Origin of the sequence: Enterococcus sp. DIV1314a, from assembly GCF_051713805.1 — a bacterium.
GTDB classification, from domain to species: domain Bacteria; phylum Bacillota; class Bacilli; order Lactobacillales; family Enterococcaceae; genus Enterococcus_I; species Enterococcus_I aquimarinus.
In genome coordinates this window covers 1,585,857-1,643,527 of record NZ_JBIOQP010000001.1, presented here as the reverse complement: position 1 = coordinate 1,643,527, position 57,671 = coordinate 1,585,857, and the positions used below count along the sequence as shown (strand labels likewise).

Genomic DNA, 57,671 nt, shown 5'->3' with positions numbered 1-57,671 from the left:
ATTTCCACCAGTTGGTCATGAACAAATTGATCATATTGCGCCCAACGTTCCGGATATTCCAATGGGTCATAACTTGCATATCGTCCTTTTGGTCGCTCACCAGGTACCCAGTACAACGGTGAATGCCAATCGGGTTTTGAATAATACGCGCCGACACTCAACCCCTTCATTGCGAAAAGCAGTCGCGACTTCACCAAAAATATCGGCCCGTGGATCTTTGGCAAACGGACATGGCTCACTCGTCACTTTATAATCTGAATAGTTTGTGTCATACATGTTAAAGCCATCGTGATGCTTCGTCGTAAAAATCATATAGCGAAAACCCGCTTCTTTACACGTTTTTGCCCAATCCGCTGCATCAAACTTATGGGGATTAAATTGATAATGCAAGTTCCAGTAATCTTCCCGTAATTCATCAATGTCGTTGCGCCAACCACCACGTTTTCGGGCCCAGTCATCTTCTTTCTGATAACTGCCACGATTCAACAATACTCGCATTTGTATAGATTCCCCAGTGAAAAATCACACCAATTTTTTGGTCTTGAAACCATTCGAGTTTTCTTAGAATGTTTTCGGGTAATTCTGAGTAGCTTTTATACGTCGCCTCTAAATTTTCTTCAATGTCTAAGTGTTCATTGGTCATGTCAATCCCTCCTCTAGTTAACCGTTCACGCTATTGACTCAGCAATGAGATGATTCCTTTAACGGTCACCCCTACTCTACTTAGTCACAGAAGTGAAGACAATATGTATTCCTGTTAGAACGCTTTCATCCTAGATTACATAGTTTTTTGAGCCTCTTTTACTTGAAACCTTTTCTTTTACGCAAAAAAGAGACAGAGGACGGATGAACGTCTTTTGTCTCTTTCGGTTATTTTTATCTAGCGAGTTAACGATTAATGGAACGCGCCATGATTTGAATCGTATGCTTCATTCCACGAATCGCAACTGATAAGTGGTAAATATTTTCGCAAGGTGCAACCCCGCTATAGCCGGCATCGCCAATGTGTTGCAAATCAACGCCACACATTTTATTCCATAACGCAATTTGACGGATGGTTTCCGGCGAGGCACTTTCTTGACTCGTACCAATTGCTGACATGGTTAACATGCCTAAGCGCTTCGCAAGTTTCACAGCAGCTTTTAGTTCTTCTTGATCAAATCCTGGAACTGTTCCAACCGCTGGTAAGAGTAGAATATCTGCCCCTGCTTTAGCAAATTCATGAATCGCCTCAGGTGTCATGATTGGTTCATCGACACCTGAACTATGCATTTTCCCAGCAATAATTAATCCTTGAAAGTTTTCTTTCCCCACTCGAATCGCTTCTGTAATTTGCTCATTCGTGACACCTGTCCCAGGATTCCCCGTTAAACAAATATAATCCACACCTAGTTTTTGAGCCGCTTGGAAGGTCGCTGCGGTACTTTTACGGCCATTACCAATTTCAACCTTTTGCCCCATGGTTGCTTGATTTGGCGCAACTGGTTCTAAATTAATTCCAATTAAACGGCCCGTCAAATGTTTTAATTCAGCAATTGGATTGCGTGTATTTTTTTCTGGATGCGCCCAGTAATCAAATGCTTCAGATAAACCAATACCGGGTAAGCCAATCACGACCGGATTAAAACAATCAAACAGATTGAGTAGTAACATATCTGCTCCAAACGCTGCCGCTAATTCTGCATTGGTCGTACTGTCAGTGGCTGTCGCCGAACAACAAACATTTTCACTCACAATGACACGTCCTTCACTCGCTTTAATTGCTTCAAACATGTCTTCGCGATTCATTTGACGAACTTCTGATGCTGTTGCACTAATTAACCTTTTAACCATTATGATATCCTCTTTTCTATTCTATCGATTTTTTTCACGAAATTGTCCAGGAGTCATCCCAACAATCGTTTTAAATTTACGCGTATAGTTCGATACATCATAGTAACCAGCAGATGTAATAATATCTTTAATCGGTGCACCTGTTTCAATTAAATCTCGTTTAATTTTTTCGAGACGACGATCTTGAACATATTTCGAAAACGTTACGCCACTTTCTTTTTTGATAAAGCGACTTAAGTAGGAAACAGAGACATCAAATTCCTCTGCGACTTGTTCTAACGAAAATTCTTGTGACGTATAGTGTGCATCCATGTAGGAGAAGATATCTTTTTGTAATTGCGATTCTTGATTTTTTGGATTTTTTTGCACAACACAACAAATTCGTTTGCTCATTGCGAGTAATTCTTTTTCAAGTTCAAAAATATTCGAAAAATCTGCGGCCGCTTCTGCTTCTTGGAAAAAGTCTTGTCCCACAATCTCAACGCCGCTCGTCACGACACTATTTAATAGGTAGTAACTATAGAGCTTCATCCCAGCAATTGTCGGTTGCTCTTTAATCCCTTTTTGAACCAGCTCATGAATCGTCTCTTCTGCAATCTCGTAATTCCCTTGTTGTAAACTTTGACGCAGTTTCAACTGCTCTTCTGTTGGATAAGAAAAAGTTTCTTTTTTCTTCGTATGCTTAATGTCATTAAAGAATAAAATTTGATTCGGTAAACCGGAAATCGTGTGATATTCCAAGGCCGCTAATCCTTCAATATAGGAGAGATTAACCCCACTTAATTCTTTGACCACACCCCCGACACCCACGGTTGGAGCGACGACATTTTCTAACACAATTTTTGCGACAATTTCTTTGACGACTTTTTGTGGATCACTATTTTTACCCAAGCTCACTAATAACGCAATAGCCTGACTAGATAATAATTCTGATCCATACGCTTGGTAATTTTCGCCTGAAAGATCGTCCAGGAAACTCATCAAAAATTCTTGGTTTTGGATACTCGTTGTCGTTGTGACCATTTTTGTATCGACTAACATGACAAAATAGCCATGACTATATAGTTTCACATTCACCGCTTGAAGCAATAAATCAATTTCTTGATTGTCTTTAAAACGTCCCATTAAGAGTTTTCTAAGAACTTGTTCTCTCGCAAGTGGCGTTTGGCGTTTGATTTCTTGATGCAGTTCTTTGTTTTGTTTTAAGAACGTCACCACGTGATTTCCAATTTTATCCAAGCTGTCTAATTCTTCATCGCCAGAAGCATCACCCATTTGTTGCTCCATCAATTTTTCTAACTCATGAATCGGTTGATATTGGCGGCGACCTATAAAGATAACCACCACTACACCACTCGCAAGTAAGAACATGACGATTGTCAAAGAGCGTAATTGGGTTTTCTTGACATCTTTTAAAGCAAGACTCCCATTGGTTAAGGCCGCATAGGTAATGCCAAAATCTTCATCTTGGACGGTACTAATCCGAAATTCACCTTCACTGGTTTTCTTCGATTCTTCTTTCAGTAATGCTTCGACTTGCAATGGACGATACATCATTTCAGGAATATCATCCATCGTGGATGCCGCCAGTAAGCGATAATGTTTATCCAACATCAACACTTTTCCCGACTCTTGGTCAATCGCTTTTTCTAGCGCTCGTTGAATATCCAGCATTTTCATCGTGTACATCACCGTGCCATATGGGCTACCTTCTGCTGAAGTTAACGGGACAAAATAAGACATTAAACCGAGACTATCATCAAACGAGACTTTCGGGACTGTATAAATTAATGGAACATTGGTACTAAGCGATTCTCTTAGACCTTTCTCCTCAAACACAAATAAATCATATCTTCTTTCAATAAAGGTTGAAAAATCCATTTGTCCACTCGCTGAATACAATTTGTTCGGTTGATCATAAAAATAGATGTATAATTCTTCGATTAAATTACTATAAATTTTGTAGCGTTGTAACTCTTTAATCATTTCTGTTGCATAGTATGGATGCGTTGCCATTTTCTCGGTTAAAGAAGGATTGTAAGTCATTTGTTTCGTAATCAAATCTAACTGACTCAAATTTCCGGACATAATCGATTGCACTTGAATCAATTGATTTTTCGCCGATAAGTCAATTTGATCATTGATACTTGTCGTTGACGTCCGATACCAAATAAAAGAGACGATTGAAAATGGGAGCAAAAACACTAATAAATAGGAAAAAACATACCGACGAAAAGTCTGTGTTTTAAATTTAAAGCGGATTTGTCTAAATGATCCGAATAGCTTTTTCATAGCGTATCAGCCCTAGCTTCTGTCTTTTTCATTCCTTGTAAAGCAAACCACATCACTGGCACAATAATCAACGGTACACCGGCAATAATCAGTAAAATCGGTATCCCCACATAAATCGCCATAATGACAAACGTTCCAACTAACATCGCAATCGCTTCCGTTAAGTTCGTAAAAAATAAGGTAACCGCTTGTCGAAGGTATTGCTTATACGTTAATTCATAACGGCATAGTACTGGAAAAACGAACAAACAGGTTCCTAAAAACAAAATGAATAACAAAATTAGCCCGTAATGAACGATGGCTGATTGGACATATGTTTTATTCACTTGTAAGTCGAAGGTTAAAAATCCTCCCACCGCTAGCATCGTGTATCCCAGATAATTACTCATTTTAAAATATTTTCGATAAAATTGTCCGTACTCCTCACGAATTTTCACGTATTCTTTTCCACGAATAAAGAAAAGATAAATCACTTGAAAAACCGCAGCTAGTGCCGGAAAGACTCCGAATAAAACGGCTCCTTTTAACGCATATAGAATAAATAAAAGTTGCAAGTATAGACCATCAATAATGGTTTGCCCCAAAACATAGCTACCTTTAATGATTCCTTTCATTTCTCTCATTTTTTGTTGCCCCCCTAAAACTTATAAAAAACCTACATGTAATAGCTTACCATAAAACAAGCGAATTTTTTAGTTAAAATCGATGAAAATGCCCTAAGAATTGTCTGTTCTTATGATTTATTTAAGGCAAACTTGAAGCGTTCTCATATAAACAACATTTGTGACTACTCTAAACTTATTTTACAACGTTTCCCACATAATAAAATAACATGCATGGACAGGTAGATTTCAATTTATCTATCCAAATTTCCAGTGAAAAAAAGCGAAGATCAACGATTTTCTCGATGTCTTCGCTTTTGGTTGTATCATCAAAAAATTACTCAGCACTTGCCCAACGATCGTAAGCTTGTTGATGCACACTTACGTATTCTTCTAAGCCCATGCTTTCAAGTGTTTGCACGTATTTATCCCAGTTTGAGATCGGTTCTAATCCAGTGATAAATTTCGCTTCCATTTGTTCAACATATGTTTTTAAATCAGTTGCAGCGTCACGAACTTTATCAGACTCTTCCGTTGTTAAGTATAATAATGGGAAAGTCACTTTCGCAAACGGTGTGATTTTCTCTTCCGTTTCAGCCGTTAAGAAATCTTGGAATGTTGTATCACTAACCGCATTCGCATCTGGTAAAACATTTGAACTTGGATCTGAAGGGAATTCAACTTTTGGTACCATGATACCGTAATCTGGTGTTACTTTTGAACGTGCTTCTTCAGACTCAGTTGGATCAACACCTTCTGCAAAGACGCGAACTTGTTCGCCTTTATCATTTTCAGCATACACCCAGAAATCGCCCTCTGGACCTTTGTTTAAGAAATCTGCGCCTTCTTCACTGTAGAAATAATCAACCCAACGTAACGTTGCTTCAGGTGAAGGATTATTACTTGTAATCGCGAATGTTGAACGACCCATACGTGGGCTACCTGGCGTTACACGCTCTGTATTAATATCTGACGTTAATGGGTAGAACATTGGATCCATCACAGCTTCATTTTCTTGACGACCTGTCGTAAAGAAAGAGAACCAATCTGGGAATAATCCGATTTGATTGTTTTGACCTTTCGCTTTCTTTTGCTCATCCGCTTGCGAATAAACTTCTTGGTCTAATAATTTTTCAGAATATAATTTATTCATAAATGTCACATATTCTTTGTAGTTTTCAGTTACTGGTGTAAACACGACTTTACCATCGATTTCTTCAATCGTACGGTCCGTAATTCCAAATGCTGACATTAACCATGGACGAGTTGAATCCATTTTCACATCTGTCAATGGAATTTCATCTTTTTTGCCGTTACCGTTTGGATCTTCATCACGGAAGCGAACGAGTAAGTCATAAAATTCATCCGTTGTTTTTGGAAGTTCCGTTACGCCTAACGCATCTAACCATTCGCCGTTATACCAGATTGGTCCACGAGGCCAAATCGCTGTATTTCCGCGGTGAATCATTGGTAATGAGTAAATATGACCGTCCGGTGTTGTAATTGACTTACGAACATCTGGATTTTCTTCTAATACTTTACTAAAATTCGGCATATTTTCCGCAATTAGATCTTCAATTGGTACTAAAATTCCTTGACTACCATAGTCCATTTCCATCGCTGGTGTCAATGTGTTCGTATCGGTACCGAATAAAACATCTGGTAAGTCACCACTTGCAAATGCTAAGTTTAACTTTGTGCCAAAATCAGCTACCGGAGGCGTCGTAAACGTAAATTCGATATTTGATTTTTCGGCCATTCCTTTGAAAAAGCCCATATCTGCCCATTCAGATGCGCCTGTAGAAGGACCCATCATCGTCATTGAAAGTTTTTCTTTTACAACAGGAAATTCTCCAGCTGTGCCTAATTCTACTTCTGTTTTTGTATTTTCTTTGTCTCCGCCATTACCACATGCTGCAAGTAACACACCACATGCGAGTAAGCTGACTAGTACTTTCGTTTGTTTCATTTCTAATTCTCCCCTTGAATCTTTTTTATTAAATCGGCTAACGCCGTTTTAAACGAATGGATGATACTTTTTTATCCTTTAACAGAACCAACCAACATTCCTTTAACGAAATACTTTTGTAGGAATGGATAAATCATAATAATTGGTAATGTAGAAACAATCATGACACCGTATTTAATCACTGCTGCCAGTTGTTGTTTAGAATAAAGTAACTCGGCCATTTCGCCGGTCATTGTCCCGCCAATTGAGTTTGACGACATATCTTGCAAGACTAAGATTTCACGTAAGACCATTTGTAATGGGTACATTGCTTTGTCAGATAAATAAATCAAAGCGCTGAAGAAGCCATTCCAGTGGCCGACCCCATAAAACAACGCCATTACGGCAATGATTGGTGTCGAAAGTGGTAACACAATCTTCATAAATAATTTGAAGTCGGAACAGCCATCAATAATGGCCGCTTCTTCCATCTCTCGTGGAATCGTACTTTGGAAGAATGTCCGTGTTACGACAATGTTATAAACAGAAGCCGCACCTGGTAACACTAACGCCCAAACGGTATTTAACATCCCTAAGTTTTTAATCAGTAAGTATGTTGGAATTAATCCCCCGCTGACAAACATCGTAATTAATAAGAACGTTGTAAACGTTTTGTGTCCGTAAAAGTCCGGACGGGATAAAGCATAGGCTGCCGGTAACGTCACGACTAAGTTAATCGTTGTCCCTAATACCGTGTAGTAAATCGTGTTTAAATAGCCACGCCAAATGCTATCATTATCTAAAATTGTTTTGTAGCCTTCTAACGTAAATCCTTTCGGGAACAACCACATTTCTCCTGAATTCACATATTGGGGATCACTAATCGAAGCACTGATAATATAAATCAGTGGATACAATACGATTCCTACGGCTAAAATAATATAAATGTAGTTAAAAATCATAAAAACTTTATCTGCTTTGGTGTCTTTCACTAAACGATTATTCATCTCTTATGGTCCTCCTTTTCTAGAATAAGCTGGACTCGCCAAGCTTCGAAGCAATTTTGTTCACGGAAATCATTAAAATCGCATTAATCGCTGAGTTAAATAGACCAACAGCTGCCGCATAACTATATTGTGCTTCTAATAACCCTTGTTGGTACACAAACGTAGCAATCACGTTTGAAGATTCCATGTTTAACGGGTTTTGCATTAATAAGATTTTTTCATATCCTAAGTTCATCACTGATCCGACGTTCATGATTAATAAAATCACCATTGTTGGACGAATCGTTGGTAAGTTAATGTGCCAAATGCGTTGTAAGCGTGTTGCACCATCCACGACGGCCGCTTCATGTAACTGGGTATCAACGCCCGCTAACGCTGCGAGATAAATCACAGAACCCCAACCGGTTCCTTGCCAAACACCTGATAAGACATACACCGTTTTAAACCAACGGGGATTTTCCATAAAGGCGATTGGTTCCATCCCGAAAAATTGCACGACGTGGTTGATAATCCCTGTTGAGGGATTTAAGAAAGCTAAAATCATCCCAACCATTACAACCGTTGAAATAAAGTTTGGTGCATAAGTAACCGTTTGCGAGAATTTCTTTAATGGGCCATCTTTAATTTCATTTAAAGCAAGTGCTAAAATAATGGGTAAAGGAAACCCAACGACTAATGAATAGACACTAATGCCAATCGTATTTTTTAATAAGTCCCAAAAATAATAAGAATCAAAGAAACGTTGAAAATGTTTGAATCCCACCCAAGGGCTCCCCCAAACACCTAACGTCGGAATATAATCTTTAAAAGCGATCATTACTCCATACATTGGGATATACGAGAAAATAAAGAAAGCTAAGAACGCTGGTAAGATAAAGACGTACAGTTGACGACTTGCCAGGATGCTTTTTTTTCTTTTTTCTCTTTTTTTCTGTTGCGCAGTTAATTGCGGCTTATTGCCAGTTAACTCCATTTTTTTTCCCCCTTCAAAATCATTTGCTTGCTGAACACGTTTTCAGAATAGCCCTTTCATCAATTGTTCTCAATATGTGGTTTTTGACCCGCTTACAAAGTCAGTCATGACAGCATTCAAACGCTCCCAAAAAAACACTTTTAAGCGTGATATTCCCTTGTATGATCTGATTGATTGGTCAATTTTGGGCATCTTTACTATGTAATAACCGCTTTCAATGTGTAACTTTTTACGAATAGGTACACCGTTAGTCTTTTATACTATACTAACGGTGACTTAAATAAAAAGGAGAATAAAAAAATGAAAGCGATATATTTTACAGGTGATTTAACGCAAGTGGAAACCGGCTTACAGATTCTTGCACCAAAATTAGGGTATACCATTCATACAGATGGTATCGAAATTAAACTCCAACAACAAGGCGAATCATTAATGGTATCAAAAACCATCGACGCTATCCAAATTACGTTTCGTGAACCGGCACATCTTTTTAGAGGATTGACTCTCCTCCTCGCTCATTGGGAACAAGAAACCTATCATTTAGTGGAACATCCTCATTTCAAGTTGATTGGTCCGATGGTCGATACGTCACGCAATGCCGTCCCGACTGTCGAAAAAATCAAAGAATTATTGGAAACGTGTAGCACGATGGGGCTTAATCAATTCATGCTTTATATGGAAGATACGTATGAAATTCCTGAGTATCCTTATTTTGGTTATCTCCGTGGACGCTATACTTACACGGAATTAAAAGAACTCGATGACTACGGTTTTGCTTTAGGAATTGAACTCATTCCTTCGATTCAAGTCTTAGGCCATTTAAAAAATCCTTTGAAATGGAACTTTGCGCGTGAAATGCGTGATACGGAAGATATTTTATTAGTCGATGAACCCAAAACCTATGAATTTTTAGAAAAAGCGATTCAAGCAGCTTCACGCCCATTTCGTACAAAAAAAATTCATATTGGAATGGACGAGGCACATACATTAGGTCTGGGACGTTATTTACAAAAAAATGGTTTTGAGAATCGCTTTGACATTATGAACCGTCACCTCGCGCACGTTTTAACGATTACCGATGCACTTGATTTAGAAGTTGAGATGTGGAGTGATATGTATTTTCGTCTTGGTTCTAAAACCGGTGACTACTATGATCCAGAATTTGATATTCCTGCTGAAGTCGTTAACAGTATTCCAAACGTCAAAATGGTCTACTGGGATTACTATCACCATGAAGAATCTGAATATGAGAATTTACTGGCTAGCCATCAATTACTGGAAAAACCGATTGTCTTTGCGGGTGGCATTTGGACCTTTAACGGCGTTGCACCGAATTACGGAAAAACAATGATTTCAACAAACGCAGCCTTAGCAGCCTGTAAAAAACAACAGATTGAATCCGTTTATGCAACACTTTGGGGCGATGACGGAGCAGAAACGCCACTAGATACGGCGTTACTCGGGCTTCAATTGTTTGCCGAACATCAATTTAACGCAGAAGTTCCCGATGAACTCCTTGCCCAACGCTTTATGGAAATCCAACATGAATCGATGGCTGCCTATTTATTACTCGATCGTTTTGATCAAACCCCAGGAGTCGCTGAAAACAATCCAAGTGGTTCGGCGATTAGTAAAATTATTTTGTATCAAGATTTATTACTTGGCCTTTACGATGAAACCATTTCATCTTTTGACTTAACCACACATTACAAACAATTAGCACAAGAATTAAAGACTTGCTCCCGCGCTAATCATTCAGAAATCTTTGCTCACTATACGCGACTTGCTGACCTACTTGTCATCAAAACGGATTTAGGAATTGCGTTAAAAGCAGCCTACCTTGCGTGTGAGAAAACACAAATGAGAGAACTATTAGTCACCATCAATCAATTAAAAGAGCAAGTCCAAGAGTTACGATTGGGGCACCGAAAAATTTGGTTTGCGGCAAATAAAGCATTTGGTTGGGAAATTCTGGATATTCGTTACAGTGGGATCTTAGGACGGATCGACACGACCATCTGGCGGATTGAAGCATGGCTCGAAAATGATCAGCCAATTGAAGAACTAGCAGCTGAACGTTTGCCTTTTGATGGACCTTATCCAATGCCTGAAGGAATCATTCTCGGTCGGAACCTCTATCATGGTATAATAAGTCCGAGTAAGTTATCCGACGTTTAAACGTCGTAATTTTGGAGGTAAGAAAGATGTTAAAAAAAGTATTTGTCGGCATCGCAGGGTTAATTTTTCTAATCTTTATTCTAAATAACGTGAACAAAGCCAATGATATGAGTGAGAAAATCAATCAAGAAGCTGGCGCAGTAGAGATCAAAGGAAACATTACCAACGAAGAAGATGTTTATGCCGTTTATGATTTATTAGAAAGAAATCTGCAAGCTGCCAATGACGAAGATGTGGAAACATACCTTCAGACATTAATTCCTGAAGCACGGGAAGCAACAAAAAAAGAAATGACGACTTTTTTTGAAACATATGATGTGAAGCACACACTTCTTTCATTCGAAGTTCGAAAAGAAGATGGTGAACGTATTTTAGTCAAAACCCAGCAACGCACCGTTAATGAAGGCACGGAAGAATTTCGTAATCACATTACCGAAGCCAATCATACGTTTGTCAAAATCGACGGCGAATGGTTTATCGAAGAAACAGCAATGAGCAATACCCAATTCTTTTAAGAATCGTGAATAAGTAAGGTGTTCTCTAAGTTTCAGATTTTTGTCACCCATTTATCAATCAAACGTTCATCAAAAAAGAGGGCTGTGACTTTTGTCACAGCCCTCTTTCCTATGTTTGGTCAAGTTCAATAATTAAAAAATACTCTTGTTATCAATTACTTCTTACTTCGAGTCCCTTCAAAAGTCAAGATTGAACTCGTTTTTGATGGTTGTTTTTGATACGTATAATCCGCAGAATAGGTCACATCGGTGAAACCAATTTCCTCTAATAATAATTGAAACTCGGTAACACCATACCAACGCAACACTAATTTTTGCAATTCCGTCTCGACTAACTTTCCCTTGCGCCATTTTTCATATTTTAAATAGGATAATGTCCATTGATTGATCCAGTCGATTTCAACCGAGTGATTTTCAAGGGTAATTCCTTCAACAGGTGAGATTTCGTAAGCATTGGTTGAAACTTTACCTGTTGTCCAATCCGTTGGAAAAACGAGATCAATCAACACTCGTCCACCCACATTTAAGTGTTCATAAAAACACTGTAACGCATTTTTCGCCTCATCTCGTTGCTCAATCAATCCGAAAGAACCCGTTGGAATCACAATGGCAGCGTATCGACTCTCAAGTGAAAAATCACTGAGCACTCCTTCATGAAGATTGGTTATCAGATTTCTTTCTTCACAACGTTTACGACAAGACGCTAACATTGAAGGGGAATAATCAATACCATCGACTTCAAAATCATTTTCGAGTAAGGGAATCAAAAAGCGACCCGATCCCACACCGGCTTCCAAGATTTTCCCTTCTACTTCTTTTAAACGTTCAAGATAATATTCAATATCCCCATGAAGCGAGTAACCCACAGGCTTCGTAAAATCATAGACTTCTGTACTTAATTTCCCATAATAACTATACATCGAATCCCTCCTATTCATTTTATGACTCATCCAAATGATGCAATGGATTTTCTAAAGTAAACAACTATCCAACTAAAGTACATATACTACTCTTTTTTTATACCGCAGACTCGTAAATATATGCCTTTTTCACTTTTCTCTTGTGCTTGTCGATTCATTTTTTGTGCCTTTTCTGAATAATTAGAAGTAAAATCGACTGTTTCGTCCACTCTAACTAGAGGATCTACAAGACGCGTTTTCTTTTTCTGATAAATATCGTAACGATCTCCTGGCAATACTTCTAAAAAAGTGACGGGTTGATAAAACTGACGGAATAAACCACGTAATTCCGTATCTTCCATTTCCGATAGTTGCGTCAAAATCTGAGTTTCTGTTTCCATCAAATCATTGACTGATAGAGATTCATTCGCCAAAGCATAGGTTAGAATTTGGCTCATCCATTCATAACCATAAATATTCACGGGGGCATAAAAAAAGTCAAGTACTACTTTATAGTATTCCTCAATGAACCATTCACCAGCAGCGACATTTCTCAACACTATTTTCCCATCGATGAGACTTAACTCCTTTAAAAATGAATGAATCTCAGCTAAATCAGTACCAAAATAACGATGAGCTTCACGTAAAGTATAGTCCACACGATCGGCACATAAAACGGGCGCTTCTTGTTCTAATATTTTCCACTGCGTATCATCGAGTAATAATTCTTGCCAATCAAAACGATATTGCTTTAAAATTTCGGGGATTGAACTTTCCTTCAAGTACTCTTCCTTAATTTTTTCATGGTAGTCTTCTTGATTTCGTTTCATCACCAAGTCAATCACATGGGAAAAAACAGTATGAGAAACGTCATGTAATAATCCTGCTATTTGCTCTTCTATAGAACCACCAAGCTTACGAATCAACAACATCACACCGATTGAATGTTCATAACGCGTTTCATTCCAAAGAGGATTCAGTAAATAACTTGCACCAACCATATGAATCTCTTTTAATCGTTGGACTTCTTTACTTTGAATCAACTCCGATAGAACTTCTTCCACTTCGTATTCACCATACAAAATATCTGAAACAATCATCGAATCGCCTCCTATTAAAGTGCCATTTCACTCCTATTATACCTTTTTAAAAGAATAATAATACCTCGAAAGAAGCTGTAATCCCTCCAAATAATTGTAGTTAGAGCTTTTTTCAGAAGAAAAAGCACCAATCACAAAATCGTGATCGGTGCTTTAAGTGTGTGTGGGTAAAAATTGTCGATAAAGATCAGGTTACTCTCCTAAACCAACAGTACGAATTTCGTAGGCGCCTAATTTTTCTGGATAAGCTTCATCCATTTTTTCTTCTAGTAAGTTTAGTAGCTCTGGTTGCACATTGTCTTTCTTAATAGTTAACTCACGGTCGGTATCAGCCATGTTGTAACCACGCAAGATGACATGATTATCTGATTTACGACGTTTTAAGGCCGTTGGAACAAACAGATCACCTTCTAATTCAACAAAGACACGGCTTGATGCCAATGTTCCTTCTTGAACAGCGATTTGTGCGGTAGTGAATGGAACTTGTGCCGTATACGTGTTTTGGTAAGTCGCATAACGTGACTCAGGTGCACCATGCAGTTCAACACTGTAATTAAACGTATACTCACCAATACATTGTGCTTCTGGTGTTGGGAAATAACCCCAGTCACCAAGTTCACCAACGGCACGTAATAACGTCACAGCAATCGTCTCATTGTTGACAATTTCGTATTCATTTAAGCCGTAGTTTCCAACTGTTACGCCACGTGTCTCATCATGCAGATTGGCAAATGCGTGTTGATGTTGTGGGTTTGTTGGGTTTTTCCAACTTGCGCTGACACCATTCGGACGTTTCACGACTTCATAAATACTATCTGCTTCGTGCGTATCCACATTGACTAAGCCTGTTGGGAATAACACGCGTAGACGGTGGTCTTTCATTTGGTTATTTAAGCTTGTTTCAAAATCAACTTTCTTGCTTTCGCCCGTAATCGTAACAAGCGTTTTAATGGTAAGAGGGGCCGTTTCTTTTGAACGTTGTGCTTTACGTGAAGTAAAACCAATCACCATTTTTTGTTCTTTTTCTAATAATCCATCCGCGGAAACAGGAATGTCTAATACATGAGTGATTTCAATCACTGCTTTATTCGCTGTATTTGAAATAACGTTGATTGCGGCTTTCACGTCTGATGACAGGATTGCTTTATCCCCTTGTGGTTGCATGAAGATATATTCATTGGCAATATCGCCCACGTTTTCAAAGACTGCTAAGTTATCGACAGTGACGTCTGTTTCTTTATCGGTAATCGCTAAAGAACCATTCTCCGCAATTTCAACTTTAATGAAATCATTTTCAATGACCGTTCCCGCTTCATTTGCTAACGTTCCGGCTTTTTCTTCCACTTTTCCTGGTACTAAAGCATAGGTTTCCCAAGCATATGGTGCCATATCTTTTAACGGCATCGTCACGGTAACGTAACGCTCCATAAATGGAATACGGAAAGCATCTTTTGGTAAGTCATAATCAAAGCGAATTTCTTCTTCAGAAATCACTGCGTCTACGACATTTCCTGCTTGATCAATCACATGATACTCACCTTTTTCAACTTCTTCTAATTGACGATAAAGTTGTGCCGGCCAACCTTGCGAAAATGTTTTACGTTCTAACTCGATATCGACAATCGCATCGCCTGATTTGGCTAAGCCATTCGTATTGAACACAACAAATGGGAAACTGTCGGCTGGGAAATTGGTTGTATCCATTTTTTCCGTTAATTGACGGACCGCTTCATTTGCTACGTATTTTCCTACTTCGTTGGCTTTTTCAAAACGGGGCATCATTTCACGGTGAACTTCATCAACCGAACAACCACAGATCGAATCATGTGGATGGTTTTGCATTAATGTTTTCCAACCATACGTTAACTCATCATGTGGGTATTTCCCTGTTACTTCATAAGCCATCGTCGCTAAAGGTTCTGCAATATTTTCTAATTGACGTTGGACACGGTTATTCCATTGTTTTAAGTAAACACGTGCAGAAGACGTGTTGGCTAATGTGAACCAACCATCTGTTTCTTGCGACGTTAATTCTCCTTCAACAGTTCCAACATCTTCAGGCAAATCTTGTTGGACCGCTTCTAAGTAATCCGTGAAGTTTGAGTGAATGAACTCATAGTCTGGATACAATTCGTTTGCTAATTTGATGGCTTGTGTCACATCTTTTTGAACAGGTTGATGGTCAACCCCATTCATCATTAATAAGTGACCGGTAGACGCAAATTGTTCCACGTCTTTTAGTTTTTGATCCCAGAATTTAATGGCTGCTTCTTTTTCAGCAGGAATTTCATTTCCGTTACTGTACCAGTTGGCAAAGAGCAAACCGAAAATCTCTGATTGGTCTGGACCTTTCCACCACATTTCAGAATATTGTGAAGAATAACTTTCAGCTTCAATGACTTCGTTGTCAAAGCCAATTGGTTTCACACCGCGACCAAAAGCTGCTGCTTCAAGTCCGGCTTTTTTCATCATTTGTGGCGCTTGTCCCATATTTCCGAAAGTATCTGGGAAGTAACCTAATTTAACCGGTGTGCCCCATTTTTTACTTTCTTCCATCCCAATTAACATATTACGAACATTCGACTCTGAACTGATTAAGAAGTCATCTTGTAAGATGTAAAATGGGCCAATGCGTAATTTTCCTGCGTCAATCGCTTTTTGAATAGCTTCACGTTTTTCTGGACGAACTTGTAAATAATCATCTAAGAGAATCGTTTGGCCATCTAAATGGAAACTATTGAAGTCAGGATCTGTTTCGAATAATTCTAATAAATCATCCATTAATTCCACTAATAACATATGGTGTTGTTCGTATGGTAAGTACCACTCACGGTCCCAATGACTATGAGAGATAATATAAACTTTTTTCTTCATCATGTACGCTCCTATTCATTCATTCTTTATTTTTCAACGCGGATATCAAAGTAATCCATGACTAACTCACAAAACATCATGTTTGCCCATGAGAACCATTCGCGCGTATAGGCATTTGGATTATCAACGTCAAATCCTTCATGCATTAAGTTTGTGCCACCATCTGTTGCGACTAATGTATTTAAAATCCGTTCTTTTTCCGCTTTATCGTTAGTGGTCATCCCTTCCATTGCCATTGCGATTGGCCATACATAGTTTTCTGGTGTGTGTGATGAGCCAATTCCTTTAGCGAATTTCCCTTCATAGAAGTATGGATTTTCTTTACTTAATAATGTTTGACGCGTGCGCAGATAACGCTCATCATCCACTGAACCATAACCTAAGTAAGGCGCTGAAATTAAGTTTGGTACATTACTATCATCCATTAATGACGCATTTCCTAAACCATCGACTTCATACGCAAAAACTTCTTCTCCAGCTGCATTTTTCGTCAATCCGTGTGCTTCAATCCCTGCTTCGATGTCTTCACGTAATGCTTTTGCCTCGGCAACAATCGCTGCATCGTCTAAAATTGTTGAAAAAATTTCTTCGATATAGCCTAAAACGACAACCGCAAACATATTCGAAGGCACTAAGTAACCACCACCAGCACAGGCGTCGTCACTTGGACGGAAACCTGACCAAGTCATCCCTGTTGGTGCGACTTCTACCCCACGACCATGATTGATCAATGTATCTTCTGCTCTCCATGTGTCACGAACAAAGTTATAAGGGGATTTGCGGTGATCTTGTTCTGTTCTGAAAACGTGTAAAATCTTTTTAATCCCTTCAACGAAATCTTCGTTAAATTGATCCGTACGTCCAGTATTTTTATAAAGTAAGTAAGCCAGTTGTGTTGGGTACGCTAATGAGTCAATCTCATATTTACGCTCCCAGATCCAATCGTTCATGACTGTATAATCATCTTGATGTCCTGCACCATTTGCTTCTTCATTAAAGGCATTCGCATAAGGATCAATATTGATATAAAAGAATTGTTTCTTCACTAAACCACTAATCATTGAAGCTAAATCTTCATCTTCTTTGGCTACAACTAAATACGGACGAACTTGAGCAGTTGAATCACGTAACCACATCGCAGGAATATCTCCTGTTAATAAGAAACTCGTTCCGTCTTCATGACGTTTAACGGTTGTTAATAACGTATTGGCAAAACCCGCATTAAAGTTTTTCGCCCAATCGGCATGTTCTTCGCCACATTTTTCTGTGATCATATCCATAAAGTTTTGTACTGAAGTTGGTATATCTTTATAAGCCATTTAGTTCATCCTCCATAAATTTGATATATCTTACTACGTCAGTATACTTCCTTTTTTTCGAATTGTCTACGTTTTCAAACGAAATATTTGTATTTTATTTTCTTGAAATCTGTGATATCATCAATATATGATATACCAACTAATGTTGAGATCGGAGGATTCTATGAGCCAACCTCTATATAAAAAGATACTAACGGATTTAAGAGAAGAGATTCTATCCGGTAAACTTGCGGTGGAAGAACAACTCCCCACTGAAAAAGAACTTTCGGATCGTTACCAAGTGAGTCGTATTACCTCAAAAAGAGCCTTAAATGAATTAGAACAAGAAGGGTTAATTTATCGTGTCCGAGGAAAAGGGAGTTTTGTGAAAGCAAAAGAAACAAGTGCTACTACGATAGAAGAATCGTTTGTCATAAAAAATAATAAAGCACTGTTTATCTTGCCGTTTTTAAATGACCTATCCGTTGGGAACTTTACAGAAGGGTTATTACCAACGTTACAACAAGAACAAATTGAAGTTTCGATGGCAACCTTAGATGTCTTTAAGCAAAAGACCGTTGAGGAGCTGACGCAAGAATATGATGGCCTCATTTATTATGCGGAAGATACCGATTTGTATCTCGATATTCTAGTCAAACTCTCCATGAAACATTTTCCCGTCATCGTACTGGATAAAAAGCACTTTGAACTAAACTTCCCAACGATTTTATCAGATAACGTCAATGGTGGATTCCTTGCAACGCAGCAATTAATTAACCAAGGACATGAACGGATTGCTTACTTATTTGGGAATACGACCCATCCGCAATCCGTAAAAAATCGTTACGTCGGCTATTTACATGCGTTAAATCAAGCTGATATTGCGTTTCATACTTCTTCCGGCGATGAAAAAGCGACAAACAATGATTTAATTGAGTATTTAACCGAAAATAATATCACCGGAATTGTTTGCGAAAATGATTTAGTGGCCATTGAAGCAATGCGTATTTTAAAACAACAGCATTATCATGTTCCGGATGATTTTTCGATTATTGGTTTTGATAATATCCAAGCTTCTCAATTCGTTGATCCACCACTCACAACGATTGCACAAGATTTTACCTTAATCGGTGCGATCGCTGGTGAAACCTTGATTACCTGGTTAAAAACAAAAAAAATGCCCCAGGATCAAAAAGTCCCGGTCCGTTTAATCACAAGACAATCCACAAAGGAGAGAAATAGATAAATGATTACAAAGACAATTGACACAAGACATGGTACAGCCAACCAATACAGCTTTTCGAGTGGGAATTGCTTACCTTATACCGGCGTTCCATTTGGGATGAATTACGTTGCCGTTCAAACAACAGATCAAAAAGGAAGCTGGTGGTTCCATCCCGAAGATCGCACATTCCAAGGGTATCGTCTAACGCATCAACCGAGCCCTTGGATGGGTGACTTCAGCCGTTTGTTAATGACGCCACTCAGCGGAGACGTCCACCAAGCAAGCACTTTCCATACGCAAAGTTCGTATCGTCCAAATGAAAGTACATTTCGTCCGACTCATGTGAGCGTGACTCAACTGCGTTATGGGATTACCTCAACGATGATTCCGAGTCTGTATGGTGGTATTTTAGAAATCAATTATTCCGATAAAAATGCCGGATTCATGCTTTCACTTCCCGGACGTTACGAGGTCGAACAAATCGATGCCCATACGATTCAAGGACACGTCATCAATTTTTCCGGTTGTGAAGACAATGATTTACGCTTTTACTTTACCTTCTCTTTTGAGGAAGCGATTACGTCAGAAACAATCAAAGAGACTGGTGAAGATGGCCAAATCATCGTCCGTTTTGGCGATATTCCACAACAAAATATCCGTTTTGGCACTTCTTTCATTCGTTTAGAACAAGCACAATTAAACTTATCACGAGAAGCGACCCAAACAGCGACCGATTATTTAGAAAAAAGTTTAGCGCTATGGGAAGGTTATTTAAGTCGCATCGAAGTTGAACATCAAGATCCTACACAAACAGCGACGTTTTATCATAACTTTTATCGGATGTTCCTCTTCCCACAAACCTTTTATGAAGTAAACGAACAGGGTGAAAATATCCATTACGATACATTCAGTAAAACCGTGCGCCCAGGTGTGCTTTACACAAATAATGGTTTCTGGGATACGTACAAAACGGTTTACCCAATGTACTCTTTAATTGCGCAAGAGAAATACGAAGAGATGTTAGAAGGTTTCTTAAATAGTTACCACGAAACAGGCTTCTTACCAAAATGGTTATCTCCCGATGAGCGTGGTTTGATGCCTGGTACCTTAATTGATGCCGTGATTGCGGACGCTGCAGTTAAAGGCATTCGTTCTGATTTAATGCCTGCAATGTTAGAAGCGATGAAAAAAGCCGCAACGGTTCAAAGCGAAAATTCAAATTATGGTCGCCAAGGGACGCTTGATTACTTAAAATATGGTTATGTCCCAAGCAATTACCATGAGTCAGTCAATCATACCTTAGACTATGCGTATAGTGATTTTTGTATTAGCCAGGTCGCCCAAACACTCAATGATACAAAAACGGCAGAATATTACGCTGCACAATCATTAAACTATCGAAATATTTTTGATCAAGAATCAGGCTTTATGGTCGCAAAAGACCAAGAGGGACATTTCCGTGAGAACTTCCTCGATATTCGCTGGGGGCGTGATTATGCGGAAGGTAGTGCTTGGCAAAGTAGTTATGCCGTCTATCAAGATTTTGCTGGCCTAATTGACGAACATGGTGGTGCAGAAGCCTTCGAGAAGAAATTAATCGAATTAAATAACCAAGCACCGCGCTATAATGTCGATGGTTATGGTTTTGAAATTCACGAAATGAGTGAAATGGCTGCATTAGAATTTGGTCAACTTGCGATTTCGAACCAACCAAGTTTCCATTATCCGTTCTTATTTAGCTATATTGGAAAACCTGAAATGGCCCAACCACTCTTGAAACAGTTGATGACACAAGCCTTCAACGCCTCACCTACCGGCTATCCAGGTGACGAAGATAACGGAAGTATGGCTGGTTGGTATATCTTTAATAGCTTAGGTTTTTACCCAGTAACGCCAGGTTCTGGCGAGTACGTGATTGGCATGCCTTTAGTTAGCAAAGCCACTGTTCACTTATCAAATGGCGAAAAATTGGTGATTAAAGCGAGTCCTAACTACCCACAACAACAATTCTTGCACGAAACAAAACGGAATAATGACGTACATCGTAAACTATTCTTTGATCATAGCGATTTAATGAATGGTGGAACGATTCATTATCAATTAGGCACCGTTCCAACACCAAGAACAGTGACCACAAACGAATTACCGTTCTCATTATCTAAATAAAAAAAGAACTCCGGAAGATCGACAGTCATCACGTCGATTTTCCGGAGTTTAGCTATTTTGTTTACGGTTCGATTATGTCAAAAGTCGGGGCAATCGTCACTGTGCGATTTTCTGTCTGAAAAACTTTTACGATGCGATACGTTCCAGCAGGCAATTTATCAAAATACGTCGCTAATGAGATGACTTCTTCCGTCGTTGCATTAGCCTCTAACAAGAAGGCAATTTCAATAAAAGCAACGGGTTCATCAAAAGGAACTTGATACCAAGAATCTTCGAGCCATACTTCTAACGTAAATGGGACACCGTAATAATACTCATCCGCTGTCAAATTTTCAAACATAAGCGTTAGCGGTTCATGAATCGTCTGTATCGTTTCTTCTTTAATCCGTCCTTCTATGCTGCCTTGGGTGAGGCTTACCGTTGAGCGTTCTAAATCAGTCGGTCGAAAAGCTTGCATGTGACAGCCAGTGAAAGTTAACAATAGTAACAGTAGGAAACATAAACGTCTTCGCTTCATTTGTTGCCCCTCCTTCAATTCGTTCTTTACACTTTTCATTATAACATCATGAGGACAGGCCTAAAAATAAAAAACATTTGACCTCTCAGCTACGAGTTCTATTCCATTGATCGTCGAAAGTCCTATCCCGTTCAGTGAATCTTAACGGTTGATTATCTGTATCAAGTGACAAAAATCCACTTCCTACCTCATGTCTGATTGCGACATTTAGTAAAAAGTGGATTTTATTGACTATCAGTTAACGAGATTCTTTTGGTGGTTGGCAAACATCGCATTTTCGTTGATGATTGTTTTTGAATTTTTTGAAGTTTTTTTCAAATTTGTTTCCGCAAGCACATTCAAATTCTAATTTTTGCGAAAAACCTTGAAATTCCTTCGTTAACAATTTACTATCTGAATTTTTTTCGACAAACTCTCTGATTTCTTGAATATTCCATCTTTTGCTCATTAACGATACCTTCTTCTTTCTTTTTCTGGGATGCTTTTAAAAAGTGCGTTGTTGCACTGTTATCAGGGTGTATCGGTTTAGCTCGAGCACGGGTTCGGAGATAAGATGAAAGTGCGAAAATCGTTGCTCGATTTCCTTCCTTTCCCTTTATCTCTTACCCATAAACGCTCGTTCTAAGACCTCTTTATTGAAATGGTTTAGCTCGAGCATGGGTTCGGAGATAAGATGAAAGTGCGAAAATCGTTGCTCGATTTCCTTCCTTTCCCTTTATCTCTTACCCATAAACGCTCGTTCTAAGACCTCTTTATTGAAAATGGCTCATAAATAATGCGGCGATGTTAAAGTAAATTAAGACGCTGGTTAAATCACTTAATGTGGTAATAAAAGGACCACTAGCGACCGCTGGATCAAAACCTAAACGATCCATGAGCATGGGAATTAAGCTACCGGCTAAATTCGCGACGGTAATCGCGGCCATCATCGCCATCCCAATGACAAATCCTAAAATAGGATTGCCTTTCCAGACAGCAACAATCCCAAAAATCGTAATTCCGGTTACCGCACCTGTGATTAAGCCCGTTAAGACTTCAGAAATGAGCACGCGAGCGAATGATTTTTCTTTATCATCACTAATGGCTAGACGACGGACTGCGACCGCTAGCGATTGTGTCCCAGCATTACCTGCTGTTCCGGTAATTAATGAAATAAAGACTGCCAAAATACTAGCCTCACTGACAAGTACTTCATATTTTCCAATTAAGGTTGCTGTTGCCATTCCTAAGAACAATAACGTGATCAACCATGGCAACCGACGCGTTGAAGCTTTCAGTGGACTCTCGCTAACTTCTTCTACGTTAACCCCCGCTAACCCAGAGTAATCACTTGTTGCTTCTTCGTCGATAACGTCGATGATATCATCGACTGTCACAATTCCTAATAAATGATCTTCATAATCCGTCACTGGTAATGCTAGGAAATCATAATCACGGAACGTTTGAGCGACGTCAAATTGGTCATCGCCAACATGGACGGAGATTACCCGCTCGCTCATGATTTCGCTAATAAAGGTTTCATCTTCATTGACGATCAAATCTCTTAAGGAAATAACGCCCACTAATTGATTTTGATCATTCACGACATAAATATAATAAATCGTTTCCGCCACAGCCGCTTCTTTTTTTAAGTAGCGCATCGCAGAACCGACACTTTGATTCGCCAAAATCGATACATACTCCGTCGTCATAATCGCACCGGCTGTTTCGTCTTCGTAGTGCAATAATTCTTTGATTTCAGCAGCTGCTTCATGACTCATTAAACTTAAATACTTAGCGGTATCTTTTTTACCTAATAAATTCAATAAATCGACCGCGTTATCCGTATACATGGCTGATAACATGGCCGCAGCATAACTAGGACGCATTTCTTCTAAATATTCTTTTAAGGCATCTTCGTCTTCTTCTAACGAGTCAAACATGTCCGCTAATTCTTTAGGTGACAAGTACGAATACATTTGTACCCGCTCTTTTTCCGTTAAAGACTCATAAAACTGTCCTTGCTCGTAAATATGTAATTCTAAAAAATTCTCCCTAAAATCAGAAAGATTTTGTTCTTGTAGTGCTATTTTTAAGACCTCATAGCGAGTGTCTAATTCATTTTTTTCTTCCAAATCATTCACCTCTTCTAATCAATTATGCTTACAATCGCCTCCATATCCTCTGGGAGTGGTTGTTGAAAGTGTAAGGCTTCTTGGGTAAAGGGATGTCGAAACTGTACGTCGTAACAATGGAGCGCCTGACGCTGAATCGATAAATCCATTCGTCCCTCATACATATCATCGCCAACTAATGGCCAGCCATTCGCTGAAAAATGAACTCTAATTTGATGTGTTCGACCGGTATGCAGTTGAATATCCACCAAGGCAATCGTCTCATTTTTCTTGACTAACCAATATTCTGTTTCTGCCTCACGTCCTGTTTCGACGACTTGACGCTTAATAATCGACGTTAAATCCCGACCAATCGCTTGACGCATCCAGCCATGAGCTTGTAAGGACTCCACGGCCCCCGAAACAAGCGCTTGGTATTTTTTAGCAAATGTTCGTGCACGCAACTGCTCGTCTAATTTCGCATGAGCAAAACCGTGCTTAGCAAATACCATCAACCCTGATGTATCTCGGTCAAGGCGCGTCACCACATGAACGACTTGGTTGACATACCCTTGTCGCTGATAATAAGCCTTCACCCGATTTGCCATCGTTTGATTCGGATGATATTGGGCTGGAATGGAAGAGATTCCTGTTGGCTTATTGACAATTAAAAGATGGTCATCTTCAAATACGATATCAATCGGCGTGTGATCTGCGACGAGGGTTTCATGTTCTCCTTCATCCGGAATAATAATTGTTACCACATCGCCGGCATTCAAAAAATAGAGGACATTTTTTTCTTCTTGATTGACAAGAATTTGTCCTCCTTGGAACTTAATCTTTGCTAAAAGACGTCTGGAAATCCCTTGTTCGGCTAAAAAAAATTTTACTTGTTGCGTCTCTTCTTTTTCATATTGATAACTAAACTTCATCTTATGATAAATCTCCAATAAATGCTTCCCTTACGCGACGCCAAAAATCCATATGGCGATACGAGGCAAAGCGAATTTTTTCGGGCGCCACTCGGTAATACACCGACGCCACATCTGCTTGCTGAATACTAAATTGATCCACCGTTACAAGGTGATCCATACTTTCTGGCAACCGTATTTCAATCCAATCGTCCTTTGGTACAACAATCGAAGAGCCGACTGTGCGAAAAACACGATTATTGAGCGAGGCAATTTCTGTTAATTGCATCGCTTCAATACTTGGATGTAAAACGGCACCTCCAATACTTTTATTATAAGCCGTTGAACCAGTTGGTGTTGAAACAGATAAGCCATCCCCACGAAAATGCTCGAATAATTCATCTTTTAAATAAACATCTGCGACCATCGTCCGGTGTTCACGCTTAATCGTCGACTCATTCAACGCCAAGAAATGCTTATCTGTTCGACCATCTCGATAACGAATCACGACATCCAATAACGGGTAGCTAACATTTTCTTCTTGGTTGTGACATAGCGTTTCAACTAATTCTTCTAACTCATAATCCCGCCAATCCGTATAAAACCCTAAATGACCAGTATGAACCCCTAAAAAACGGACCTGTTCCAGCTTGTGACTATATAAATGAAAGGCTGAAAGCAAGGTCCCATCACCGCCAATCGAGATGACAATTCCCGGATTTTCTTGATCAATGATATTCCCTGATGTTGACAATAGTTTCGTTAATTGACTCGCTACCGCAATGGATTTCGCCGATTGGTTGTGAACTAAAGCGACTCGTAAGCATCCCATCGGTTTCATTCCCCCCACTCAAGCTCTTTTTGGTAATGAAAATGATCATTCGCGCCTTTTCCATGTGAAAATAAGCGTTGTGCCTCTTGAATCTCTACCCGAATATTCGACATTTCTTCGTCTAATTGGTGCGCCGCTTCTGCTGCTCGTTTCAAACGCTCCCCAATTTCTGCTGGAAAATCGCCTTGATATTTATAATTGAGTGAATGCTCAATCGTTGCCCAAAAATTCATTGCTAATGTTCGAATTTGAATTTCTGCCAAAAGCACTTTTTCGCCATCCACTAACTGCACCGGATATTCCACCACTAAGTGATAAGAACGGTACCCACTCGCTTTTTTATTTTCAATATAATCACGTTCAATCACAATTTTCATGTCTTTACGATTACGCAATAATTGAACAACATGATAGATGTCATCCACAAATTGACACATGATTCGAAGACCCGCAATATCTGACATTTCAGTTTCCAACCGTTCAATCGGTATGTTCCGTAGTGTTGATTTTGCTAAAATACTATCGACCGGCTTCACACGTCCAGTCACAAATTCAATCGGTACATGTTGGCTCGTTTCACGAAATTGTTTACGAATACCTCGTAGTTTTACCTTCAACTCTGAAACAGCTTGTTCATAAGGTGCTAAAAATAAATCCCACTCTCTTTCCATGCTTCATCCCTCTTGTCTTTCCACTCAGATTCCTTCCCTATTTTAGCACAGATTTGATAAAACCTTTAGCCTTCTGACGAAACAATTCATTTCTTTCTCTTTTTTCACAGATAAGCTACAATAAAAGAAAAAGCCACCAGTGGCAGATGAACGATTGAAGGAGAAAAAAATGGCACAACAATTGGAAATTGAGTATAAAACCTTATTAAATCAGGCTGATTATCAGAAAGTTTTTGAGTATTATCAATTGCAAGATCAGTCCTTCCAGCAACAAACCAATTATTATTTTGATACATCTGATCAACAGTTACAAAAAAAACGTTGGGGTTTACGCATTCGTCAGTATCAAGATTACGGTGAATTAACATTAAAATGTCCCACCACTACGATAGGATTACTTGAAATCACCGACTCCTTATCTTTGCAAGAGACGAAGCAACTCATCGAAGAAAAACGCATCAAATTAGGTGGAGAAGTGGCCAAACGATTAACTGAAAATGGCATTGATCCTCAAGAAGTCAGAATCATTGCTGAGCTTACGACAAAGCGCTATGAATTTCCTATCGCCGTTGGCTTACTGGCACTTGATCATAGTTGGTATAACGGTCGCGAAGATTACGAACTCGAATTAGAAGTGAGCGATGAGACACAAGGAAAAATTGATTTTTCTCAACTGTTAGAAATGTTAAAAATTCCTTATCAAAAAGCTGAAAATAAGATTCTTCGGGCGATGAATCGTTAAATAAAAAGTGTTTCATTTCATTTTTTTTACAAATTCTGTTACAGTGGATAGTAATAAAGAGAGAACGTCTGAATGTTGTGTTCACATCACTGTGTGAATTCTTTTTTTTGTCTCGATTGTTCTTTTTTAAAATGCATATGGGGGTTTATCCATTGATCGAAATCTATCTATTTGTCAATCCACTTGGTAAAAACTGTGCAGAAGCAGAAAAATTATTGATTGATTTTACGAGTACGAGATCCGAAAAAATCGACTTAACGATTATTCCATTGATTAACCAGCGAATGATTACTGCTACATTTGAACAACAAACCATCGATTTAGAATCACGAAATCATTATTTTCGTTTAGCATATACAATTGCCTTAGACTTTAAAGCCGCTCAAATTCAAGGAAAAAAAGGCGCCCGTCAGTTCCTGTTAGCCCTACAACATCAATTACTCAACGAAGGCAGCCCTTATTCTGAGTCCCTCATTAAACAACTCTTTTTACAAACCGGTGGCGACTATGCGATGTTTAAAGAAGATCGACACTCCGCCTTAATTAAAGATCTCTTTTTAAAAGATCAATGCACTGCAAGAGATTTTCACGTTTATAAACAAACGAGTGCCGTTATCTATAATTGTTACCGCGAAGAAGATGGCTTATTATTAGAAGGATTAGACTTAATTCAAGAAGTCATTGAGCTTCAACGTTGTGCACCAAGAACCCCATCCTTACTACAACCATTGAAGATGAATAAAGCCTATAATTAGATCATGTTCGCGAAATTTAGCTAGTGAAATACCGGATAAATAGAAAAAAGGAGAAGATTCCCCAAACGGGACCTTCTCCTTTTTTTATTTAGACAAGTTCACTAATTAAGGCTTCTAGTTCATTTAAGCGTTGTTCAAAGACGTGCATCGCATCTTCCAAATACGTAACTTGAGTCATATCTACCCCAGCTTTTTTCATCACTTCAATTGGGAAGTCACTGCTACCAGCTTTTAAGTAGGTTAAATACTTCTCGAGTGCCTCTGGTTCTTCATTTAAAATTTTATCCGCTAACGCTGCAGCGGCTGAAAAACCAGTTGAGTATTGGAACACATAATAATTGTAATAAAAATGCGGAATTCGCGACCATTCCAAGCGAATTTCTTCATCTTCTGTTAAAGCTTCCCCGTAATATTTTTGATTCAGCTGACCATAGTTTTCACTTAAGAATTCACTCGTTAATGGGGTCCCTTTCGCATCTTCCACGTGCATAAAGTGTTCAAATTCCGCAAATTGCGTTTGACGGAAGACAGTTCCTTTAAAACCATCTAAATAATGATTCAAGATAAAGGCCCGGACAATCGGTTCTTTTTCGGTTTTCAATAAATATTCCGTTAAGAGATTTTCGTTTGTTGTTGAAGCAATTTCAGCTAAGAAGATCGAATAATCACCATAGACATACGGTTGATTTTTCCGCGTAAAATAACTATGCACACTATGACCGACTTCATGAACTAACGTATAGAGTTGATCTAATGCATCGTGCCAGTTCATCAAAATATAAGGCGGTGTATCATAGGCACCAGATGAATAAGCACCACTGCGTTTGCCTTTATTTTCCACAACGTCAATCCAGCGACTTTCAAAGGCTTCCTTGACAACTGCTAGATACTCTTCTCCCATTGGTTTCAACGCTTCTAGGGCTTTTTCAACCGATTCTTCATAACTATAACGAATCGGCGCTTCACCTAGTAGCGGCGTATATAAATCATATGTATGTAATGTATCTAGCTTCAACAATCGTTTTCTTAAAGCCATGTAGCGATGGAGCAACGGCAAATGATCATTGACAACATTGACTAAGTTATCATAAACAGCTTCTGGAATATGGTTATGACTTAACGCAGCCTCACGAGCTGACTCAAAATGACGGACCTTCGCTTGAAAATTATGTGCTTTAATATTCGTACTTAATGTCGTCGCAAACGTATTGCGGAATTGTTTATAAACGCTATAAATCCCTTTGAAAGCTGCTTCTCGTACTTCACGATTTGTACTCTCCATCAATTGTCCGTAGATGCCATGAGAGAGTTGAATTTTTTCGCCATTTTCACCGTCAATAATTGGAAATTCTAAATCCGCATTATTTAAAACGGAAAAAGTTGTACTTGGTGAACGGAAAATTTCACCTGCACCGGCTAATAATGCTTCTTGTTCTTGCGGTAAAATATGGGAGCGGTTCGCAATAACTTGCTCAACATAATGACGATAATGGGACAGTTGTGCTTCTTCCTCTAAATAACCCAATACTTGCTCATCAGACAAGGTTAACAATTCCGGTTCGAACCACGAAATGGCTTCGCTCACTTGGGAAAGTAACGCACTCGCGCGACCGTATAAGCCTTGATACGTTGTATTCGCCGTATCTTGGTCATTTTTAAGATGACTATAAACATAAAGTAATTCTAACTGACGAGAAACGTTTAAGATGTATTCCAACGCTTCTAAAAAGGCTTGTGCGCCATTGCCGAGCGTTCCTTTAAGGGTCTGAGCTTTCGGTAAAATCGCTTGTACCTCAGAAAAAGCGGCTTCAAACGCCTCGTCATTTTCAAATATTTTGGTTAAATCCCATGTCATTGCGACAGGAACATCCTCTCGTAAAGGTAATTGTTTTGGTGTATCTGTCATAAATAAACTCCTCCTTTTCTCATAAGTTTATCACATAACGAAAGGCTTGCCTTCACTTTAAAGGAAAAATTTTATTCGTATGATAATTCAGTGCATTCCGCATAAATGGCATGTAATATTTCTTGTTGCGAAACGAGCGGATACGGCCAGTCTGAACACACTTCTTGGATCGTCGCAACCCATTGTTGAAAGGTCTGACCTTTAGTGTAACAAAAACGCAGATACAATAAGGTTTCTTCAAAAAAGAAAAAATACATACTTTCCTTGTAACAACAATCGGGTAAATATAAGAGATGTCCCCCTTTAAGGTAAATCTTTTCTTGTAGTTGCATAATTTTCGGATCACATTGAAAGAGTTTTTCTTTTAAGCTGCATTTAAATTGTTGAATATGCCACGGATAATTTCTTTTTGCAATCGGTGTGAACGCGAGGATCTGTTTTATTGAAAAGGAGCGATAATGAAACGCATATCGTTCATAATGATATCGTCGCCGGTAGTGCCACTGGATATGATAATACAAGAGCAATTGCCCTTCCTCAACGTCAATACTATCTGACACTCCACACGACTAAAGTCGTGGGGTTCTTAGGTAGTACGCCCTAACAGGCGCAAATTTACTAAGCTATCCCCGAAAGTCCTTCGGTTTTAATATTTATGCTTGCATTAATATCTCTATCATGAATTGTTCCACAATTTGAACAGACCCATTCACGAATATTTAGCTCTTTCTTACCGTCATTCTGACCGCAAGAAGAACAAAGTTGTGAACTTGGGAAGAAACGATCTACTTTAAGTAAAGTACGCCCTTTCCACTGACATTTATAGTCTAATTGTCGAACGAATTCACTCCAAGAGACATCTGAAATTGACTTCGCTAATTTATGATTTTTTACCAATCCTTTTACATTTAAATCTTCAATACAAATGATTTGGTTCTCATCAGTCAGTTTTGAAGATAGTTTATGTAAAAAATCAGTACGTTGGTTTGAAATTTTTTCATGGATACGGGCAACTTTAACTTTCTGTTTTTGATAGTTTCGGCACTCATCGAGTTTTCGATTATGCTTTTTCGCAACCTCTAAACGTCTTGAAAGTTTTCGTTGTTCACGTACCAAACGTTGTTCAAGAGAACGGTAAAAGCGATTGTTATCGATTTTTTCTCCTGCGGATGTGATACAGAAATGAGTTAAGCCTAAATCCAATCCAATACTATTTTTCGCAGGGGCTTTTTGAAAATTATCAGAATCAACTAAGAATGTCGCAAAATATTTCCCTGATTTGCTTTGACTAATCGTTACGTTCATTAGTTTCCCTTTAAAACGCAATTCTTCTGCCATTTTGACCCAACCAACTTTCGAAACATAGAAGTATCGACCATTGACTTTCATGCCTACGGCAGTTCGATAGGATTTCTTCGAGTATTTTTTACTCTTAAACTTAGGAAACCCAAATTTAGAGTTAAACGTATTTTTGTACGCTTTATTCAAATCCATATTCACTTGACTTAGTGGTTGTGCTTCCACTTCTTTTAGCCAAGCAAACTCTTCTTGCTTCTTAAGTCCAGCATAGGTCAGTTTATTTTCAATATATTTAGGATTTTCTTTTTTCATCTTATCATTCGTAATTCTTTGATCTAGTAAAAAATTCCAGTAGAATCGAACACAACCAAAGGTTTTTTGAAATTGAATTTCCTGTCTTGAATTCGGATAGATTCTAATTTTATGAGCTTTTTTCATTTCTGTACACCTCCTTAACGTAAACTCAGTATCTTGTTCTTTGATTTTCCACATATCGTTTTATAGTTTCGCTAGAAACGTTTCCTGCTGTTGAAACAAAGTAAGACCGTGTCCAAACACTTGGCATTCTACTCAAGTGTTCAAACGATTGTCGCAGTTCTCTTGATGTTTTCCCTTTAATCACCTTCATGACATCTGCCGGCGAATAGGTTGGTTGAACATTTACAAAAAGATGACAATGGTCTTTATCTGTTTCTATCGCAATGATTTCCCATTCATTTTCTTTACAGATTGAATGGACAAGAGTTTTAAAACTAGCGTCTACTTCGGAATTGACAAATAGTTTCCGACGATATCTAGGACAAAAAACAAAATGATAGTTGAGTAACGATACCGTTGTCTTAGAATGTCTGTATTCGTTATCCATGAGTTAATTATACATTAATTAGTGTACGAAGTAAATATTTTTATACACAAATACTAAGCTTTTTTTGACTTTATCGTGTAGAGTTTGTTCACATAGGTTCGCAACTTCCTATGCAGTTCTCTGATGAACTTCTTACACTTTCATGCAAGCACAGACTATATCTTATCCTTCAACGTTACTTGTTAAGGCGAAACCACTTCCACACGCTTGTGTGTACTTCCCTCAAGAGGAATAGTCGTTGAACCTTCCTATTTCTAGGCTTGGCTGCTGATTTTCGATTATGCGAACACTTAGGATTTAACCTTATGCCATCTAACGAATTTTTTCTGTTTTCACCACGTTCACGCTTGGGTTTAATATCCCTACGTTGTCGTTTCGTCAGCTTTACGAGTTCCCAGCAATTCAGTTTCTTCATTGGACAATACGAGTTTTTGTATTGTCTCTAAATGCAAGTTTCCCTACATTCTTACAGTACATCTACAGGCTATCATCCCACCATTAAAATAGTGGTTTTCTCGCCCGTAAATTCTATAATTTGAGTCCGTGCGTTTTTTGGTAATAACAACACGCTTTTTGAAAGGTTGTCCATTTTTTATGCGGGCGTAGTTTTCCACCTAGAATCCACCAAGGAAGATAGCCATGTACAAAATACTGCGTTGTTCGTTCAGTATAACGAGTAAACGAAAGCGGTGAACATTGTACCTCGATTGCTAATTTCCCCCACAACAAATCTGGTCTTTGCTGTAGTTGTGGAAGATAGGCTTCTACTATAGCGTTCTGCATCCATCCTTTGAGCAACACTTTGGCAGCTAAATGCTCCGCGGACTCTCCTTCGCTAAAACTGGCACAATCCCGCAAAGAGACATGCGCAAAATGAGCGATTACTTTTACGCCTTTTTTAAAAATCACCTTACCGCCACAACCCGGACAATATAAGGATGATTTAACGATTGGTTGATAGTCACTTGCATCGACCAGCTTCCCTTGGTTTGTCTTTGCGATCATCATGATTTTCACCTCATGATTAGATTCGCACGAACGAGCGAATTTGTTGTCGTAAATCAGAAATTTCTGACAGAATGTTGGAGTCGCACTCGTTAATGTTAGAATCGTTTCGAACCTGTAGCGCCCAGTGACAGTTTTTTTCACACCTGGATTGAACGGGTGATAAATGTCTGCTCCTTCGGTCTCTACAACAATCTAAAATACTAATAAAAAAGGTAAAAAGACTGACATCGCTACCAGCCTTTTTACCTTTTTATTTTATCAACTTGCTAAGCATCTACCAAAAGACAATTTCAATTAGTCTCTTTGTCTTTATTAAATCCTCTTAAAAAATCAAGTGCTTGATCGTCAAATAACGGTCGACTTAAATGATAGCCTTGAATCATATCACAGTGATGTTTTCGAAGGTAAACGACTTGCTCTTCACTTTCGACCCCTTCAGCAATGACTTGTAGACCCATCTTGTGTGACATCGAAATAATATCAGATAAAATTAAGTGTTTTTCATCTACTTCAATAATTTTATCAATAAATAATTTATCGATTTTGACATTTTCGATTTGTAATTCTTCCAGTCTGGAATAAGAAGAAAAGCCCGTTCCAAAATCATCCAGCGAGGTTTTTATCCCCATTTTTTTGACTTCGCCTAAGATATCATTGACTTGTTCATAGTGGTCAAACAAGACCGATTCGGTGATTTCAAACTCTAATAATGTTTTACAATCTTGATGTCCACACATGCAATCTTTTATTCTTGTTATAAAGTCTTCCCTTAGCAATTGATGTCCGGATATATTGACTGCCACCGAGATATTCGCGTAGCCGATTTGTTGTAATTTTTGAATAAACTGACAGGCTTGCTGCAAAATCGTCATTCCTAAGTCAAAAATTAGCAACTCATTTTCAGCAATCGCGATAAACTCATCCGGTGGGACATTACCTAGGCCAGCGACTTTAAGTCGTGCTAAGGCTTCAAAACCAACAATGGTATTGGTCGCCAAATCTAACTTTGGTTGAAACATTAAATAAAAGCCTGCTGTCTCTTTACCACTAATCACTTTACGTAAAGCTTTCACAATTTGATCTTGACGCTTCAAATTATCAGCCATCATATCATTAAAGATAATCTTTTTAAGCGTCGGATGATGTTTCATATGAGAAATAGCCAACGTGGCATCTTGTAATAACTTATCCGTCGAAACATGACTGCGTGCGAGTTCAACAATAGCTACTTGTAACTCTAAATATTGTTTTTCTAATCCAATTAAGACAGGCTCTTCGAAATGCTTCAACAATTGATCCGCTCGTACTTCTAGAGCTGCTTGATCTTGATAGTCATTAAACACGATCACGAAACGGTCACCATCAAATCGGAATATCTTTTCATCTGCCTCTAAATTACACTCAATTCTCGCTACTATTTTTTTCAAAATTTGATTCCCATAACTATAACCATACGTCATATTGAAGTTACCAAAGCGCACAAAATTCAAGAGAAAAATCGCTTTTTTACGTTTATGGGTACGAGCTAAGATATCATCTAAATAATCCATCAAATATTTACTATTCGGTAGACCCGTCAACTCGTCATAGTAAGCAATTTTAATATTGATTTTACTTTTATGATAAGCATAAAAAAGAATACCACTGATAATTAAAATCACAATAAAGAAAATCCCCACGCCAAATAAGATAATTTGCGTAACCGCTCGAACGATTTTATCAGTCGGCCAACGTAACAACAAGCTCCCAATCTTCACATTCTCAGAGAAAATCGGCACCGCAATCCGGTAGTAATTTCCAAATGATAATTGAACACGATTTATTTCAATCCGATTTTCGGCTAATTCCGTTCGTAGTTGACTGTCTTCAACCTTTCTACCAATCATTTCATTCAGATTACTACTGACAATCTCATATGAATTATTAATAAAAAAGACATCTTGCACATCATCCCTATCAGCAATCTTATTGACTAAATTCGACAGTTCAAAGTCTGCCAATCTCGCTTGGATATTTTCTGCTAAAATCCCTAACTGGACAAAACTCCCATCCGGATTTTTCGCATAACCAAACTTATAAAAGCGTCCATCTTCTGTATCTCGTCGAACTTCTTCGATTAAAATCGTTTTTCCACTAGTCATAAAGGCGTTTAAGGGATGATCATCATAGACCTTCCAACCTAACTGTTCCTCATTCGTACTATACAAAATCTCTCCTGCAGGACTAAAAAGATTGATTTGATCGATTTGAAAGGTTTCAGATATCGATTGTAGGGCTTGATTGTCTTCTTTATCTTCAATCAGCATAATGGCTTGACTTGCCATTCTAATTTTTTCATCAAGTAATTCTGTAATAATTTCAGAAGATTGATTCGCTTGATAGAGGCTACTAGAATAGCTTTTGGCAATTTCTAATGTGGTATTTTTAAGTTCCTGATATTCCTCCTCAACTCTGACACTCACTGTCATATAAGTAATGATGCCCGTTACGAATAATATAATTGAAAATGGGACGAGGAAATAATTAATTTCGATGGATTTTATTTTATCCTTTCTCACTGGTTAACCTCCTTTAGTAAGAATGCGAATTGATCACTTTACCATCAAGTGCTGTTATGAAATAATTTTTTAAGAGAATGATTCGTCCATCTCTCCTCTGTGAACGACTTGATCACGTCCCAAACGTTTAGCCGTATAAAGCGCTTGATCCGCTTGAATAATAATATCGTCCAGTTCACTCGGATAGTTAATAGTCTGCAGTCCAAAACTAATCGAAACCGATACATCTTTCCATTTTTGACACTTAATATGCTTCCGAAATTCTTCAATCATTGAAATACTCCTATTTTTATCCAAATCCGGTAACAAAAGAATAAACTCTTCACCACCAAAACGGGCTAAAATACAACTATCATCAAAAAATTGACGCATCTCTTCTGCAATTCCAGCTAATACCGCGTCCCCCGTGAGATGACCGTATTGATCATTGACTTTCTTAAAGTAATCAATATCAAAAATACAAATCGAAAATACACGGTCTTGCTCTGAAAACGCTTGGTACATCTGTTTTAATTTTTTTATGAACATCCGGCGATTGTATAAGCCCGTTAAAAAATCAAGCTCTGCGTAACGTTTCATTTTTTGATTCGCATGAACAAGTTCTTCGTGTAACATAATTTTTTCCTTCAAAGCGACTTCTAACGCTTCATTAATAGCACGAATTTCTTTGAGATGTTCCATCCGTTGTTTATCTTGCAAAATAAAACAATCGATGATCATTTCCTCCTCAAAGAGTTGCGCGTTGAACATCACGGTCAATAACTCTTTTTCTTTTGTTTGTAATAACAAATAGGCCTCTGTCACTTGATGTTCCATTCTAATTTTAGGATAAATCATCGAATGAAAGAAAAACCTCGAACCATTGTTCATGACTTTTTCGATATGATTTCCATAAAGTTCCTTCTCTGAATAACCAACTAACTCTAAAAAGCGTTGGTTGGCAGCCAGGATATTACCCGATAAATCTAGCGTCACTAATGCAATGATTGAGCATTGCCTTCTTTTATCATACATCTGTCATTACCCTCTATTTCAAGTAGTGTTTGATAGCTGCAATTGTTTCCTCTGGATGACTGACATGAGGATAATGTCCTTTTGCAGACAAAACATGTAACTGACTATTCTTTATTTCTTGCGCCATATACTCCGCCACTTCTATTGGTACAAAACTATCTTCGGAGCATTGTAAAATAACGGTATCCGTCTGGACTTCTTTTAACAAATCACGATAATCAACAAGTAACGTGATTTTTAAGAATTCATAAGTAGTTTTAGGATCACTCGACAAAAAACTCGCTTGGACATAATCTGTTTGCTCTTGTCCTTCCGATATTGGTAACGCTACCGGTGCTAAATAACTCGCCCAGCCGGCATAGTTTAATTCCATCATCTCTAAGATTTGATCAACATTTTCACGCTCAAACCCACCGATATACTCTGGTAAATCATTCAAATAACGTGGGGAAGCGCCGATTACTTGTACTTGGCGGACTAAATCGGGTCGTTGATTCGCGAGTAATAACCCTAGCAAACCGCCCACTGAATGTCCAATGACAATGAGATCTTTAAATTTTAACGTATCACAAAGTTCAATTAAATCGTCGACGTATCCCATCAAACTTTGATAACGCTCACTTTGATAGGCCGTTTTATCGGATTTCCCTGATCCAACTAAGTCAAGCAAGATTAAGGTATAATCTGCCTCAAATGCAGGTGTAATCCAGCTCCATGCTTCTTGACTGGAAGCAAAGCCGTGAATAAATAAAATATGTTGCTCACCATTTCCGCGAATCGTTAAATGATGACGTTTTTGAATATCGTTAGTCATAATCATCCACCTTTTCATTTATTTTTATCATGCTTCAATCATTTAAAAACATGTGAATAAACAGTTATTTGTCTTCTCTGACAGTTTTAAAAAAACAAACACACTCATATTAACACGAATGTTAAACTGATGATAGGGCTACTTCCCTTTCTTTTTCTAAAAAATGTTTACTTGATTCCGTCGAGTCGTTTACCGTTAACTTACTGGAAAAATAATACGCCTTCAACTTGTGTGATTTTTCACTTTAAAAGATAAAAAAACAAGCAACCACCTTAATTTGACGGTTGCTTGTACAAGTTACACGATAAAATATTTTTTGATTGTTCCCAGCGCATCTTCGGCCATAATGATTTGACCATGCTCGAATAACACATCGGGTGACCCTTCACTCAATCGGGCAAACTCCGCTAGATGCGCAATCTTGTTTTTGATTTCACCTTCTGATACTTCCACAGAGAAATGCACGCTTAAATAATAATGATTATCCATGTTGACTAAATTCGTCTTCGCGTCTTCTAAATTAATAGCCCCAGCTAAATAAACCCCCGCCTCGAAATTAAGTAACTCAAACACATAGTCTCGAGGAACGATTACTTTCTTGTTTTTTGGCTTTTTCTTTGGTTTTTCTATTTGACTATTGCTCATTTTTGCGGCATTTTTATCGTCAATCGCTTCAATCATACTGTCTAAAATTTCTGCTTCTTCGTCGGTTTCTTCTTGATCTAAAAATGACAACAGTTCATCTTCTGTAAATTGATTCGAAAACATTTCGTAAGAGCCAAACTCTTCAGCCGAAATATTTTTGCTAATAAACAACTCCAGTCCGTCTCCTTTTGGTAACACTTGAAACGTGACTGCCTCGCTACTTTTGAATTCATCATTTACATCAACTTCTTCTAAAATACTGTAAAAGAAATTTTCAATTTCTTGTTGATTACCTAGTAAATCAATAAAAGTGAACCCGCGAGCAGCTAAATCTTCACTTTTAATTAGAACGCGTATCGTATTTTCGTTAATATGCTCCATTTCCATCGTCGTTAGCTACACCTCACTTTACTTATCCTTCTATGTTTTATTGTAACGAAAGAATTATAAATGTAAAGGAAAAACAGTTATTCCACTGTTTATCTTTGGATATTCTTCATTTCTGATCCATTTATCCAAGATAAAGCCAAAAAAGAAGGCAAACCATGATTGGCGTACCTTCTCGATCATTATTGTTTACAATCCTGACATCAACTGTGCTTGACGCAATTCTAATTGGCGAACATCTCGTGGTAAGAAGCGACGAATTTCATCCTCATTAAACCCAACTTGTAGACGTTTTTCATCGACCATAATCGGACGTCTTAATAACCCTGGATTATCTTGGACTAATTCTAACAACTCTTTGAGTGGCAGATCATCTAAATCCATGTTCAACTTCTGAAACACTTTAGAACGAGTCGAAATAATTTCTTCTGTGCCATCTTCCGTCATTTGTAAAATTGATTTTAGCTCGGAAATATTTAACGGCTCTGAAAAAATATTTCGTTCAACAAAAGGAATTTCGTGCTCCTGTAACCAAGCACGGGCTTTGCGGCATGATGTACAGCTTGGGGAAGTATAAAGTGTTAACAACGTGCATCACTCCTTTTCTTATTAAAAACAAAAGAACAGCAATCGAAAACATGTTTCATTATTCTATTTATTATAACGTACTCTTTTGTGAAATACTAGACCTCTTCATGGATTTTTCTTGAAAATAATTGAAAGGTTAAGATACGGACGCTACTTAAGCGAAACATTTATGCGTCATGCATCGCTTCCATCAATTAGTCACTCAATTAAGAAAAGACTCTGTGTTTTCCTCATGAAACTGAGCATCATAAAGTTTGCGGTAAGCGCCATGTTTCGCCATTAGACTGGCATGCGTTCCTTCTTCTAAAATCCCTTGATCACTCATGACGACAATCCGCGTCGCATGTTTAATCGTGGCCAGGCGATGCGCAATAATTAAAGTCGTCCGTCCTTGCGCCAACGAATGAAGCGATTCTTGAATCACTGTTTCCGTTTCCGTATCCAGCGCTGAGGTAGCCTCATCTAAAATTAAAATAGGTGGATTTTTCAGAAACATTCGTGCAATGGCTACCCGTTGCTTTTGGCCACCCGACAATTTCACGCCACGCTCGCCCACAACCGTGTCAAGGCCGGCTTCCATTTGATTAATGACATTCTCTAAGTGAGCGAGTTTCACCGCTTGAACAATCTCGGCTTCTGTCGCATCCAATTTCCCATAAGCAATATTTTCGCGAATTGTCCCTGGAAAAAGAAAGACATCTTGTTGAACCGTTCCGATTTGATGGCGAAGCGAGGAAAGAGTCATCTCTTTGATATTCATCCCATCAATCGTAATCTTACCACCCGTTGCCTCATAAAAGCGCGGGAGTAAATTACACAACGTTGTTTTGCCTGAACCACTTTGTCCGACAAAGGCAATCGTTTCGCCTGCACGAATCTTTAATGAGAGGTGATTCAAGACTTTCGTATGGTCTTCATAAGCAAAAGACACATCTTCATACACAATTTCTCCCTTTAAGTGATCGACCGCCACTGCGTTGGGCGCATCGACAATCGTCGGCTTTTTATCGAGCTCTTGCGTCAGACGTTTAAAGCCGGCAATCCCTTTTGGATAACTTTCAATCATCGTATTCACTTTTTCAATCGGACGCACAAAAACATTGGATAAGAGAATAAATCCGACAAACTGACCGTACGTTAATTCCCCTTTAATCGTGTAATACGCTCCAAAAATCAAAGCAAATAAATTAATCAAGCGAATCATAAAATAATTATAAGAGGAACTAACCGCCATCATTTTATAAAAAATAATTTTAGCTTGGCGATAACCTTCACTCAACATGCGAAAACGGTCTTTTTCAAATGGTTCATTCGCAAACGATTGGGTCACCCGAATGCCACCAACAGCCGCTTCGACGCCAGCATTAAAATTGCCTAAATTTTCATAAATCGTCGTATTAACTTTGGTCATTTTTTGATTAAAAAAGACTAAAGCAAACATAATGAGCGGCACCATCGCAAACGTGGCAAACGCCAATTGAACGTGCATTTGTAACATTAATAGAAATGCTCCAACTAACGTCATAATCGTAATAAAGACATCTTCTGGACCGTGGTGCGCCACCTCGGAGATTTCAAATAAATCCGTCGTCAAGCGACTAATCAATTTCCCTGTCTTTCGATTATCATAATACTCAAATGATTGATGTTGTAAATGATTAAATAACTCATTGCGCATATCCGTTTCAATATTCACCCCTAACACATGGCCGAAGTAGACGACAATATATTGCAATACCGTATTGATCATATAAAAAATTAGCAACCCTAAGCTAGCCAGCAAGACATAGCGAAAATTATTTTGTGGCATAATCCGATCAATGACTTGATTGACCGCTATGGGAAAGGCGAGTTCTAAGATTCCTGCTAAAATGGCACAACAAAAATCGAGTAAGAACAACCTTTTATATGGTTGATAATAACTAAAAAAACGTTTTAACAAATCAAAACCTTCCTTCCAATAATGACGTGACAAATTCAAAAAACAAACGATTCCAGTGAATGACAACGATTGTTTCTTAAATAATCATAGCAAAAAAAAGTGTAAAATCCTAGATAAACGAGCAATCCTCTGTAATTCTCTTTCTATCGTTTTTTCCAACCAGCTTTTATCCCGATTTTTTCAAACAAAAAAAGCATTGCAACAAGATCCATTTGATCTTGCCGCAATGCTATTTTTATTGACTATTCGATTTTACCAGTTTGTATAAACGTCAATCCCAGAATGACCGACACCTGTATCGTAAACTTTATAGGCGCCTAATGAAGATTGGCCAGTTGAGCCTTTCGCTTGAGTATCACTTGCCACCACAATGTAGTTATCAGCGTCACGAATCGTGCCATCAGCCGCAACATGACGACCTGGAATATTCAGACCTCCACCTGCCAGAACTTTCTGTGAATAGTAAGACTCCTTCACTCCGTTATAGTAGTTAATACCATCAACGGGATTTAAGACACCTGTACCTGAACTAGGAATGCTTACTTGTTCTTGAGTCGCTTGTGTAGTTGTTTCAACTACTTCTGATTGTGGTTGCGCGTCAACTACTGGCGCAGTTTCTTCGGGTGTTGATTCATAATTGTTGGTATTTATCGGTTCATCCGTCGCAATGATGAGGGTATCACCATCGAAAATAAGATCCGGATTAATAATCTGACTATTCAAAGATAGTAATTGATCAATGGTTGTGCCATAAGTCAAAGCTAATCCTGATAATGTATCGTCAGGTTTCACGACATGAGTTACTTCATCCGCCGATACCATCACGCCTCCGGCAAATAAACCTAAACTAGCAACAAATGTTAATGCAAATTTTTTCAATTGAAAAAATCCTCTCTACAATGTATTTGTACCTCACTTGGTACTACACATAGATTATCATGACATTATTGCGTGACCGTTTCAAAACGATAGAAAAATATCACAGTTTTTCGACAAGTCTTTACAAGACAAAAACACGGTAAAAAAGTAAAAAAACAAGTGTTCGTCACTTTTTCTCCATTAAAAAGAGGAGCGAATGATTTTCTTTAATAAGAAAATGATACCGCCACCAGTTCCAGCATCAAAAACGAACTTTCGATTTTAACTAACGAAAAAAGCACTGATACCAAGCTTTCTCCTCGATTACGATTCAAATAATAATGGAAGAGAAAAAGGATGAACCAAATACAAATTCTTTGGTTCATCCGACGTTTTATTCCTCGCCAATACTTAAGATGAGGCGAATATCTTCTTCTGTCAATTGTTGCAGTTGTGTTTCATTACCTTGGATGACTTTTTGGAAGAGTTCCCTTTTCTCATGTTGTAATGCTTCCATGCGTTCTTCAATCGTGCCTTCAGCAATCATGCGCCATACTTCCACGACTTTCTTTTGACCCATGCGATGCGCGCGACCTGCAGCTTGTTCTTCGACCGCTGGATTCCACCACAAGTCATACAAGATGACCGTATCAGCACCGGTTAAGTTCAGCCCGGTTCCACCTGCTTTTAATGAAATTAAGAAAACTTCTTTTTCGCCGGCATTAAAGGCATCCACCATTTCTACCCGCTCTTTTGGCGGTGTACTTCCGCGTAGATAGAAGGTCGAAACACCCATCTCAGCTAATGCTTGTTCTAAAATGGTCAACATTCCGGTAAATTGTGAGAATAACAAGATACGACGTTTATTTGTAATCGCCGTCGCAATTAAATCTTTGACTTGCTCTAATTTGCCTGAAGTTCCTTCGTAATCTTCAATAAACAAGTGAGGATCGCAACAAATTTGGCGTAAACGAGTCAACCCAGCTAAAATGGAAATTCGGCTCTTACGGAACGTCGCGCTATCCATATCGGTCACTTCTTCGCGCATTTGTTGTAAGTAAGCAAGATACACTTTCTTTTGTTCATCGGTTAAGCCGCTATAATAATTGCGTTCAATTTTATCTGGTAAGTCTTTGAGCACACTTTTCTTATCACGTCGTAACACAAACGGTTGGACCATACGGGCAATTTCTTCGGCCGATAATTCCCGATATTTTTGACGCGTCGGGAAAAAACCTGGCATAATTAACTGGAATAAGCCCCATAATTCATCTAAATTATTTTCAATCGGTGTTCCACTTAAAGCAAATTTCCGCGGAATCATCAACGATTGCAACGCTTGAGCCGTCTTCGTATAACTATTTTTGACCATCTGCGCTTCATCTAGAATCAAGTAATCAAACGCTAATTCTTGGTACGTCTCAATATCTTGTCGCAAACTCGTATAAGAGGTAATAAAAATTTCTTGGTCGCTCATCAACAAGCGCTCCCGCTCATCTTTCGTTCCATGCACCACGACACTCGATAAATCAGGCGCGAACCGTTTTAATTCTTGATGCCAATTGTACGTCAAACTAGCTGGCGTCACGATTAACGTTTTAATCGTTTGCTTCGTTTCCTTTTCAGATAACAAGAATGTAATCGTCTGAAGTGTTTTTCCTAGACCCATTTCATCGGCTAAAATGCCTCCAAAATGATAATGACTCAACATTTTTAGCCAGCGAAAACCGTGTACTTGATATTCTCGTAAATCGGCTTGGATATGTTGCGGCAGTTGCGCTTCAAATGTCTGAGGTGCCGTTAAATGTTGCGTCAACGTATCAAAACTTTGACTAAAACTCGCCTGATCTCCCAGTTGCTCTTGCAGCTGTAATCCTTGATATAATGGCACTTCAAACATCGAAGAATCACTTTTTAGTTGTTGGCGTAATTGTTGTAACATGCGACTTGTTTCTTGAAATTGATCGTCGGTTAACGAAAGAACTTTTCCATCTTTCAACGTATAAAAAGCCTCTTGACGCAACAAACTCCGTAAGACTTCTTGGACTTCTTGGGCATCGATGCCTGAAATATCAAACGAGACATTTAACCAAGAGTCTTCTTGACGCACTTCAATGACGGGTTTAAATTCTTTTCCTTCAAGATAGAGTTCTTTTAGTTTTTTCCCTAGATGTACTTTTCCAATTTGACGAAACACTGGAATTTCATGGGTGAAAAATTGATAGAGACTCGCCCCTTTTGGAATGTCTTTTTGCCAACCACCTTGGGGAACTTGGCTAAATTTAAATTGTTCTAAGAGCTGAATCGCTCGTTTTTCTCCTTGATAATCTCGTAAAACTTCTGGCGCATTTTCAGGTAAGTATTGATACGCAGGATGACTTGAAAACACAATTTCGCCATAACGATAATCCACGCGCACATCAATCTTCCCTTGTTTACGTCGGAAATAAAGAATGATTTCAAGTGGTTCTTCACTAACAGCCTCATAGACAGCTTCTGAAATGTTCACTTGACCAATTTTACGTAAAAATGGCAAGACTTGGCGGAATAATAATGATAATTCCTTTTTAGGATAGCGAATATGGGGCGTATCAATCCGTTTCATTAATTGCATCGTGGTTAAATAAACTTCCATCGCTTCCGCACTTAATTCATAAATTTTACCTTCAAAAATCCCCCAATGATAGGCTTGATAAAGGCGTTCAAACGTTTGTTCTTGCGTTAATTCATACCCGTCTTCTTGTGCTTTTAAAGAAAAAGCCAGCGGACTCGGCTCGTCGGTAAAGACCACCGTTGAATAGCGAACGTCACCATCTTGAAATAAAAAATCCACTTTTTGCATTTGTTGAACGAACGTCTTGCTTTCATTCACTGGCAATAAGACATATTTTTTATCTAATTGACCATTGACTTGCACTCCGACCTGGCCTAATAATTGTTGCGTTTGCGCTATTTGTAATAACTGTTGTAAGACCACATTTTCTTCAGCTGAAAAGGCGTTCGCATGTAGATAATAATTCCCTTGCTTGATGCCACTATAAATTTTACTTTCTTGATAGACTTGTAAAAACTTATAGATATTCTTAACGACATACTTGCGCCCCTCTTTTAACCCGACTTTCAAGCTAATCCCTAAGACGTCCAGTTCCCTGCGATACGGATTCGTTGGAATGCTATCCATTTGGCACTGGATTTCTAACGGCAAGATCATCGCCAAAGGTTGTTGTTCTTCTTGTAAGCGATAAAACCCTTTGGAAAACATTTCTGATGGTGAAAAGGCAACTGGATTTTTCGCCACTTCACCCTTCATTTGACGCGTCAAGCCTTTTTGTCTTAAGTACAATTCAACGGCTACGGTGTGCTTACAAAAATGATGTTCTTCCCAATAAGGACACTGACAATAATCCTCTTCTTTCGCTGTCGAGTCTAAGTCGATGCGGTATAACTCACTTCCTAAGACTTCGGCATGCCATACTTGATTATCAAGATCTGGCACAACGGATAAGACACGATTTTCTTTTAAGTAATCACGACCTCGTTCAATGACTCGCTCTGGTATACTCCACTTCATTTTCGAATCCCACCTATCCTATTTTCGTTCTAGTTTGACTTTGTCCGGCCCCATTCGTCTCAACAATTAATTGTTGGACAATCCGGTCTTTTAATTCCCTGACGTGACTAATAATTCCAATTAACCGTCCTTCTTGTTCAATCATCTCTAATGCTTCAAGCGCCATTTCAAGCGACTCTTCATCTAACGAACCAAATCCTTCATCAATAAACAACGCCTCGATCGATACCCCGCCGGATTGTTGTTGAATCACATCCGCTAAGGAAAGAGCGAGTGCGAGGGCCGCGATGAAACTTTCACCGCCTGAAAGAGTTTGAGAACGGCGTGTCGTACCGGCATTATCATCATAAATATTGATTTCTAAACCGGTGGAATTGCGGTAACTACCTTTTTCTTCAGCTAATAAAAACTGATACCGTCCGCGCGTTAATTTGACTAAGCGCTGATTGGCTACCATTAACACTTCTTGTAAAAAAGATTGTAACAAATAGCGTTCCAAACTCAATTTTTCCGGATTATCCCCGCGTAACGTCGCCGATAGATGTTGCAACTCGCCTAATTCCTCAAGCGCGTCTTGATTTTTTTGCCATAAAACGTGTAACTGTTCGATCAATGCTTGATTGCGTGTTTGTTGATTTCGCTGTTCGAGTAATGCTTTGTAAGCAAGCGTCTCTTGTTCTTTCACCTGTTCATAGGCCTCTTCAAGTACCGCTAAATCGGGCCAAGCCAGTGTCGTTAGCACGGCTTCTTCTGTAATGCGATGATGTAAAATCTTCCACTGTTCTTCATAATCCGTCACTTCTTTGACTAACGGCGAAATATCCGCCAGTTCCACTAAGCGTGACCGCAAATGTTCTTCCGTTATAAGTGGTGCGTAAGCTTCTAAACAGCTTGCGATTTGCGCTTCATGATGGTGTAACTGCTTCTCGCATTCCTTCAATTGCTCACACCAAACGTCTTTTCTTTCAGATAAAACGAGTTGTTGGTTAGCCAAACGTTCTCCAGCGAGTTCATACTCCTGAATCGTTCCTTGTAAGGAATCAATGCGTTGTGTCAGCTCGCCAATCATCGTTTGTAGTTCTAACAGTGAAAAGGAGCCGAGCTGTTTTGCTAAATGATCCAGTTGGGTTTGCAGTTGAATCGTTTGTTTGTCGAGCATACTCATTTTCTGAAGCAATTCCGCTTTTTCGGTTACGTAAGACTGCTGTTTCTTCTCGAGTGCATCCATTTGCTCTAGAGCTTGGGTATAGCGGTCTTTTTTTTCGTTAAAAATGCCTTGGGCTTGCTCGTAACCGGCTTTTGGTGAAAGGTCTTCTTCAACTGCAAATTCAACGACAAACGCTCGCTCGATCCGTTGAATGTCTTCTTGTAACGTCTCTTCTTGTGTCCGCAAAATGCCTTGTTCAAAGAGTCGCTGCTCCAACTGTTGATTGATTGTAAGCATCTGATTCCTTGCCTGTTCCCACGCTTGTTGTGCTTCTTGCACTTCTTCTTCAGTGATTGTGTCTTGCGTTAGATGGCTATCGATTTCACTATTTAACGCTGGATGTTCTAATGAACCACAAATGAGACAAGCTTCTCCTGGCAATAACTTCGAACGCCAATACGTAATTTGACTTTGGGCGTACTCGCTTTGTCGTTGTTTAAAGAGCGCTTCTTTGACTGTCACACGATCCGTTGCTTGCGTCAGTTCTGCTTGCACTTCGCTCATTTGTTGATTTTTTTGTTCGAGCGCATGATCGATCTGATTTAACCCTTGCTGTTTTTCTTCCCACAGATCAACTTGGCCTTTCATCTTAACTAACGCCACTTCCAGTGCGGATAACGCTTCTTTTTCTTTCAACACAAGCGTTACGGCACTGATTTCTTCGGCAATTTCCTGCAACTTCTTTTCTATGAGATCAAGTTGCGCTTGATTGTTGCTACGTTGATTTTGTACTGTTTCAAACTGCTCTTGATAGAACACCATTTCTTGTGCCATCGGGAGTAAGCGCTCGTAGTGGTCGCGCTCGGTCGTCTGTTCACTTAATGCTTGTTTGTGCGCTTGAATCGTCGCTTGTTGATTTTCCCATTGGGCTTTTTCTGCGACAAGCGCGTCATATTCTATTGTCAGGTTGGCAAGTGCTTGCGTTTTTTCTTGATAGAGTAAACGCGACTGGGCGACTTGTTGTAGCAACGATTGATCTTTTTCTAATTGTTGTAAAAAAGTCAGTCGTTCTTTTTGCGCCTGTATGATTGGTGCTTGCTGTTGCAACTTTTCAAAAGCTGCTACTCGTTCTTCATGCGCACACTTTTGGGCATGAAGCGTCTTTGCTGCGTAAAATTCTTGTTCTGCGGTCTGTTTGCTCGTTTGTAAGCGGAGATGTTCGTCGGTTGTTTGCTCGATAGCAGCCGCTAACAACGACATGTCTTGTTCCCAAACCGTAAACGTTTCTGGAATGGTTAAGGCCGTTTTGCGTTCCCCTGTCCAGAGAAATTGTTCCCCTAAAGTGAGAATTTGTTGCTTTTGTTTCTCAAGTTCTTGCGCTTTTTGACGTTGCTCTTCATGCAACCAGTCCGTTAAGCGTTGATAGAGTGCTGTTCCAAAAACATTGCGTAACAGTTTTTCTTTTTCCGCACTCGAAGCAATCAAGAAATTACGAAACTCTCCTTGAGGTAACAAAATAATTTGAAAGAATTGTTTCGCATCGAGTTGCAAAAGGTCTTGAATAAAGGTATCGACTTCGCCACGCTTTGTGAGTTGTTTTAGTTCTTTCATCGCGGCATCGTAAATCGTTAAGGAGACTTTACTTGCTTGACTCGTCGTGCCCTCGCCGCGCTTTTTGCGAAGCGTTTGTTCGGGCGCGCGTTCGACTTGATAGAACATGTTTTGATGTTCAAAGAGAAAAGTCACTGAAGTCATCTCATCCGGCGAAGCGAACAAGGAACGCATTTCTTTACCTGAGCGCTGTTGTCCTGTCGTTTCACCAAACAAGGCATAGGTCATACTATCAAAAATCGTTGTCTTCCCGGCTCCCGTTTTGCCACTAATTAAAAAGAGTCCCCCCTCTTCAAACTCACTAAAATCAATCGTTTCATGAATAAAAGGACCAAAATTTCGTAACGTTAATTGACGTGGTTGCACCTAGTTCTCCCTCTTTTCTGTATCGTTTGCTACCGCCAGACCTCTTTCCAACCACTGTTGTTGCTTCGTCGTAAAAGTCGAGCCAGTCATGTCAGTAAAAAATTGTTGCGACAAAGCTTGCGGCGATTGCTTTTCTAGACGTTGCTGGCGTTCTTTCATCACAACTTCATGACCATTCAAACGTTCTACCGATAAAATATTCGGATAAATAGCGCGTAATTGATTCATCATATTCGGAATCACTCCCTGATCCGTCAATAAGACATGCAAAAACGCCTCACGATCAAACGTTTGATAAAAAGCAGGATCTGTCAGTTCCTTGAAACTTCCTTCAACGACTTTCATGTCTTGGAGTGGGGTCAATGGATGAAAGAGAGGGGTCAATTCTGGGGTATCGGTATCAATAATCCAGACCCCTTTTTCATCATTCAGTTCGGATAACGAATATTTTAAAAGCGAACCACTATAGCGAACCTTCCCTGTTTTTAGCGCATTTTTTGAATGCAAGTGTCCTAACGCCACATAATCAAAGGCATCAAAGACATCCACCGGTACCGCGTCGAGTCCGCCTACTTCAATCATCGTCTCCGAATCGGTCCGCAAACTGCCTGCCACAAAAAAGTGCGTCACTAACACGTGTTTTTTAGTCGGATCAAACGAAGCAATCATCGCTTCCACCACACGCAAGACGCCTTGGGAAATCGTCCGAATCTCCTCATCCGCGAAAAATAAGCGTGCCGCAATCGGTTCAAAATAAGGTAAGAGAAAAAATTGGACATCTTCCAATTCTACTGGTGTCAGCGCCTCTTCAATCGTCGTATGTAGATGAAATTGCGTTTGGTGATACCACGGACTCCCCGTTGCCAAGCGCGTGCTCGAATCATGATTACCCGAAATGGCAAGTATCGGAAATTTTTCGGTTAAATTCATTTTAATGAGTTGTTGATTGAGTAATTCGACCGATTCCACTCCAGGAACCGAGCGATCATACAAATCACCGGCAATGACAATGGCATCGACCGCTTCTTGTTTGGCAATCATCAAGATTTCGTCCATTGCCCTTTGTTGATTTTTGAGTAAATCGTATCCATGGAGCTTTTTACCGATATGCCAATCGGCCGTATGTAAAAACCGCATCTTACCCCTCCTGAAAAATGTTCTTCTCACCATTATACCACTTTCGCGTTCGTTGCGAAAATGCTTCACGCAGAAAATCTTTACCAGAAGCCAATTACGTGGAATTGATTCGCCTTTTTTGCAATGAGCAAATGCTGATCCTTCAACTTTATTTTGAGTAACGCTCATACTGTGGCCTTTAGACACACTTGTACATAAAAAAAAGCGCTTCTTTTATTCAAAGAAACACTTTTTTGTCTTATTCACTTTTTTTGTCTTCTTGAACAACTTCGACGTCTTCTTCAATCGCATAGACAAATTGCGGATTCACTTGGAAGTCTAACTGATCAAAGGATCCTTGAATTCGGCGTTCGACTTCTTGTAACCCTTCGGCATTTAATTTTTTGATATCCGATAAATCAATCGGCTCGCCAAAACGTAGCACGACTTTTTCGCGTTTAAATAACCCTTTTAAAGTAACCGGTCCTTGGTAGACACATGGTACGACGCGAACTTTTGCCATTTTCGCTATCATCGCCATCCCACCTTTGAGGGCTTTTGAATGACGCGTTCCACTCGGGAACATGATTAAACTTAAATCCGTTTCCTTCAAAATTTTAACTGGCGTCTTAATAGCGCTCGGACCTGGATTTTTACGGTTCACCGAAAAGGCATTGCAATTTTTCAAAATGAAGCGTAAAAACACATTTTTGAATAATTCTTCTTTTGCCATAAAGGCGAAACGTTTTGGACGAGCGGCAACGGCCATATACAATGGATCCCACCACGTGCGATGCGGCGCGACTAAAATATAATTTTCATCCTTGGGTAGAGCTTCTTTATTTTGAATTTCGAAGGGGCCATTGATGATGAATAAAACCACTCGGACAACCCCACGCATAAAACTAAAAAACATTCATTTATCCCTTTCTTTCTATCCATATTTATCTTTAAGTATGCAAAAAAACGGCACGATTAACAAGCTTTTTTGACTATTTTTATCAGAAGTTCAAAAGCAAGCGCTAAATCGCAAGAGAAACTTCATTTTTTTGCTTCCAGCACCGTCATTTTTTGGTAGAATGGGAACAGATACTATTTTAAGGAGCGTTCCATCATGCAATTAAATGAATATGAGCGAATTGATAAACTCTACGCGGAAGATATCCAAATTATCCAAAGTTCTGAAGTTTTTTCCTTTTCACTCGATGCCGTATTATTGGCAGATTTTCCCACGATTCCAAAAAAAGGCACGATTGTCGACCTTTGTGCCGGTAATGGCGCAGTTGGTTTATTTGTGAGCCGTAAAACAGCCGCACACATCTATCAAGTCGAACTACAAGAAAAATTAGCCGATATGGCAAAGCGCAGCATTGTGTTAAATCAACTCGAAGACCAGATGACCATGTACCAAATGGATTTAAAAGACAGTCTAACGAAAATCCCGAGCGATTCGGTCGATTTACTGCTCTGTAATCCACCCTATTTTGAAAATGAACCCCAAGGCACCAAAAATCCCAATCCACATCTGGCAATCGCACGGCACGAAATCCATACCAATCTTGATGAAGTCTTAGCCGTCTCCAGTCGATTACTAAAAATGAATGGCCGTTTTGCGATGGTGCATCGCCCTGACCGCTTCTTAGATATTTTAGCTAAAATGCAACAACACCGCCTCGCACCAAAACGCGTGCAATTCATTTATCCAAAAGATGGAAAGGAAGCCAATATTTTATTAATCGAAGGCATTAAAGACGGCAAAACAGCCGGCTTCAAAGTCCTCCCCCCCATTTTCACTTATGATCAAAACGGGGAATACACACCAATTATTAAAGAGAAACTTTATGGACGCTAAAACGCACTATTTTTACGTTCTCTTATGCCACGATAACACTTTATACGCAGGGTATACCATTGATCCCGCAAGAAGATTGCAAGAACACAATGACGGTAGCGGAGCAAAATATACCCGCGTAGCCAAACGCCGCCCCGTCACCATGATTCATCAAGAGTGTTTTTCTTCCCGAAGCGAGGCCATGAAAGCCGAAGCCGCCTTCAAGAAGTTGACACGAAAGCAAAAAGAAAAGTACTTACAGGAAAAACCGTAAATAGATTGAAAAAGTAATGAAAGTTACCGATAATACAAGTATTAACAAACTATTTTTCAACATTTTAATTACTAAAGGAGGAAAACATGAAACAAAAAATCGTAAATTGGCTACTGATCGCTTCATTAGTCAGCACAAGCATCCCATCCGTTCAAGTTTTTGCAGATGATAGTCAAACAACTGAACCACCCTCGACACAAGAAACGGTAACCACAGAATCACTGAGTCCATGGGATTTCACGTCAGATACAACCACCTATGAGGAACCAGAACTAGTAGAAGAAGAAATCTCTACCACCCAAACAAGTGATCCTTCTTCATCCGAGACAAGTTCTACGCAAGAAACACCACAAAATACAGAAACGTTTCCATCTGAATCGGACGGGTTCGAAGATTGGAGTAATCCGATACTTTTTGAGAAATACATCACGATTACCGAAAAAGAGTCCTTTGTCATTTATCAATCCCAAGAACTCACAGAAATCGTTGAACGAAAAGAAGTAAAAAATCAAACTTTTTTCGCAAAAGAACAATTTGAACTAGCCAACGGAAAAATCTATGTTTCACTCTATAATCAAGCACAACAATTGATTGGATATATCGAAAATGATGCTGAAAATAAATCACTTGTTTTCACTGAGAACCTTCAAGGAACAGCCAAAGAATACAATCACTATATTATGGTCGTTGAAACCACCGAAGAAAATAAAGCTTACAAAGATTTTACTTTCACTGAAAGCTTCTCAATAGACGAATTATTGAATCGCACTTATTTTGTCAAAGAACATTATTATCACTTTGATGGCAAAGAATACCTTGTCTTAACCGATAAAAAAGGCGCTACCGTTGCCATTATTGAACAATCTTTAACCGTTATTTCTCCCGATGCCGAGGGAATTGCTCAAGATTTCGACGCCTATTTAACATTAAATAAGGACTACCCATTATGGAGCAGTTTCAACTTTAAAGTTAAATCGACAACGAAACCATACGAAGAGAAAATACTCTTAGCTAAAGAAATCTATTATCACTTCGATGGCTCACAGTATTTAGCCGTTTATAATAATCAAGATACCTTAATTGGTTATGTGAATGCCAAAGGAGTTGATTTATACGCGGGTAAATTAGGTGCTAAAAAAGATTTCGGGAAATTTGTAACGATTAGTGGGACTCATCCCATTTGGGATAACGAACTAAAAACGAGTACTCCTTCGACGAATTATAAAAATAAAACACTAGAAGCAAAATACGTATATGCGAATTTTGATGGGACAACCTATTACGCTCTATATAACAACCAAGGAAAATGGATTGGAAATATTGCTGAACAAGGTGTGACCGTAGCAACTGGTCAACAAGGGATTTATCAAGCATATAATAAATACGTCATGTTGAAAGGCGATTATCCTATTTGGACCGCATTTGACTGGGCTAGGAGTATTGATCTCACACCCTACAAAAACAAAACGCTGGAAGCCCGTGGTATTTATTATCACTTTAACGGTTCAAGTTATCTTTCACTTTATGATAATCAAGGAAAATGGATTGGTTATATGAACGCAGCCGGAGCGAATGTGGCACCTGGTCAACAAGGCATTTACCAAGCGTACAATAAATACGTGATGCTAAAAGGTGACTACGCAATCTGGAATGGTTTTGATTGGGCAAAAAGTACAAGTGCAGCGCCGTACAAGAATAAAACCGTCCAAGCCCTTGGTATATATTATCACTTCAACGGCTCAAGTTATCTTTCACTTTATGATAATCAAGGGAAATGGATTGGCTATATGAATGCCGCCGGAGCGAATGTGGCACCTGGTCAACAAGGGATTTACCAAGCGTATAATAAATACGTGATGCTAAAAGGCGACTACGCAATCTGGAATGGTTTTGATTGGGCAAAAAGTACAAGTGCAGCGCCATACAAGAATAAAACTGTTCAAGCCCGTGGTATATATTATCACTTCAACGGCTCCAGTTATCTTTCACTTTATGATAATCAAGGAAAATGGATTGGTTATATGAATGCGGTCGGCGCGAATGTGGCACCTGGTCAACAAGGGATTTATCAAGCGTATAATAAATACGTGATGCTAAAAGGTGACTACGCAATCTGGAATGGTTTTGATTGGGCAAAAAGTAAAAGTGCAGCGCCGTACAAGAATAAAACCGTCCAAGCCCGTGGTATATATTATCACTTCAACGGCTCCAGTTATCTTTCGCTTTATGATAATCAAGGAAAATGGATTGGTTATATGAATGCGGCCGGAGCGAATGTGGCACCTGGACAACAAGGGATTTACCAAACCTACAACAAATACGTCACAATCAAGTCAAATGCCTACGCAATTTGGAAAAACTTTAGTTGGAGTTCAAAAGCTTCAGGGAGTTTTTCAGGGCAATCATACTTAGCCAAAGGCATTTATTATCACTTTAATGGATCAAAATATTTATCGCTTTATGACAATAACAATAAATGGATTGGCTATATCAATGAAAATGGCGTAGATTATAGACCAGTACACTTGTTTGTTATGGGACATGGTGATACTGATCCCGGTGCAGTTGGGAATGGAACCAATGAACGAGATTTCACGCGTAGAGAGCTTCTTCCCTATCTCCAAAAATATGCCAATCAACTAAAAAACAATCACATTATTTTTTATGATACTTCAAGAAATCTCTACAAGGAAACTAAAAGTGGCGATGGTTTATATGATATCTATTATGGACTCTCCTCGATTACCGAGATACACTTAGATGCTGGTATCCAAAATATTGGTACCGGAGGACACGTCATTGTGTCTCCTGGAAAAAGTAATTATACACAAGACTTAGCGCTCGCAGCTGTTGTCGGGAAATACAATAGCATTTGGAGAAATACAGCTAGCAGTGCTGGTTTAAGTTACCGTACGGACTTACTCAATTTAAATGTTTCAAAAAAAGTCGATGTATCTTATCGTCTAGTCGAGTTAGGTTTCATTACCAATCAAAAAGATTTAGCTCTCCTTAGAGCAAATCTCGATAAAATAGCAAAAGAATTCGTACAAATTGTAACGGGTGAGAAACTCTAATAACTCTCTCTAAAGTGATAAAGGCAGGAATTTCTTTCCTCCTTTGTCACTTTTTTAAATACAAAAAGAACGAACATCGCTTATTCCACATGTTCGTTCTATAACGTTTTCTCGTTTCAATCACAAATCCTCCGCCATTTTCTGGCGAGCATAAATACTATGATTACCATTAAGGGCAAAGCTAATGGCACAAATCAGGATAAAATACGGTAGATTTTCCCAACCAAAGACTTCGCCACCAATCAAGATGGGCGCAAGTAACGTATTCGTTGCACTTCCAAAGACCGCAATATAGCCAAAAGCGGCAATGAATACGATTGGAAGGCCTAATACGGAAGCTAAAAACACGCCAAGCGTTGCCCCAATAGCAAAAAGAGGTGTCACTTCTCCTCCTGGAAAACCAATACTTAACGTAAGAATTGTTAAAACAAATTTCAACAGCCAATCATAAGAATAAATGCTTCCGCCTGCAAAACTCGATTGAATCAAATTCGTCCCTAAACCAGAATATCGCCCAAAATGAAACATCAGAAACAATAAACTTAGAAATAAACTGACTAAGCCAATTCGCACAAGTGGATTGGCGATTTTTGTACTCCAAAACTGTTTACTGAATTTGAGTAGCTGCGCAAAATAGCGACCCGCTAAACTAAAACAAACAGCGACAAGGATTAACTTCACAAGCAATCCCCAACTAAACACCAACGTCCCTGGTAGGATAAAAGAAAATTTCTCCAATCCCATCAGTTGCGACGTCCAACTCGCGGTGAAAGCCGCCAGTAACGTTGGCAATAATAGATTCGAATAGAGACGGCCGACAACCAACACTTCTACGGCAAAGAAAGTCGCTGCAATCGGCGTTTCAAATAGACCGGCAAAACCCGCAGCCATCCCAATCACAATAAACCATCGTTGATTCGTTGCTTGCGCTAATTTCCCGAACCAATGACCCACCGTTGCGCCAATTTGCACGGCGACTCCTTCGCGACCGACACTGGCCCCGACCAGATGCGCCAGCCACGTCCCGATCACAACAAACGGCACCATCCGTTTCGGAATCGTCACATCGCCTCCTTGACCAGCTTCAAAAACTAAACTCATCCCTTCTTGAATCCGCTCTCCAAAGCGTTGAAAACAATACAAAATCAACATTCCCACCGGTGCTAGAAATAAAACGAGTGGCAAAAAATGAGCTTCTCGATAGACAGTTAATTGAAGTAAAACCAGGCCAAATAGCGTATCAATCAACCCTACCGTTAGCCCAATCCCAATACTGATCACATAGAGTGCTCCCTTTTCGAAAAAATTATTCCATTGTTGTACGAGCATTCCAACTCTTCCCTTCCATCAAAAAAGAGACAGAGCGCATGATTGGCCTGTCTCTTTTACTGTCGTTATTTACCTGCGCGTTTCACGTATGAACCTTCAGCAGTATTCACTTCTAATAATTCGCCAGCTTCGATAAAGTCAGGAACGTTGACTGTTAAGCCTGTTTCCATAATTGCTGGTTTACCAGAACCTGTAACTGTTGCGCCTTTAATAGAAGGTTGTGTTTCTGCCACTCGTAAAACAACCGTTGTTGGCAATTGAATTCCGATGACTTCTGCACCGTAAAATTGAATTTTTACTTCCATGTTTTCTAAAATGTATTTCATTTCTTCTTCAATAGTATCTACGGGAATTTCATATTGATCATAGCTTTCTAAATCCATGAAGAATCCTGTATCATCCATTGTGTATAAATATTGAACTGTTTTTGTATCAATATGTGCTTTTTCAAACTTTTCGTCTGGACGAAGTGTTGTATCATACGTCGCACCTGTACGAACATCGCGTAATTTCATACGCATAACGGTATTTCCTTTACCAGGTTTGTGGTGACTTGCGTCCAATACTTTAATTAATTTACCATCTTGAATAAATGTCATACCCGCTCTTAAATCTACTGCAGAAATCATATTTTTATCTCCTTCATTGTAAAAAATCATTCGATTCATTTTATCAGAAAAGCGAACGTTTGACAAATTTCATTTTGCGAAAAACGTTTATTCCTCCGCTTCTTTTTCAGCTTCTCGCTGTTTATAGATTTCGTCGTCCGTCCCTTGCATTAACTTCTCGGCATAAAAGGTCGAACGTTTCGTTAATTCGGTGTAAAAGGAATCAAAACCTAGTTCTTCGGCTAAGGTTGGTTTTGCTGAAAACAAATTCGTTCCTAAGCCCAATCGTTCTCCTTCAATCGTCACATTTAACGCGGCTAAAGTTGTCGGAAACAAATCAAGGGCCGTCGCTTGACGATCCGTCACACGACTGGCTGTTTGCGTCGTATTTAAAAAGGCATTATAAACGGTCCGTTGATAGTTCTGGTCGTCGTTGTCAAAAAAATCACTGTCCATCGTCAAATGATCCCCTACAATCACAACTGTTGTATTTTCATAAAACGGTTGCGCCTGAATCCACTCGATGAAGGCTTTCACTTGGCGGTCATTATCATGAATGACATTACTGTATTGATCATTAAACAAATTAGGCGTCTCTTCGGTCGCAAAACCGTCTTCAAAATGCGTATCAGTCGTCAGCATCGTAAAGTTAAACGGTTCGTCTTTAGCAGCTAATTCACTGAGCGAATCTTTCGCAAAATCAAACAATTTACGATCTTCATAGCCCCACCATTCCCAATAATCTTCGGGGATGAGTCCTTGTTCACGTGCCCAATAGACATCACGAATATCATAATTGCCGTGTTGGGTAAAGTACTTGCCACGTCCGGCAAAATCTTTACTCGAGCCAATAAAAAGCATTTGATTATATCCTTGTGTTTCTAAAACTTCACCAAGCGAATAAGCACCTGGGAAAAAATCAGAGCCATCTTGACCATAAAAATTCACATCCAAATCACCACCCGACGCTCGCAGTGGTAAGCCAGAAGTTTGAGCGACCATCGCACTCGCCGTTTGATTCGCACCGGGTACTTGGTAAAACCCGCCCAGTCCGGTTTGATGTGAAAATTGCACGCCTTCATTCAAGGCAAGTTGGGTTAAATGAGGAATCAAGTTTTCACTCTTAACCCCACCCACTTCTTGCGAGGCATAACTCGTCTCCATCGATTCAAGATAAATATAAATTAAGTTTCTTTTCTCTTCTGGAAAGGTCAAATTCACTTCACGCGGATCCACATAATATTCCTCATAAATTTCCGTTTCTTCAAAGTAATAAGCCTTAATGTCAGCATAACCAATCTCGCGAATACTAATCGACGCACTCACAATCAATAAAAACAGACTACTTGTAATGACCATTGGGATAAAAAAAGACTTCTCTTGTCGTTTAAACGTCGGACGATAAAGCGAAAATACCAGAAAGAAACTC

47 protein-coding genes (2 of these 47 cut by a window edge) are annotated in these 57,671 nt (G+C 39.1%); 9 read left to right on the top strand and 38 right to left on the bottom strand.

Annotated elements, in window-relative coordinates; all coding sequences use genetic code 11:
- From IGI68_RS07690 to IGI68_RS07650, 9 genes are all read right to left on the bottom strand, one after another.
- Positions 1 to 170, bottom strand: the start of a protein-coding gene (locus tag IGI68_RS07690) for an alpha-L-fucosidase (RefSeq protein WP_438732038.1). Its footprint begins 682 nt before the window's first position; only the first 170 of its 852 coding nucleotides appear in the window; it begins with the start codon at positions 168 to 170; the stop codon falls past the left edge of the window.
- Positions 97 to 498, bottom strand: coding sequence for an alpha-L-fucosidase (locus tag IGI68_RS07685; RefSeq protein WP_438732036.1), 402 nt, complete (start codon positions 496 to 498; stop codon positions 97 to 99). The genes IGI68_RS07690 and IGI68_RS07685 overlap by 74 nt, the downstream gene beginning before the upstream one ends.
- On the bottom strand, positions 455 to 643 hold the full coding sequence (locus IGI68_RS07680) for an alpha-L-fucosidase (RefSeq protein ID WP_438732034.1): 189 nt from the start codon (positions 641 to 643) through the stop codon (positions 455 to 457). Before IGI68_RS07680 ends, IGI68_RS07685 begins: the two co-directional genes overlap by 44 nt.
- A 245-nt stretch (positions 644 to 888) precedes the next feature.
- Complete coding sequence (locus IGI68_RS07675; RefSeq protein ID WP_071875692.1) at positions 889 to 1,833, bottom strand: DUF7916 family protein; 945 nt, start codon at positions 1,831 to 1,833, stop codon at positions 889 to 891.
- Positions 1,834 to 1,854: 21 nt separating this feature from the next.
- Entirely contained in the window at positions 1,855 to 4,125 is a 2,271-nt protein-coding gene (locus IGI68_RS07670) for a helix-turn-helix domain-containing protein (RefSeq protein ID WP_438732031.1), read from the bottom strand.
- Positions 4,122 to 4,748, bottom strand: a complete 627-nt coding sequence (locus tag IGI68_RS07665; protein WP_438732029.1) for a YesL family protein — start codon at positions 4,746 to 4,748, stop codon at positions 4,122 to 4,124. Before IGI68_RS07665 ends, IGI68_RS07670 begins: the two co-directional genes overlap by 4 nt.
- Positions 4,749 to 5,064: 316 nt before the next feature.
- Entirely contained in the window at positions 5,065 to 6,696 is a 1,632-nt protein-coding gene (locus IGI68_RS07660; protein ID WP_071875689.1) for an extracellular solute-binding protein, read from the bottom strand.
- A 71-nt stretch (positions 6,697 to 6,767) separates the two neighbouring features.
- The gene (locus IGI68_RS07655) at positions 6,768 to 7,682 is read right to left on the bottom strand and encodes a carbohydrate ABC transporter permease (RefSeq protein ID WP_438732027.1); all 915 of its coding nucleotides are present in this window, start codon (positions 7,680 to 7,682) and stop codon (positions 6,768 to 6,770) included.
- Positions 7,683 to 7,701: 19 nt separating this feature from the next.
- A complete protein-coding gene (locus tag IGI68_RS07650; protein WP_438732025.1) occupies positions 7,702 to 8,655 on the bottom strand; it encodes an ABC transporter permease in 954 nt (317 codons plus the stop codon).
- A 300-nt stretch (positions 8,656 to 8,955) separates the two neighbouring features.
- Between IGI68_RS07650 and IGI68_RS07645 the strand changes: the two genes are divergently transcribed.
- Together IGI68_RS07645 and IGI68_RS07640 are read left to right on the top strand one after the other, a co-directional pair.
- The gene (locus tag IGI68_RS07645) at positions 8,956 to 10,833 is read left to right on the top strand and encodes a beta-N-acetylhexosaminidase (RefSeq protein WP_438732023.1); all 1,878 of its coding nucleotides are present in this window, start codon (positions 8,956 to 8,958) and stop codon (positions 10,831 to 10,833) included.
- A gap of 26 nt (positions 10,834 to 10,859) precedes the next feature.
- A complete protein-coding gene (locus IGI68_RS07640; RefSeq protein ID WP_438732021.1) occupies positions 10,860 to 11,348 on the top strand; it encodes a hypothetical protein in 489 nt (162 codons plus the stop codon).
- A gap of 155 nt (positions 11,349 to 11,503) precedes the next feature.
- Here the strand turns inward: IGI68_RS07640 and IGI68_RS07635 are convergent, their stop codons facing one another.
- The 4 genes from IGI68_RS07635 to IGI68_RS07620 all read right to left on the bottom strand — a co-directional run bounded on the left by IGI68_RS07635 (position 11,504) and on the right by IGI68_RS07620 (position 17,540).
- The gene (locus IGI68_RS07635) at positions 11,504 to 12,268 is read right to left on the bottom strand and encodes a class I SAM-dependent methyltransferase (protein ID WP_438732019.1); all 765 of its coding nucleotides are present in this window, start codon (positions 12,266 to 12,268) and stop codon (positions 11,504 to 11,506) included.
- A gap of 86 nt (positions 12,269 to 12,354) precedes the next feature.
- Positions 12,355 to 13,347, bottom strand: a complete 993-nt coding sequence (locus tag IGI68_RS07630) for an HD domain-containing protein (protein ID WP_438732017.1) — start codon at positions 13,345 to 13,347, stop codon at positions 12,355 to 12,357.
- A gap of 192 nt (positions 13,348 to 13,539) precedes the next feature.
- Positions 13,540 to 16,221 (bottom strand): alpha-mannosidase, encoded by a 2,682-nt coding sequence (locus IGI68_RS07625; protein ID WP_438732015.1) that lies wholly within the window; start codon positions 16,219 to 16,221, stop codon positions 13,540 to 13,542.
- A 26-nt stretch (positions 16,222 to 16,247) separates the two neighbouring features.
- The gene (locus IGI68_RS07620) at positions 16,248 to 17,540 is read right to left on the bottom strand and encodes a glycoside hydrolase family 125 protein (RefSeq protein ID WP_071875719.1); all 1,293 of its coding nucleotides are present in this window, start codon (positions 17,538 to 17,540) and stop codon (positions 16,248 to 16,250) included.
- A gap of 163 nt (positions 17,541 to 17,703) precedes the next feature.
- Between IGI68_RS07620 and IGI68_RS07615 the strand changes: the two genes are divergently transcribed.
- Entirely contained in the window at positions 17,704 to 18,765 is a 1,062-nt protein-coding gene (locus tag IGI68_RS07615; RefSeq protein ID WP_438732013.1) for a GntR family transcriptional regulator, read from the top strand.
- Positions 18,766 to 20,910, top strand: coding sequence for a GH92 family glycosyl hydrolase (locus tag IGI68_RS07610; RefSeq protein WP_438732011.1), 2,145 nt, complete (start codon positions 18,766 to 18,768; stop codon positions 20,908 to 20,910).
- 61 nt (positions 20,911 to 20,971) lie between these two features.
- Here IGI68_RS07610 and IGI68_RS07605 read toward each other — a convergent pair whose 3' ends face one another.
- The 6 genes from IGI68_RS07605 to IGI68_RS07580 form a co-directional block, all read right to left on the bottom strand.
- Positions 20,972 to 21,427, bottom strand: a complete 456-nt coding sequence (locus tag IGI68_RS07605; RefSeq protein ID WP_438732009.1) for an immunoglobulin-like domain-containing protein — start codon at positions 21,425 to 21,427, stop codon at positions 20,972 to 20,974.
- A gap of 238 nt (positions 21,428 to 21,665) precedes the next feature.
- A complete protein-coding gene (locus IGI68_RS07600) occupies positions 21,666 to 21,875 on the bottom strand; it encodes a hypothetical protein (RefSeq protein ID WP_071875723.1) in 210 nt (69 codons plus the stop codon).
- A 304-nt stretch (positions 21,876 to 22,179) separates the two neighbouring features.
- Entirely contained in the window at positions 22,180 to 23,541 is a 1,362-nt protein-coding gene (mgtE, locus tag IGI68_RS07595) for a magnesium transporter (protein ID WP_438732006.1), read from the bottom strand.
- Positions 23,542 to 23,555: 14 nt separating this feature from the next.
- Entirely contained in the window at positions 23,556 to 24,452 is an 897-nt protein-coding gene (locus tag IGI68_RS07590) for an RluA family pseudouridine synthase (protein WP_438732004.1), read from the bottom strand.
- A 1-nt stretch (position 24,453) separates the two neighbouring features.
- Positions 24,454 to 25,263, bottom strand: a complete 810-nt coding sequence (locus IGI68_RS07585) for an NAD kinase (protein ID WP_438732002.1) — start codon at positions 25,261 to 25,263, stop codon at positions 24,454 to 24,456.
- Between the two features lie 5 nt (positions 25,264 to 25,268).
- On the bottom strand, positions 25,269 to 25,934 hold the full coding sequence (locus tag IGI68_RS07580) for a GTP pyrophosphokinase (RefSeq protein ID WP_071875726.1): 666 nt from the start codon (positions 25,932 to 25,934) through the stop codon (positions 25,269 to 25,271).
- A 169-nt stretch (positions 25,935 to 26,103) separates the two neighbouring features.
- On the opposite strand from IGI68_RS07580, the gene IGI68_RS07575 reads away from it, so the two are divergent.
- Together IGI68_RS07575 and IGI68_RS07570 are read left to right on the top strand one after the other, a co-directional pair.
- Positions 26,104 to 26,676 (top strand): CYTH domain-containing protein, encoded by a 573-nt coding sequence (locus IGI68_RS07575; protein WP_438731999.1) that lies wholly within the window; start codon positions 26,104 to 26,106, stop codon positions 26,674 to 26,676.
- A gap of 152 nt (positions 26,677 to 26,828) precedes the next feature.
- A complete protein-coding gene (locus IGI68_RS07570; RefSeq protein ID WP_071875728.1) occupies positions 26,829 to 27,431 on the top strand; it encodes a DsbA family protein in 603 nt (200 codons plus the stop codon).
- 88 nt (positions 27,432 to 27,519) lie between these two features.
- On the opposite strand, the gene pepF is transcribed toward IGI68_RS07570, so the two are convergent.
- The 16 genes from pepF to IGI68_RS07490 all read right to left on the bottom strand — a co-directional run bounded on the left by pepF (position 27,520) and on the right by IGI68_RS07490 (position 50,042).
- Positions 27,520 to 29,337 carry an oligoendopeptidase F gene (gene pepF, locus IGI68_RS07565; RefSeq protein ID WP_438731996.1) on the bottom strand — a complete coding sequence of 606 codons (1,818 nt, stop codon included), beginning with the start codon at positions 29,335 to 29,337 and terminating at the stop codon, positions 27,520 to 27,522.
- Between the two features lie 71 nt (positions 29,338 to 29,408).
- Positions 29,409 to 29,858 (bottom strand): hypothetical protein, encoded by a 450-nt coding sequence (locus tag IGI68_RS07560; protein ID WP_071875730.1) that lies wholly within the window; start codon positions 29,856 to 29,858, stop codon positions 29,409 to 29,411.
- Positions 29,859 to 29,955: 97 nt separating this feature from the next.
- On the bottom strand, positions 29,956 to 31,074 hold the full coding sequence (gene tnpB, locus IGI68_RS07555) for an IS200/IS605 family element RNA-guided endonuclease TnpB (protein ID WP_438731994.1): 1,119 nt from the start codon (positions 31,072 to 31,074) through the stop codon (positions 29,956 to 29,958).
- Positions 31,075 to 31,099: 25 nt separating this feature from the next.
- Positions 31,100 to 31,501: an IS200/IS605 family transposase gene (gene tnpA, locus IGI68_RS07550; RefSeq protein ID WP_438731992.1), complete on the bottom strand. Its 402-nt coding sequence runs from the start codon at positions 31,499 to 31,501 to the stop codon at positions 31,100 to 31,102.
- A gap of 528 nt (positions 31,502 to 32,029) precedes the next feature.
- A complete protein-coding gene (locus tag IGI68_RS07545; protein ID WP_379952631.1) occupies positions 32,030 to 32,509 on the bottom strand; it encodes a competence protein CoiA in 480 nt (159 codons plus the stop codon).
- 290 nt (positions 32,510 to 32,799) lie between these two features.
- Complete coding sequence (locus tag IGI68_RS07540; protein WP_438731989.1) at positions 32,800 to 35,067, bottom strand: putative bifunctional diguanylate cyclase/phosphodiesterase; 2,268 nt, start codon at positions 35,065 to 35,067, stop codon at positions 32,800 to 32,802.
- A 69-nt stretch (positions 35,068 to 35,136) separates the two neighbouring features.
- The gene (locus tag IGI68_RS07535) at positions 35,137 to 36,081 is read right to left on the bottom strand and encodes a diguanylate cyclase (RefSeq protein ID WP_438731987.1); all 945 of its coding nucleotides are present in this window, start codon (positions 36,079 to 36,081) and stop codon (positions 35,137 to 35,139) included.
- Between the two features lie 13 nt (positions 36,082 to 36,094).
- Positions 36,095 to 36,895 (bottom strand): alpha/beta hydrolase, encoded by an 801-nt coding sequence (locus IGI68_RS07530; protein ID WP_273230532.1) that lies wholly within the window; start codon positions 36,893 to 36,895, stop codon positions 36,095 to 36,097.
- A 297-nt stretch (positions 36,896 to 37,192) separates the two neighbouring features.
- Positions 37,193 to 37,927 carry an adaptor protein MecA gene (locus tag IGI68_RS07525; RefSeq protein WP_273230530.1) on the bottom strand — a complete coding sequence of 245 codons (735 nt, stop codon included), beginning with the start codon at positions 37,925 to 37,927 and terminating at the stop codon, positions 37,193 to 37,195.
- A 189-nt stretch (positions 37,928 to 38,116) separates the two neighbouring features.
- Positions 38,117 to 38,515 carry a transcriptional regulator SpxA gene (gene spxA / locus IGI68_RS07520; protein WP_071875366.1) on the bottom strand — a complete coding sequence of 133 codons (399 nt, stop codon included), beginning with the start codon at positions 38,513 to 38,515 and terminating at the stop codon, positions 38,117 to 38,119.
- Positions 38,516 to 38,717: 202 nt separating this feature from the next.
- The gene (locus IGI68_RS07515) at positions 38,718 to 40,457 is read right to left on the bottom strand and encodes an ABC transporter ATP-binding protein (protein WP_438731984.1); all 1,740 of its coding nucleotides are present in this window, start codon (positions 40,455 to 40,457) and stop codon (positions 38,718 to 38,720) included.
- 252 nt (positions 40,458 to 40,709) lie between these two features.
- A complete protein-coding gene (locus IGI68_RS07510; protein ID WP_071875364.1) occupies positions 40,710 to 41,336 on the bottom strand; it encodes a LysM peptidoglycan-binding domain-containing protein in 627 nt (208 codons plus the stop codon).
- Between the two features lie 373 nt (positions 41,337 to 41,709).
- Complete coding sequence (locus IGI68_RS07505; protein WP_438731981.1) at positions 41,710 to 44,886, bottom strand: DEAD/DEAH box helicase; 3,177 nt, start codon at positions 44,884 to 44,886, stop codon at positions 41,710 to 41,712.
- A 13-nt stretch (positions 44,887 to 44,899) separates the two neighbouring features.
- Entirely contained in the window at positions 44,900 to 48,010 is a 3,111-nt protein-coding gene (locus IGI68_RS07500) for an AAA family ATPase (RefSeq protein WP_438731979.1), read from the bottom strand.
- Positions 48,011 to 49,147: an exonuclease SbcCD subunit D gene (locus IGI68_RS07495; protein WP_438731977.1), complete on the bottom strand. Its 1,137-nt coding sequence runs from the start codon at positions 49,145 to 49,147 to the stop codon at positions 48,011 to 48,013.
- Positions 49,148 to 49,385: 238 nt separating this feature from the next.
- Complete coding sequence (locus IGI68_RS07490; protein WP_438731975.1) at positions 49,386 to 50,042, bottom strand: lysophospholipid acyltransferase family protein; 657 nt, start codon at positions 50,040 to 50,042, stop codon at positions 49,386 to 49,388.
- Positions 50,043 to 50,240: 198 nt separating this feature from the next.
- Here IGI68_RS07490 and IGI68_RS07485 point away from each other — a divergent pair, with 198 nt between their 5' ends.
- The 3 genes from IGI68_RS07485 to IGI68_RS07475 all read left to right on the top strand — a co-directional run bounded on the left by IGI68_RS07485 (position 50,241) and on the right by IGI68_RS07475 (position 54,305).
- Positions 50,241 to 50,978, top strand: coding sequence for a tRNA1(Val) (adenine(37)-N6)-methyltransferase (locus IGI68_RS07485; protein WP_438731973.1), 738 nt, complete (start codon positions 50,241 to 50,243; stop codon positions 50,976 to 50,978).
- Positions 50,968 to 51,231 carry a GIY-YIG nuclease family protein gene (locus tag IGI68_RS07480; protein WP_438731971.1) on the top strand — a complete coding sequence of 88 codons (264 nt, stop codon included), beginning with the start codon at positions 50,968 to 50,970 and terminating at the stop codon, positions 51,229 to 51,231. Before IGI68_RS07485 ends, IGI68_RS07480 begins: the two co-directional genes overlap by 11 nt.
- Positions 51,232 to 51,317: 86 nt before the next feature.
- The gene (locus IGI68_RS07475; RefSeq protein WP_438731969.1) at positions 51,318 to 54,305 is read left to right on the top strand and encodes an N-acetylmuramoyl-L-alanine amidase; all 2,988 of its coding nucleotides are present in this window, start codon (positions 51,318 to 51,320) and stop codon (positions 54,303 to 54,305) included.
- A 120-nt stretch (positions 54,306 to 54,425) separates the two neighbouring features.
- On the opposite strand, the gene IGI68_RS07470 is transcribed toward IGI68_RS07475, so the two are convergent.
- From IGI68_RS07470 to IGI68_RS07460, 3 genes are all read right to left on the bottom strand, one after another.
- The gene (locus IGI68_RS07470) at positions 54,426 to 55,634 is read right to left on the bottom strand and encodes a chloride channel protein (RefSeq protein WP_438731967.1); all 1,209 of its coding nucleotides are present in this window, start codon (positions 55,632 to 55,634) and stop codon (positions 54,426 to 54,428) included.
- 65 nt (positions 55,635 to 55,699) lie between these two features.
- Positions 55,700 to 56,263: an elongation factor P gene (gene efp / locus IGI68_RS07465; RefSeq protein WP_071875356.1), complete on the bottom strand. Its 564-nt coding sequence runs from the start codon at positions 56,261 to 56,263 to the stop codon at positions 55,700 to 55,702.
- 87 nt (positions 56,264 to 56,350) lie between these two features.
- Positions 56,351 to 57,671: the 3' portion of an LTA synthase family protein gene (locus tag IGI68_RS07460; RefSeq protein ID WP_438731964.1), read on the bottom strand. It continues 521 nt past the right edge of the window; only the last 1,321 of its 1,842 coding nucleotides appear in the window; its start codon lies off the right edge, out of view — the gene reads right to left on this strand; the stop codon is at positions 56,351 to 56,353.

What these genes read in the sequence shown, in the direction of transcription:
- IGI68_RS07675 (WP_071875692.1), bottom strand. Translation starts at nt 1,833, where the DNA reads ATGGTTAAAAGGTTAATTAGTGCAACAGCATCAGAAGTTCGTCAAATG.
- IGI68_RS07615 (WP_438732013.1), top strand. Translation starts at nt 17,704, where the DNA reads ATGAGCCAACCTCTATATAAAAAGATACTAACGGATTTAAGAGAAGAG.
- IGI68_RS07480 (WP_438731971.1), top strand. Translation starts at nt 50,968, where the DNA reads ATGGACGCTAAAACGCACTATTTTTACGTTCTCTTATGCCACGATAAC.
- IGI68_RS07620 (WP_071875719.1), bottom strand. Translation starts at nt 17,540, where the DNA reads ATGGCTTATAAAGATATACCAACTTCAGTACAAAACTTTATGGATATG.
- IGI68_RS07495 (WP_438731977.1), bottom strand. Translation starts at nt 49,147, where the DNA reads ATGCGGTTTTTACATACGGCCGATTGGCATATCGGTAAAAAGCTCCAT.
- IGI68_RS07530 (WP_273230532.1), bottom strand. Translation starts at nt 36,895, where the DNA reads ATGACTAACGATATTCAAAAACGTCATCATTTAACGATTCGCGGAAAT.
- IGI68_RS07650 (WP_438732025.1), bottom strand. Translation starts at nt 8,655, where the DNA reads ATGGAGTTAACTGGCAATAAGCCGCAATTAACTGCGCAACAGAAAAAA.
- IGI68_RS07655 (WP_438732027.1), bottom strand. Translation starts at nt 7,682, where the DNA reads ATGAATAATCGTTTAGTGAAAGACACCAAAGCAGATAAAGTTTTTATG.
- efp (WP_071875356.1), bottom strand. Translation starts at nt 56,263, where the DNA reads ATGATTTCTGCAGTAGATTTAAGAGCGGGTATGACATTTATTCAAGAT.
- IGI68_RS07600 (WP_071875723.1), bottom strand. Translation starts at nt 21,875, where the DNA reads ATGAGCAAAAGATGGAATATTCAAGAAATCAGAGAGTTTGTCGAAAAA.
- IGI68_RS07685 (WP_438732036.1), bottom strand. Translation starts at nt 498, where the DNA reads ATGCGAGTATTGTTGAATCGTGGCAGTTATCAGAAAGAAGATGACTGG.
- IGI68_RS07485 (WP_438731973.1), top strand. Translation starts at nt 50,241, where the DNA reads ATGCAATTAAATGAATATGAGCGAATTGATAAACTCTACGCGGAAGAT.
- IGI68_RS07575 (WP_438731999.1), top strand. Translation starts at nt 26,104, where the DNA reads ATGGCACAACAATTGGAAATTGAGTATAAAACCTTATTAAATCAGGCT.
- IGI68_RS07665 (WP_438732029.1), bottom strand. Translation starts at nt 4,748, where the DNA reads ATGAGAGAAATGAAAGGAATCATTAAAGGTAGCTATGTTTTGGGGCAA.
- IGI68_RS07525 (WP_273230530.1), bottom strand. Translation starts at nt 37,927, where the DNA reads ATGGAAATGGAGCATATTAACGAAAATACGATACGCGTTCTAATTAAA.
- IGI68_RS07635 (WP_438732019.1), bottom strand. Translation starts at nt 12,268, where the DNA reads ATGTATAGTTATTATGGGAAATTAAGTACAGAAGTCTATGATTTTACG.
- IGI68_RS07670 (WP_438732031.1), bottom strand. Translation starts at nt 4,125, where the DNA reads ATGAAAAAGCTATTCGGATCATTTAGACAAATCCGCTTTAAATTTAAA.
- IGI68_RS07505 (WP_438731981.1), bottom strand. Translation starts at nt 44,886, where the DNA reads ATGAAGTGGAGTATACCAGAGCGAGTCATTGAACGAGGTCGTGATTAC.
- IGI68_RS07680 (WP_438732034.1), bottom strand. Translation starts at nt 643, where the DNA reads ATGACCAATGAACACTTAGACATTGAAGAAAATTTAGAGGCGACGTAT.
- IGI68_RS07590 (WP_438732004.1), bottom strand. Translation starts at nt 24,452, where the DNA reads ATGAAGTTTAGTTATCAATATGAAAAAGAAGAGACGCAACAAGTAAAA.
- pepF (WP_438731996.1), bottom strand. Translation starts at nt 29,337, where the DNA reads ATGACAGATACACCAAAACAATTACCTTTACGAGAGGATGTTCCTGTC.
- IGI68_RS07640 (WP_438732021.1), top strand. Translation starts at nt 10,860, where the DNA reads ATGTTAAAAAAAGTATTTGTCGGCATCGCAGGGTTAATTTTTCTAATC.
- IGI68_RS07660 (WP_071875689.1), bottom strand. Translation starts at nt 6,696, where the DNA reads ATGAAACAAACGAAAGTACTAGTCAGCTTACTCGCATGTGGTGTGTTA.
- IGI68_RS07645 (WP_438732023.1), top strand. Translation starts at nt 8,956, where the DNA reads ATGAAAGCGATATATTTTACAGGTGATTTAACGCAAGTGGAAACCGGC.
- IGI68_RS07605 (WP_438732009.1), bottom strand. Translation starts at nt 21,427, where the DNA reads ATGAAGCGAAGACGTTTATGTTTCCTACTGTTACTATTGTTAACTTTC.
- IGI68_RS07545 (WP_379952631.1), bottom strand. Translation starts at nt 32,509, where the DNA reads ATGATGATCGCAAAGACAAACCAAGGGAAGCTGGTCGATGCAAGTGAC.
- IGI68_RS07475 (WP_438731969.1), top strand. Translation starts at nt 51,318, where the DNA reads ATGAAACAAAAAATCGTAAATTGGCTACTGATCGCTTCATTAGTCAGC.
- tnpA (WP_438731992.1), bottom strand. Translation starts at nt 31,501, where the DNA reads ATGGATAACGAATACAGACATTCTAAGACAACGGTATCGTTACTCAAC.
- IGI68_RS07625 (WP_438732015.1), bottom strand. Translation starts at nt 16,221, where the DNA reads ATGAAGAAAAAAGTTTATATTATCTCTCATAGTCATTGGGACCGTGAG.
- IGI68_RS07470 (WP_438731967.1), bottom strand. Translation starts at nt 55,634, where the DNA reads ATGCTCGTACAACAATGGAATAATTTTTTCGAAAAGGGAGCACTCTAT.
- IGI68_RS07580 (WP_071875726.1), bottom strand. Translation starts at nt 25,934, where the DNA reads ATGGAAAGAGAGTGGGATTTATTTTTAGCACCTTATGAACAAGCTGTT.
- IGI68_RS07610 (WP_438732011.1), top strand. Translation starts at nt 18,766, where the DNA reads ATGATTACAAAGACAATTGACACAAGACATGGTACAGCCAACCAATAC.
- tnpB (WP_438731994.1), bottom strand. Translation starts at nt 31,074, where the DNA reads ATGAAAAAAGCTCATAAAATTAGAATCTATCCGAATTCAAGACAGGAA.
- IGI68_RS07630 (WP_438732017.1), bottom strand. Translation starts at nt 13,347, where the DNA reads ATGATTGTTTCAGATATTTTGTATGGTGAATACGAAGTGGAAGAAGTT.
- IGI68_RS07535 (WP_438731987.1), bottom strand. Translation starts at nt 36,081, where the DNA reads ATGTATGATAAAAGAAGGCAATGCTCAATCATTGCATTAGTGACGCTA.
- IGI68_RS07585 (WP_438732002.1), bottom strand. Translation starts at nt 25,263, where the DNA reads ATGGGATGCTTACGAGTCGCTTTAGTTCACAACCAATCGGCGAAATCC.
- IGI68_RS07490 (WP_438731975.1), bottom strand. Translation starts at nt 50,042, where the DNA reads ATGTTTTTTAGTTTTATGCGTGGGGTTGTCCGAGTGGTTTTATTCATC.